43 protein-coding genes (1 of these 43 running past the window's edge) are annotated in these 57,671 nt (G+C 49.0%); 35 read left to right on the forward strand and 8 right to left on the reverse strand.

Features of this window, described 5'->3' with window-relative positions; translation table 11 throughout:
- Nucleotides 1–230 precede the first annotated feature (230 nt).
- From RSC70_RS12235 to aceK, 5 genes are all read left to right on the forward strand, one after another.
- Nucleotides 231–1,532 carry an MFS family transporter gene (locus RSC70_RS12235; protein ID WP_282807906.1) on the forward strand — a complete coding sequence of 434 codons (1,302 nt, stop codon included), beginning with the start codon at nt 231–233 and terminating at the stop codon, nt 1,530–1,532.
- A gap of 148 nt (nt 1,533–1,680) precedes the next feature.
- A complete protein-coding gene (gene metA / locus RSC70_RS12240; RefSeq protein WP_040045575.1) occupies nt 1,681–2,610 on the forward strand; it encodes a homoserine O-acetyltransferase MetA in 930 nt (309 codons plus the stop codon).
- Nucleotides 2,611–2,972: 362 nt separating this feature from the next.
- Nucleotides 2,973–4,571, forward strand: a complete 1,599-nt coding sequence (aceB, locus tag RSC70_RS12245) for a malate synthase A (protein ID WP_332542561.1) — start codon at nt 2,973–2,975, stop codon at nt 4,569–4,571.
- A gap of 62 nt (nt 4,572–4,633) precedes the next feature.
- Nucleotides 4,634–5,944, forward strand: a complete 1,311-nt coding sequence (gene aceA / locus RSC70_RS12250) for an isocitrate lyase (RefSeq protein ID WP_282807904.1) — start codon at nt 4,634–4,636, stop codon at nt 5,942–5,944.
- An 82-nt stretch (nt 5,945–6,026) separates the two neighbouring features.
- Nucleotides 6,027–7,745, forward strand: a complete 1,719-nt coding sequence (gene aceK / locus RSC70_RS12255; RefSeq protein WP_282807903.1) for a bifunctional isocitrate dehydrogenase kinase/phosphatase — start codon at nt 6,027–6,029, stop codon at nt 7,743–7,745.
- On the opposite strand, the gene treR is transcribed toward aceK, so the two are convergent.
- Nucleotides 7,746–8,702: a trehalose operon repressor TreR gene (gene treR, locus RSC70_RS12260; RefSeq protein WP_282807902.1), complete on the reverse strand. Its 957-nt coding sequence runs from the start codon at nt 8,700–8,702 to the stop codon at nt 7,746–7,748.
- 278 nt (nt 8,703–8,980) lie between these two features.
- On the opposite strand from treR, the gene RSC70_RS12265 reads away from it, so the two are divergent.
- Nucleotides 8,981–11,311: a YgiQ family radical SAM protein gene (locus tag RSC70_RS12265; protein ID WP_332542563.1), complete on the forward strand. Its 2,331-nt coding sequence runs from the start codon at nt 8,981–8,983 to the stop codon at nt 11,309–11,311.
- Nucleotides 11,312–11,506: 195 nt separating this feature from the next.
- Here RSC70_RS12265 and dkgA read toward each other — a convergent pair whose 3' ends face one another.
- A complete protein-coding gene (gene dkgA / locus RSC70_RS12270) occupies nt 11,507–12,337 on the reverse strand; it encodes a 2,5-didehydrogluconate reductase DkgA (protein ID WP_063586296.1) in 831 nt (276 codons plus the stop codon).
- A 264-nt stretch (nt 12,338–12,601) separates the two neighbouring features.
- On the opposite strand from dkgA, the gene RSC70_RS12275 reads away from it, so the two are divergent.
- The 7 genes from RSC70_RS12275 (at nt 12,602) to RSC70_RS12305 (ending at nt 19,233) form a co-directional block, all read left to right on the forward strand.
- On the forward strand, nt 12,602–13,792 hold the full coding sequence (locus RSC70_RS12275) for an amino acid aminotransferase (protein WP_130933931.1): 1,191 nt from the start codon (nt 12,602–12,604) through the stop codon (nt 13,790–13,792).
- 421 nt (nt 13,793–14,213) lie between these two features.
- On the forward strand, nt 14,214–15,332 hold the full coding sequence (locus RSC70_RS12280; protein ID WP_063586298.1) for a PfkB family carbohydrate kinase: 1,119 nt from the start codon (nt 14,214–14,216) through the stop codon (nt 15,330–15,332).
- Complete coding sequence (locus tag RSC70_RS12285) at nt 15,329–16,267, forward strand: pseudouridine-5'-phosphate glycosidase (RefSeq protein ID WP_332542565.1); 939 nt, start codon at nt 15,329–15,331, stop codon at nt 16,265–16,267. The genes RSC70_RS12280 and RSC70_RS12285 overlap by 4 nt, the downstream gene beginning before the upstream one ends.
- A gap of 251 nt (nt 16,268–16,518) precedes the next feature.
- The gene (locus RSC70_RS12290; protein ID WP_332542566.1) at nt 16,519–17,790 is read left to right on the forward strand and encodes a NupC/NupG family nucleoside CNT transporter; all 1,272 of its coding nucleotides are present in this window, start codon (nt 16,519–16,521) and stop codon (nt 17,788–17,790) included.
- A complete protein-coding gene (locus tag RSC70_RS12295; RefSeq protein WP_332542567.1) occupies nt 17,787–18,263 on the forward strand; it encodes a DUF1097 domain-containing protein in 477 nt (158 codons plus the stop codon). The genes RSC70_RS12290 and RSC70_RS12295 overlap by 4 nt, the downstream gene beginning before the upstream one ends.
- Before the next feature lie 201 nt (nt 18,264–18,464).
- The gene (locus tag RSC70_RS12300) at nt 18,465–18,893 is read left to right on the forward strand and encodes a secondary thiamine-phosphate synthase enzyme YjbQ (RefSeq protein WP_025798547.1); all 429 of its coding nucleotides are present in this window, start codon (nt 18,465–18,467) and stop codon (nt 18,891–18,893) included.
- On the forward strand, nt 18,886–19,233 hold the full coding sequence (locus RSC70_RS12305) for an MmcQ/YjbR family DNA-binding protein (protein WP_025798545.1): 348 nt from the start codon (nt 18,886–18,888) through the stop codon (nt 19,231–19,233). Before RSC70_RS12300 ends, RSC70_RS12305 begins: the two co-directional genes overlap by 8 nt.
- A 101-nt stretch (nt 19,234–19,334) precedes the next feature.
- Here the strand turns inward: RSC70_RS12305 and uvrA are convergent, their stop codons facing one another.
- Nucleotides 19,335–22,166, reverse strand: coding sequence for an excinuclease ABC subunit UvrA (gene uvrA, locus RSC70_RS12310; RefSeq protein ID WP_040045586.1), 2,832 nt, complete (start codon nt 22,164–22,166; stop codon nt 19,335–19,337).
- Between the two features lie 423 nt (nt 22,167–22,589).
- Here uvrA and RSC70_RS12315 point away from each other — a divergent pair, with 423 nt between their 5' ends.
- On the forward strand, nt 22,590–23,129 hold the full coding sequence (locus RSC70_RS12315) for a single-stranded DNA-binding protein (RefSeq protein WP_043488863.1): 540 nt from the start codon (nt 22,590–22,592) through the stop codon (nt 23,127–23,129).
- Nucleotides 23,130–23,232: 103 nt separating this feature from the next.
- A complete protein-coding gene (locus tag RSC70_RS12320; RefSeq protein WP_025798540.1) occupies nt 23,233–23,562 on the forward strand; it encodes a hypothetical protein in 330 nt (109 codons plus the stop codon).
- A gap of 81 nt (nt 23,563–23,643) precedes the next feature.
- Here RSC70_RS12320 and RSC70_RS12325 read toward each other — a convergent pair whose 3' ends face one another.
- Nucleotides 23,644–25,422, reverse strand: coding sequence for a sigma-54 interaction domain-containing protein (locus RSC70_RS12325; protein ID WP_025798538.1), 1,779 nt, complete (start codon nt 25,420–25,422; stop codon nt 23,644–23,646).
- Between the two features lie 510 nt (nt 25,423–25,932).
- Between RSC70_RS12325 and ygeW the strand changes: the two genes are divergently transcribed.
- The 5 genes from ygeW to arcC all read left to right on the forward strand — a co-directional run bounded on the left by ygeW (nt 25,933) and on the right by arcC (nt 32,135).
- Nucleotides 25,933–27,120, forward strand: a complete 1,188-nt coding sequence (ygeW, locus tag RSC70_RS12330) for a knotted carbamoyltransferase YgeW (RefSeq protein ID WP_040045589.1) — start codon at nt 25,933–25,935, stop codon at nt 27,118–27,120.
- Nucleotides 27,121–27,197: 77 nt separating this feature from the next.
- A complete protein-coding gene (gene dpaL, locus RSC70_RS12335; RefSeq protein WP_282807897.1) occupies nt 27,198–28,397 on the forward strand; it encodes a diaminopropionate ammonia-lyase in 1,200 nt (399 codons plus the stop codon).
- Nucleotides 28,398–28,472: 75 nt separating this feature from the next.
- A complete protein-coding gene (locus RSC70_RS12340) occupies nt 28,473–29,690 on the forward strand; it encodes a YgeY family selenium metabolism-linked hydrolase (protein ID WP_046459902.1) in 1,218 nt (405 codons plus the stop codon).
- An 82-nt stretch (nt 29,691–29,772) separates the two neighbouring features.
- Nucleotides 29,773–31,164 carry a dihydropyrimidinase gene (gene hydA, locus RSC70_RS12345; RefSeq protein WP_282807896.1) on the forward strand — a complete coding sequence of 464 codons (1,392 nt, stop codon included), beginning with the start codon at nt 29,773–29,775 and terminating at the stop codon, nt 31,162–31,164.
- A gap of 38 nt (nt 31,165–31,202) precedes the next feature.
- A complete protein-coding gene (arcC, locus tag RSC70_RS12350) occupies nt 31,203–32,135 on the forward strand; it encodes a carbamate kinase (RefSeq protein ID WP_040045592.1) in 933 nt (310 codons plus the stop codon).
- A gap of 96 nt (nt 32,136–32,231) precedes the next feature.
- Here the strand turns inward: arcC and yqeB are convergent, their stop codons facing one another.
- Together yqeB and yqeC are read right to left on the reverse strand one after the other, a co-directional pair.
- Complete coding sequence (gene yqeB, locus RSC70_RS12355; RefSeq protein WP_282815093.1) at nt 32,232–33,824, reverse strand: selenium-dependent molybdenum cofactor biosynthesis protein YqeB; 1,593 nt, start codon at nt 33,822–33,824, stop codon at nt 32,232–32,234.
- Nucleotides 33,825–33,862: 38 nt separating this feature from the next.
- Nucleotides 33,863–34,666 carry a selenium cofactor biosynthesis protein YqeC gene (gene yqeC, locus RSC70_RS12360; protein ID WP_282815092.1) on the reverse strand — a complete coding sequence of 268 codons (804 nt, stop codon included), beginning with the start codon at nt 34,664–34,666 and terminating at the stop codon, nt 33,863–33,865.
- Nucleotides 34,667–34,697: 31 nt separating this feature from the next.
- Between yqeC and RSC70_RS12365 the strand changes: the two genes are divergently transcribed.
- The 9 genes from RSC70_RS12365 to RSC70_RS12405 all read left to right on the forward strand — a co-directional run bounded on the left by RSC70_RS12365 (nt 34,698) and on the right by RSC70_RS12405 (nt 50,341).
- The gene (locus RSC70_RS12365; protein ID WP_149227319.1) at nt 34,698–35,333 is read left to right on the forward strand and encodes an NTP transferase domain-containing protein; all 636 of its coding nucleotides are present in this window, start codon (nt 34,698–34,700) and stop codon (nt 35,331–35,333) included.
- Between the two features lie 388 nt (nt 35,334–35,721).
- The gene (ygfK, locus tag RSC70_RS12370) at nt 35,722–38,808 is read left to right on the forward strand and encodes a putative selenate reductase subunit YgfK (RefSeq protein ID WP_332542571.1); all 3,087 of its coding nucleotides are present in this window, start codon (nt 35,722–35,724) and stop codon (nt 38,806–38,808) included.
- 2 nt (nt 38,809–38,810) lie between these two features.
- On the forward strand, nt 38,811–40,139 hold the full coding sequence (gene ssnA, locus RSC70_RS12375) for a putative aminohydrolase SsnA (RefSeq protein WP_332542572.1): 1,329 nt from the start codon (nt 38,811–38,813) through the stop codon (nt 40,137–40,139).
- A 65-nt stretch (nt 40,140–40,204) separates the two neighbouring features.
- Entirely contained in the window at nt 40,205–40,981 is a 777-nt protein-coding gene (gene ygfM / locus RSC70_RS12380) for a molybdopterin-dependent oxidoreductase FAD-binding subunit (protein WP_332542574.1), read from the forward strand.
- Between the two features lies 1 nt (nt 40,982).
- Nucleotides 40,983–43,859, forward strand: a complete 2,877-nt coding sequence (locus tag RSC70_RS12385) for a molybdopterin-dependent oxidoreductase Mo/Fe-S-binding subunit (protein ID WP_332542575.1) — start codon at nt 40,983–40,985, stop codon at nt 43,857–43,859.
- A gap of 159 nt (nt 43,860–44,018) precedes the next feature.
- Nucleotides 44,019–45,479 carry a nucleobase:cation symporter-2 family protein gene (locus RSC70_RS12390; RefSeq protein ID WP_025798512.1) on the forward strand — a complete coding sequence of 487 codons (1,461 nt, stop codon included), beginning with the start codon at nt 44,019–44,021 and terminating at the stop codon, nt 45,477–45,479.
- 37 nt (nt 45,480–45,516) lie between these two features.
- The gene (gene guaD / locus RSC70_RS12395) at nt 45,517–46,833 is read left to right on the forward strand and encodes a guanine deaminase (protein WP_332542576.1); all 1,317 of its coding nucleotides are present in this window, start codon (nt 45,517–45,519) and stop codon (nt 46,831–46,833) included.
- A 253-nt stretch (nt 46,834–47,086) separates the two neighbouring features.
- Complete coding sequence (locus RSC70_RS12400) at nt 47,087–48,454, forward strand: NCS2 family permease (RefSeq protein ID WP_040045600.1); 1,368 nt, start codon at nt 47,087–47,089, stop codon at nt 48,452–48,454.
- A gap of 237 nt (nt 48,455–48,691) precedes the next feature.
- Nucleotides 48,692–50,341 carry a Na+/H+ antiporter gene (locus RSC70_RS12405; protein ID WP_040045601.1) on the forward strand — a complete coding sequence of 550 codons (1,650 nt, stop codon included), beginning with the start codon at nt 48,692–48,694 and terminating at the stop codon, nt 50,339–50,341.
- 147 nt (nt 50,342–50,488) lie between these two features.
- Here RSC70_RS12405 and RSC70_RS12410 read toward each other — a convergent pair whose 3' ends face one another.
- Nucleotides 50,489–51,403: a LysR family transcriptional regulator gene (locus tag RSC70_RS12410; protein ID WP_040045602.1), complete on the reverse strand. Its 915-nt coding sequence runs from the start codon at nt 51,401–51,403 to the stop codon at nt 50,489–50,491.
- Nucleotides 51,404–51,549: 146 nt separating this feature from the next.
- Here RSC70_RS12410 and RSC70_RS12415 point away from each other — a divergent pair, with 146 nt between their 5' ends.
- The gene (locus tag RSC70_RS12415; RefSeq protein ID WP_040045637.1) at nt 51,550–51,990 is read left to right on the forward strand and encodes a CidA/LrgA family protein; all 441 of its coding nucleotides are present in this window, start codon (nt 51,550–51,552) and stop codon (nt 51,988–51,990) included.
- On the forward strand, nt 51,987–52,679 hold the full coding sequence (locus RSC70_RS12420) for an LrgB family protein (RefSeq protein ID WP_040045603.1): 693 nt from the start codon (nt 51,987–51,989) through the stop codon (nt 52,677–52,679). Before RSC70_RS12415 ends, RSC70_RS12420 begins: the two co-directional genes overlap by 4 nt.
- Before the next feature lie 103 nt (nt 52,680–52,782).
- On the opposite strand, the gene RSC70_RS12425 is transcribed toward RSC70_RS12420, so the two are convergent.
- The gene (locus RSC70_RS12425) at nt 52,783–53,118 is read right to left on the reverse strand and encodes a DUF2002 family protein (RefSeq protein WP_282807888.1); all 336 of its coding nucleotides are present in this window, start codon (nt 53,116–53,118) and stop codon (nt 52,783–52,785) included.
- Nucleotides 53,119–53,342: 224 nt separating this feature from the next.
- Here RSC70_RS12425 and agp point away from each other — a divergent pair, with 224 nt between their 5' ends.
- From agp to RSC70_RS12445, 4 genes are all read left to right on the forward strand, one after another.
- Nucleotides 53,343–54,656: a bifunctional glucose-1-phosphatase/inositol phosphatase gene (agp, locus tag RSC70_RS12430; RefSeq protein ID WP_282807887.1), complete on the forward strand. Its 1,314-nt coding sequence runs from the start codon at nt 53,343–53,345 to the stop codon at nt 54,654–54,656.
- Between the two features lie 147 nt (nt 54,657–54,803).
- Nucleotides 54,804–55,535: a MurR/RpiR family transcriptional regulator gene (locus tag RSC70_RS12435; RefSeq protein ID WP_282807886.1), complete on the forward strand. Its 732-nt coding sequence runs from the start codon at nt 54,804–54,806 to the stop codon at nt 55,533–55,535.
- A gap of 180 nt (nt 55,536–55,715) precedes the next feature.
- A complete protein-coding gene (locus RSC70_RS12440; protein ID WP_040045606.1) occupies nt 55,716–57,233 on the forward strand; it encodes a PTS transporter subunit EIIC in 1,518 nt (505 codons plus the stop codon).
- A gap of 37 nt (nt 57,234–57,270) precedes the next feature.
- Nucleotides 57,271–57,671: the 5' portion of a 6-phospho-beta-glucosidase gene (locus RSC70_RS12445; protein ID WP_332542583.1), read on the forward strand. 1,036 nt of this gene lie beyond the right edge of the window; 401 of the gene's 1,437 nt are visible here — the first part of the coding sequence; it begins with the start codon at nt 57,271–57,273; its stop codon lies beyond the right edge, outside the window.

Genomic DNA, 57,671 nt, shown 5'->3' on the forward strand with positions numbered 1-57,671 from the left:
AAGACTGGGGTTTTTTGCTATGGGGAATTTGAAAAATTTACCAAATAAATAACCGCTAACGCGGCTATTTCCCACCCAACATCACAAAAAACTCTGCAAGTGACCGATGATTTTTTCATTGGTTAGTTGGCTATTGAAGTCTTTATTTAACCAATATATAACAATTAACTTACATTGAAGCGAGTGGCGACACGACCACCGCACACTTTTACCTCTGTAGGGATATTGTTATGGCAGATACCACCCCGTCGCTGACGGAACGACAACCTGACGATCATGATACGCGTAAGCGTATATTGGCGATTGTTGGTGCATCATCAGGCAACCTCGTCGAATGGTTCGATTTTTACGTATATTCGTTTTGTGCGTTGTATTTTGCTCCCGTATTCTTCCCTAGTGGAGATTCCACTACTCAACTCCTACAAACCGCTGGCGTGTTTGCCGCAGGTTTTCTCATGCGCCCAATCGGTGGGTGGATGTTTGGCTATATTGCAGACAAACATGGCCGTCGGACATCAATGATGATTTCGGTCTGCATGATGTGTTGCGGATCGTTAGTAATCGCTTGCCTCCCAACGTATGCCGCAATAGGGAATTGGGCCCCGGCACTCCTATTACTTGCTAGATTATTCCAGGGGCTCTCCGTCGGCGGTGAGTATGGAACCAGTGCCACCTACATGAGTGAAGTTGCGGTAGAGGGTAAGCGCGGATTTTATGCATCGTTTCAATATGTCACGCTGATTGGCGGCCAACTGCTAGCCCTGCTGGTTTTAGTGGTCTTACAACAGACGCTGAGCACCGAAGAGCTACGCTCGTGGGGCTGGCGAGTCCCGTTTGTGCTTGGTGCGTTATTAGCGGTAGTTGCACTTTATCTGCGCCGTTCACTGCATGAGACATCAACTAAAGAAACCAGAACGCGTAAGGATGCGGGGACGTTGTCTGGATTATGGAATAACAAGAAAGCTTTTCTGATGGTGCTGGGTTTTACCGCGGGGGGCTCGCTGAGCTTCTATACGTTTACAACCTATATGCAGAAATATCTGGTCAACACCGCAGGTATGGATGCCAAAATGGCGAGTGGAATAATGACGGCTGCCTTGTTCGTCTTTATGTTGTTACAGCCTATTTTTGGCGGATTGTCAGATAAAGTTGGGCGTCGAAACTCAATGATCGCTTTTGGCGCTTTGGCTTCGTTGCTGACGGTACCCATACTCACGACGCTACAAGATGTGACGAATCCCTATCTTGCCTTTGTCCTCATTGTTGCTGCGCTAACGATTGTGAGCTTGTACACCTCAATCGGTGGACTGCTGAAGGCAGAAATGTTCCCGCCAGAGGTTCGTGCGTTAGGCGTTGGTCTTTCCTATGCCGTTGGTAATGCCTTGTTTGGTGGCTCGGCAGAATATGTTGCTCTATCGATGAAAGCGGCTGGCATTGAAACGGCCTTCTTCTGGTACGTTTCAGGTATGTGTTTTATGGCGATGCTGGTTTCATTGCTATTACATAAAAAGGGTCAAGAAATCAGGATGTAAGCATTACTGCTCGCAAAATGCAGGATGAAAGATTTTCAACTTCATCCTGCATGCTGTACAAGCTGGTGAAAACTCGTTATCGTCAGGCATCTAGAAGTCTAAACGTTTATATGGATGCTTTCTTAACAGAGTCTAGGAGCTAGCGATTATGCCAATCAGGGTGCCAGATGAATTACCTGCCGTAAGCTTTTTGCGGAATGAAAATGTCTTTGTCATGCCCTCTTCACGAGCGGCAACACAGGAGATCCGCCCGCTTAAAGTTTTGGTACTCAATCTGATGCCTAAAAAGATCGAGACGGAAAATCAATTTCTTCGATTACTTTCCAATTCGCCTCTGCAAATTGACATACAGTTGCTGCGCATTGATAGCCGTGAGTCAAAAAATACGCCAGCCGAGCATCTGGATAATTTCTACTGTAATTTCGAAGACATTAAAGACCAGAATTTTGATGGGCTGATTGTCACAGGTGCACCTCTCGGCCTGGTCGATTTTTGTGACGTAGCGTATTGGCCGCAGATTGAACAAATTGTTCACTGGGCTAAAGAGCATGTGACCTCTACGCTGTTTGTATGCTGGGCGGTTCAGGCTGCCTTAAACGTTCTCTATGGCATTCCTAAACTGACGCGTGAAACCAAGCTATCAGGTGTTTATCATCATCAAACGTTACAGCCGTTAGCGCTTTTGACCCGCGGTTTTGATGAGACTTTCTTGGCTCCGCATTCTCGCTATGCTGACTTCCCAACGGATGTGCTGCGAGAATATAGCGATCTCGATATTTTGGCTGAGTCTGAGCAGGCAGGTGCTTACCTATTTGCGACCAAAGATAAGCGAATGGCTTTTGTGACGGGGCATCCTGAGTATGATGCGCATACTTTGTCGGGAGAGTATTTCCGCGATGTTGCGGCTGGCTTATCTCCAGATGTACCTGTGAATTACTTCCCCGATGACAACCCTGAACATAGTCCCAAAGCGTCATGGCGTAGCCATGGGCACTTACTGTTTACTAACTGGTTGAACTACTATGTTTACCAGATAACGCCGTTTGACCTGCGTTATATGAACCCTACGCTGGAATAAGGCTACCTCACTAAGTATTTCCAACCTTTCCCTCGATGCTGCTGAATATCTGTTTAGCAGCATCCTCAAATTTTGTCTCCCCCTCAATTCTTTTTCTTAATTAACAGCCTATTGTATTTAAACAATCTAATGGAACCGGTTTTCTTCTTATTGTTATCAATATATTCATCTATCCATATGAAATTTAAAGAATATAAAAATAATTATAATAAAAATGGAAATTGTTTTTGATTTTAGTGAATCACTGTCTACGCTTTAATCTGTTGGTACGAAATTTAGTCGCTGATGAGAAGTGCAAAAGTGAGCTAAATGACAGGAGTGGGGTTCTGGTTGTACCCCTAGCAGAGGGCGGAGACAAACATATGACACAACAGATCGTTGATACTGAGCTGGAATTTACCCAGCAATTTGGCAATCAGGAGCAGCAGGTTCTTACCGAAGAGGCTATTGAGTTTTTAACTGACTTAGTCGCTCGATTTGCACCTCAACGCAAGCAGTTACTTGCTGCTCGTCAGGTGCAACAACAAAAAATAGATCGTGGTGAGCTGCCAGATTTTATTTCGGAAACTAATTCCATTAAAAATTCCGATTGGAAAATTCGCGGTATCCCTCGCGATCTCCAAGACCGTCGCGTTGAAATCACGGGGCCGGTCGAACGCAAAATGGTGATTAATGCGCTTAATGCGAACGTTAAAGTTTTTATGGCCGATTTTGAGGATTCACTTGCTCCAAACTGGAACAAGGTGATTGAGGGCCAAATTAACCTGCGTGATGCGGTGAATGGCACGATTAGCTTCACCAATGAAGCAGGAAAAATCTACCAGCTAAAACCGAATCCTGCGGTGCTGATTGCTCGTGTGCGTGGACTCCATCTGCCAGAAAAACATGTGACGTGGCAGGGTGAGTCTATCCCCGGTGGGCTGTTTGATTTTGCGCTCTACTTCTTCCACAACTACCAAGCACTCTTGGAAAAAGGCAGCGGTCCTTATTTCTATCTACCTAAAACGGAGTCTTACCATGAGACTGCGTGGTGGAGTGAGATCTTCAGCTTTACCGAAGATCGTTTTGATCTACCACGTGGAACAATTAAGGCCACTGTATTGATCGAAACCCTGCCTGCGGTATTCCAGATGGATGAGATCTTACATAGCCTGCGCGATCACATCGTTGGTTTGAACTGCGGTCGCTGGGATTACATCTTTAGCTATATCAAAACGCTGAAAAACCATAGCGACCGCGTTTTACCCGACCGTCAGTCCGTGACGATGGAAAAACCATTCTTAAGTGCTTATTCACGTTTGTTGATCAAAACCTGCCACAGACGCGGCGCTTTTGCGATGGGCGGAATGGCGGCATTTATCCCTAGCAAAGACGCTGAGCGCAATGCATGGGTGATGGATAAAGTCCGCGCAGATAAAGAGCTTGAAGCGAATAACGGCCATGACGGTACTTGGGTTGCACACCCTGGCTTAGCAGATGAAGTGATGCAGGTTTTTGGCCGCGTGCTGGGTGAGCGCAGTAATCAGCTTGAGGTAACGCGTTTACAGGATGAGCCAATCACCGCAGCGCAACTGTTGGAGCCTTGCCCTGGTGAACGCACCGAAGAGGGGATGCGTGCCAATATTCGCGTTGCTGTTCAATACATTGAGGCTTGGATTTCGGGTAATGGCTGCGTGCCCATCTACGGCTTGATGGAGGATGCGGCTACGGCGGAGATCTCTCGTACATCAATCTGGCAGTGGATCCACCACGGGAAAACGCTGAGCAATGGCCAGCAGGTGACTCCAGATCTGTTCCGTCAGTTACTGAAAGAAGAAATGCAGGTTATTCGTCAAGAGCTTGGTGATACACGTTTCGACAGCGGTCGTTTTATTGAGGCTGCCAGTCTGATGGAACGTATTACAACCAGCAGTGAGCTGATCGATTTCCTGACACTACCAGGTTATGAACTGTTGAATTAAGCACGAAAACTAACCCTACACCGAAACCATAAAATAGAGAAAAAAGCCAAGGAGCGCTTGCCATGTCTACCTCACGTAATCAGCAAATTCAGCAGTTGGAACAGGATTGGAAAACTAACCCGCGTTGGGAGGGCATTACTCGTCCTTACAGCGCAAATGACGTGGTTAATCTGCGTGGTTCGGTGAATCCAGAATGTACTTTAGCGCAAAAGGGCGCAGCTAAACTTTGGGAACTGCTGCATGGCGGTTCACGCAAAGGCTATGTTAACTGCCTCGGTGCATTAACCGGTGGTCAGGCATTACAGCAGGCAAAAGCCGGTGTCGAAGCCATTTATCTCTCTGGCTGGCAGGTGGCGGCGGATGCCAACTTGGCATCCAGCATGTATCCGGATCAATCGCTGTATCCTGTTAATTCAGTGCCAGCGGTAGTTGAACGTATCAATAATTCATTCCGTCGCGCAGACCAAATCCAATGGTCGAACGGCGTGGAGCCGGGTGATAGCAAATTTACCGATTACTTCTTACCGATTGTTGCCGACGCTGAAGCCGGTTTTGGTGGCGTATTGAATGCGTTTGAATTAATGAAATCGATGATTGAAGCGGGTGCTGGCGGAGTTCACTTCGAAGACCAACTGGCATCGGTGAAAAAATGCGGCCATATGGGCGGCAAAGTACTGGTTCCTACGCAGGAAGCGATTCAAAAATTAGTCGCCGCGCGTTTAGCCGCAGACGTATTGGGTGTTCCAACTCTGGTGATTGCCCGTACCGATGCCGATGCTGCCGATCTGATCACATCAGATTGCGATAGCTACGACAGTGCTTTTGTCACCGGTGAGCGTACCGTTGAAGGCTTTTTCCGTACTCATGCGGGCATCGAGCAGGCTATCAGCCGTGGCCTCGCCTACGCGCCTTATGCCGATTTAGTCTGGTGCGAAACGTCTACGCCAGACTTAGAGGCGGCGAAGCGCTTTGCGGATGCGATTCACGCTCAGTATCCGGGCAAGCTGCTGGCTTATAACTGTTCACCGTCCTTTAACTGGAAAAAGAACCTCGACGATCAGACTATCGCGCGCTTCCAAGATGAGCTTTCTGCGATGGGCTATAAATACCAGTTCATCACGCTGGCAGGCATTCACAGCATGTGGTTCAACATGTTCGATCTGGCGCACGCGTACGCCAATGGAGAGGGCATGAAACATTACGTTGAGAAAGTGCAGGAGCGTGAATTTGCGGCACAAAAACAGGGTTATACCTTTGCCTCTCATCAACAGGAAGTGGGCACCGGATACTTTGATAAAGTGACGAATGTGATTCAGGGCGGCACATCATCGGTAACGGCTTTGACCGGATCTACCGAAGAGCAGCAGTTCTAAAAACGCGGGTAAGCATGAACGCTAAAACGGGCAGGGCAATGCGCTCTGCCCGTTTTGTCTGAGAGTCAGCGAGGTGACCGAGATGGCTATTGGTATGGAACAACTGATTGCGCAGACGATCTTGCAGGGCTTTGATGCTCAGTATGGTCGTTTTCTCGAAGTGACCGCTGGAGCCCAACAGCGCTTTGAGAAAGCTAACTGGGGCGCTGTTCAGCTGGCGATGAAAAAACGTATTCACCTTTACGATCATCATGTGGGGCTGGTGGTGGAGCAGCTACGCAGGATGACGGGGCCTTTGTGCCATGATGCTGAATTCTTGGCTCGAGTGAAGACGGTCTACACCGACATGCTGCCTGAATATCCGCGTTTTGAAATTGCCGAAAGTTTTTTTAACTCCGTGTACTGTCGCTTATTCAATCATCGTGAGCTCACCCCAGATAAGCTATTTGTTTTTAGCTCACAGCCTGAACGTCATTGGCGCGAATTTCCCCGCCCATTAGCCAGAACCTTTAAGCCTGAGGCGGGTTGGCATGCGCTAATCAATGATTTACTCGGTGAACTCCCACTTCGATTACCGTGGGAAGATCGCGCCCGCGATGTGGACTATATCGTCAGCCATTTAGAAAGTACCTTTGGTGAAAATACGCTGAATCACAGCCGCCTACAGGTAGCCAATGAGCTGTTTTATCGCAATAAAGCGGCTTGGCTGGTGGGGAAACTGCACACGCCAGAAGGCACTTACCCCTTTCTGCTGCCGATTCATCATAACGAACAAGGTGCGCTGTTTGTCGATACCTGCTTAACGCGTTTAGATGAGGCCAGCATTGTTTTTGGTTTCGCTCGTTCGTACTTCATGGTGTATGCACCTTTGCCCGCCGCGCTGGTTGACTGGCTGCGCGAGATTTTACCGGGGAAAACAACCGCTGAGCTATATATGGCGATTGGCTGCCAAAAGCATGGGAAAACTGAATATTACCGCGAGTATTTAAAGCATCTTGCAGAATCCAAAGAGCAATTCATTATTGCTCCAGGCATTCGAGGAATGGTGATGCTGGTTTTCACTCTGCCTTCGTTTGACCGCGTATTTAAGATCATCAAAGATAAGTTTGCGCCGCAAAAAGAGGTCGATCCTGCACGGGTTCAAGCCTGCTACCAGCTGGTTAAGGAACACGATCGCGTTGGACGCATGGCTGATACTCAAGAATATGAAAACTTTGTGATTGAGAAGTGGCGAATCAGCCCTGAGCTGATGGCGGAATTACAAAGGGAAGTTCCTGAGAAACTGGAAGATTTAGGCGATCGTATCGTGATCCGTCATCTGTATATTGAGCGTCGCATGATTCCGCTCAATATTTATCTGGAGCAGGCCGATGAGCGCCAGTTACATGACGCAATTGAAGAATATGGCAATGCGATCAAGCAGCTGGCAGCGGCGAACATTTTCCCCGGCGATATGCTGTTTAAAAACTTTGGCGTGACCCGACATGGGCGAGTGGTGTTTTATGATTATGACGAAATTTGTTATATGACCGAGGTTAACTTCCGCGATATTCCACCGCCACGTTATCCCGAAGACGAAATGGCTAGCGAGCCATGGTATAGCGTGTCGCCTAACGATGTATTCCCTGAAGAATTTCAGCATTTTTTATGTGGTGATGTGCGTATCAGAACGTTGTTTGCCGAAATGCACGGTGATTTATTTACTGCAAACTATTGGCGTAGTTTGCAGCAGCGGATCAGCAATGGTGTGGTTGATGATGTCTTTGCCTATCGACGCAAGCGCCGATTTGCACAGCGTTAATCAGTTTGGGCTGCGCAATGTGCAAGGCACCGTAATGTGCTTGCCGGGCTGTGGCGAGTTTTGCAGGGAGAGTAACTGTTGTACCGCCATTCGTCCGCCTTCGGCATAGCCTAAGTCGACTGAAAAGGTTTTGGGATACAAGAACTCTAGCAGCGAGTTATTCCCCATACCGCAGACGATTACATCGTTTTTCGACCGCTCCTGTAAGTACTTACTTACGCCGAGAGCAATGGTATCTGACGCGCAGATGATTGCGGTAGTATCCTCAGAGATAACCTGCTGAGCCAACTGATATCCACTCTGAAAGGTAAGCTCTCCGAGCGCGGCACAAGGCGCTATCTGGTGCTTTTTGCAGAGCGCGTGATAGGTGTCGTAACGACGTCCGCCCGTGGTGGCATCTGAAAGTTTGACCCCAACGAAAGCGATATGCTGATGTTTTTTGGCGATTAGCGCGTTCATCAGCAAGGTGACTGCGCCGCTATCGTCATAACGTACCGAGGTCAGCTGTTCATACTCCCATGCCAGAACAACGATCTTCTCCCGCCACGGCAGCAGCATCGATTCATCCAGACCGGTAAAGCCGAACAGCAAAATGCCATCAACGTGGCGACGCGATAGAACGGTTAAATGTTCCCGCACTCGTTCTGGCTCAAACTGGCTTTCTAACAAAATAGGATCGTAGCCTTGGGCATACAACAGGGGAAGCATGGCGCGCACGGCCTGATTTTCAGCATTGGAATCTAGACGCGAAACAATAATGGCGACGACTTTATCCGTTTGGCCGCGCATGGCTCGAGCCGATTTTGATGGGGCAAAGTTATGTTGATTGATGATCTCTTCTATCCGCGCACGCGTTTCAGGCTTAACGCCTGATTCTTTATTGATTACGCGGGAGACAGTGGATTTTCCCACGCCGCTGAGGCGAGCAATATCTTTAATCGTCAATCGTTCGGACATAACGTAACGCCACGCAGAGTCAGTGATAAGAATGCTATTGTTGTGGGTAAAAGCCACTAAGGCAAGTCCCAGTCATGAACTTTACCGTGGCTCATTCAGGGGACGATGGGAGTGATAACAGGCCAATCTTAAATATCCCTCTCTTTTACGCGTGCAAATGCGTATAATCGCCGCCCTGATATTGATGCTTTGTTAACCACCCGAATCGTTAACGGCACAACGTAATGCAGTTCCGCTTCAGCGCAAACTTCCCCAGATAAATAGAAAAGAGTGATGTCATGAGTAGTATCAGCCTGATCCAGCCAGAACGTGATTTGTTCTCCTACACGCCCTATTGGGCAGAGTGCTACGGCACGGCCCCGTTCTTACCGATGTCGCGTGAGGAAATGGATACTCTCGGCTGGGATAGCTGTGACGTCATTCTCGTTACCGGTGATGCTTACGTTGACCATCCAAGTTTTGGGATGGCAATCGTTGGTCGTATGCTGGAAGCTCAGGGTTTTCGCGTGGGGATCATTGCGCAACCGGACTGGACCAGCAAAGCGGATTTCATGCGTTTGGGGAAACCGAACCTGTTTTATGGCGTCACCGCCGGTAACATGGATTCGATGATTAACCGCTATACCGCCGATCGCAAACTGCGTCACGACGATGCCTACACGCCAAACAATGAAAGCGGCAAACGCCCAGATCGTGCAACGCTGGTTTATACCCAACGCTGCAAAGAAGCGTTCAGCGATGTTCCGGTGATTTTAGGTGGGATTGAAGCCAGCCTGCGCCGTATTGCTCATTACGACTATTGGTCTGATACCGTGCGCCGTTCGGTGCTGGTGGACTCTAAAGCCGATATGCTGATGTATGGCAACGGCGAACGTCCACTGGTTGAAGTGGCACATCGTTTAGCCTCAGGTGAGCCGATTGCTAGCATTATCGACGTGCGTAATACCGCGGTCATGCGCAAAGAGGCGTTGCCGGGCTGGAGCGGCGTGGACTCCACGCGCTTAGACAAACCGGGTCGTATCGAACCGATTCCCAACCCTTACGGCGACGATTTGGCCTGTGCGCCAGATGCCGATAAGAAGAAAGACGATAGCGTACAAACCATCACCGTGCGTGCGCCGAAGCCTAAGCCGTGGGAAAAAACCTACGTGCTGCTGCCGTCTTATGAAAAAGTTAAAAATGACAAAGTGCTGTACGCACACACATCACGCATTTTGCATCATGAAACCAACCCCGGCTGCGCGCGCGCTTTGATGCAAAAACATGGCGATCGCTATATTTGGATTAACCCTCCGGCGATCCCATTGAGCACGGAAGAAATGGACAGCGTGTTTGCGCTGCCTTACCAGCGTGTTCCTCATCCAGTCTACGGCAGCGCCCGAATTCCTGCCTATGAGATGATCCGTTTCTCCATCAACATCATGCGCGGTTGCTACGGCGGCTGCTCATTCTGTTCGATTACCGAACATGAAGGCCGTATTATTCAGAGCCGTTCAGAAGACTCAATCATTCGAGAAATCGAAGAGATCCGTGACAAAGTCCCTGGCTTTACCGGCGTGATTTCCGATTTAGGTGGCCCAACGGCCAACATGTATATGTTGCGCTGCCAGTCACCGCGTGCTGAGCAAACTTGCCGCCGTGCATCCTGTGTTTACCCTGAGATTTGTCAGCACATGGACACCAACCATGAGCCGACCATCAAGCTGTATCGTCGTGCGCGCGATCTGGACGGCGTGAAGAAAATCCTCATTGCCTCTGGGGTTCGTTATGATCTGGCGGTTGAAGATCCGCGTTATATCAAAGAGCTGGCAACCCATCACGTGGGGGGCTACCTGAAGATTGCGCCAGAGCATACCGAAGAAGGGCCACTGTCTAAGATGATGAAGCCGGGCATGGGAAGTTATCATCGCTTTAAAGAGCTGTTTGATACTTATTCCAAGCAGGCTGGCAAAGAACAGTATTTGATCCCGTATTTCATTTCAGCCCATCCGGGAACGCGAGATGAGGATATGGTCAACTTAGCGCTATGGCTGAAGAAAAACCGTTTCCGTTTGGATCAGGTGCAAAACTTCTATCCGTCGCCGTTGGCGAATTCCACCACGATGTACCACACGGGTAAAAACCCGCTGGGTAAAGTCGATTATAAAAGCGAAGACGTTGTGGTGCCGAAAGGCGATCGCCAGCGCCGCTTACACAAAGCGCTGCTGCGCTATCACGATCCAGCTAACTGGCCGCTGATCCGTGGTGCGTTGGAAGAGATGGGTATGAAGCATTTGATCGGCTCACGCCGTGAATGCTTAGTACCGGCTCCAACGCTTGAAGAACAGCGCGAAGCGCGTCGTGGATACCAGAAAAATATGCGTCCAGCGATGACTAAGCATACCGGTGCGCCGGCGAAGCCTGAACAGCGCGGTGCGAAACCTAAAACGATTCGCGGTGAAGCGCCATCAGCGGAGCGCAATGGAAAAGTACATGATAAGGCTTCTCCGATGGGCAAGCCTGTTAAAGGCAAGCCACAAGCGGCTAAACCAATGGCACATACGCCAGCAGGGAAACCCGCTGCGAAGCCATCAGGGCGTAAGGCACCTCGAGTGACCAAAGGTAAATAACGATAAAAAATCCCCGTGCGGTGTTACGCAGTTCGTTTAAAAGCACCGCTCGTTTAAAAGATCGAGATACACGGGTCTACCACACCGCGGGGCGCTCCGGCGGCTTACGCCGCTACGACCCCATCGGTGTGCTCCCCCTAAAATCGAGCTTTGGTGAGCGGCGTTACCGCACCGCGGGGATTTTTTAGCGATTAATCAAAGCTTTTCAAACGTATCAGGATCAGGGCCCAGACGTTTACCGCTATCGAGCTTAGCAATCAGGCTCAGCTCATCTTTATCCAATCGAAAATCAAATACCCCAAAGTTTTCCTGAATGCGTTTTGGCGTGACGGATTTAGGGATCACAATCAATCCCGAATCCAAGTGCCAGCGAATAACAATCTGAGCCGGAGTTTTCTCATATTTCCGCGCCAGTTTATGAATGATTTCAGTATCAAAAACGCCTTCACCGCCTTGCGCCAGCGGGCTCCAAGACTCGGTGGCAATGTGATGTGTGGCATTCCATGCGTGCATGGGTTTTTGCTGCATCAAAGGATGAAGCTCAATCTGGTTCACGGTGGGTGAAACGCCCGTTTCATCGATCAGGCGCTGTAGGTGTGGAATATTAAAATTACACACGCCGATGCTCTTGATCAGCCCTTGATTCTTGAGTTCAATCAAAGATTTCCATGCGGTGACGTATTTATCCTGTGCAGGAGCAGGCCAATGAATCAGATACAGATCGATGTAATCCAACCGCAGCTTTTTCAGGCTTTCTTCCAGCGCCTTCGCTGCATTATCTTGGTCTGTGTTCCATAATTTAGTGGTGATGAAAAGCTCATCGCGAGCAATTGACGAGTTTGCTAACGCTTTGCCGACGCCTTCTTCATTAGCATAAATGGCCGCAGTATCGATTGAGCGATACCCTGTCTCTAACGCCGTTTCGATAGCGGTGATGACTTGCTCATTCGAGGCCTGCCATACGCCTAAACCGAGCTGTGGCATAGTATTTCCGTCGCTCAGCTTGATAAGAGGTTGTGTGGACATCGTTTTCTCCTTCAGTTGGAGAGGCCAAACAGCAGCCCCATCCGTTCCATACCCGTCATACTTCAAGCTGCATTTTTGTTGGCTGCGCTTAACTTGCCTCCTCAAGGCAACTCAAATTATTTTGGGCATGATGAAACATATCCTTTAAGCCTAGCCCAAAAAGATCGGTATGGACTAAGTAATTGGCTATAGCTTTCTGACATGCGACAAGGTTATTGTGTTGTTAAAGCCATTTTTACCCCCGTGATTTCAAGGAGAGCACCCGTGTTTCAGCATGTAGACGCCTATGCAGGCGATCCGATTCTCTCGCTGATGGATACCTACAAACAGGATCCTCGAGCCGATAAAGTTAATCTCAGTATCGGTCTGTACTATGACGAAAAGGGAACTATTCCTCAGTTGAAAGCCGTTGCTGCTGCGGAAGAAATCCTGAATGCTCGCGAGGGTGCTGCGTCGTTGTATCTGCCGATGGAAGGATTGGCGCCGTACCGTAGTGCGATCCAAAGCCTATTGTTCGGTGATACACATCCGATGGTTGCTCAAAAGCGAATTGCTACGGTGCAAACCATTGGTGGTTCCGGTGCGCTGAAAGTTGGGGCTGACTTTTTAAAACATTATTTCCCTGATTCTGAGGTGTGGGTCAGCGATCCAACGTGGGAAAACCATATTGCGATCTTCTCGGGTGCGGGTTTCAAAGTGCATCAGTACCCTTATTTCGACCCTGAAACGCTGGGTGTGAACTTTGATGCGATGCTCAACACGCTCAATCAGTTGCCTGCGCGTAGCATTGTGTTAATGCATCCTTGCTGTCACAACCCAACGGGCTCAGATCTCAGCAATGAGCAATGGGATCGCGTGATTGAAATTGCAAAAGCGCGTGAACTGATTCCATTCCTCGATATTGCTTATCAAGGTTTTGGTGCAGGTATGGAAGAGGACGCCTATGCTATCCGCGCCATGGCGCAGGCAGAGTTGCCTTGCCTCGTGAGTAACTCGTTTTCGAAAATTTTCTCGCTCTACGGTGAACGCGTTGGTGGGCTATCCGTCGTGTGTGAAAGCGAAGAAGCAGCAAGTCGGGTATTAGGCCAGTTAAAAGCGACCGTGCGTCGCATTTACTCCAGCCCGCCTAACTTTGGCGCACAGGTTGTGGCAACGGTGCTTAACGATCCGAAGCTTAAAGCCTTATGGCTAGAAGAAGTTGAAAGTATGCGCCTGCGCATTATCGAAATGCGCCGCACGCTGGTGGATGGTTTGAAAACCGTATTACCACAGCGCAACTTTGACTATCTGATGTCGCAGCGCGGCATGTTTAGCTATACCGGCCTCAGCGCTCAGCAGGTAGATCGGCTGCGCGCAGAGTTTGGCGTATATCTGATCGCCAGCGGTCGCATGTGCGTAGCGGGAATGAATCACGCTAATGCGCAGCGCGTTGCCCAGTCATTTGCTGCCGTTTAATTCCTATCGTTAATGAAGCTCCCGATATTTTCGGGAGCTTTTTTATTTCTTATCTCCAGCAGAGTCCCACGGAAAACAGCGATGCCGACTGTGAGACAGATCTCGTTGTAATTTAAATAGCAGATACTGATGGATCACTCAAAATCGATAATGAGTGTCCATGCAAACAAAAGTTAGCACTTTATAAGAAAAGTCCCATCTCTATGATTTTTAATATTTATTAAAAGGATAAAATTCTGCATTATTTTTAATGATTTGTTTTTGTGGTTATTAGGTTTAAATCGAGTAGCTGATAGCTTGATATTGCTCACAAAATAATGAATGAAAACACATTCATTCTAATTACGATCGCCTTCCCAATTCCATCTTAAACTTCTAAATCCCACTTTACTGTTTTTCAATGGCAGATTAAAACAAACGCATGTTTAAAAACAAACAAGTGTCCAATATGACTAGCCGAGAAAAGCAGATATTGCAGCTTCTGAGACGTGATCCTTTGATCCCACAGCAGGAAATTGCCGATGTTTTAGGTATTAGCCGCTCTGGTGTAGCAGGACATATTATGAACTTAATGAAGAAAGGATATATAAAAGGAAAAGGATATATATTGTCTGAGCACAGCTATGTTGTCACCGTGGGTTCTACGAATATGGATGTTTGTGGCTACTCATCCTCTAAATTAGTTTATGAAGATTCCAATCCAGGGAAAATAAAATGTACTCCCGGCGGCGTCGGCAGAAATATAGCGCAAAACATCGCCTTGTTAGGTCGAGAATGCCACTTAATATCCGTGGTGGGCGATGATTTTTACGGTGACACATTATTAGAACAAGCTAAATTAGCCGGTGTTCATATTGATAGTTTCCATAAACTACATGGTGAAAGCACGTCGACCTATGTCTCGTTATTAGACGAAGGCGGTGAAATGCTGGTTGCGATTAATGATATGCGCATTTTAGAAAAACTGACGCCCGCATTATTAGCAACGTCAAAGGATCTTATTCAGCATGCCGGCGTATTGATCGTTGACTGCAATCTTACCGAAGATGCTTTGGCATGGTTATTTAGCCATGCAGGCAGCGTTCCAATATTTGTTGATACTGTATCTGCATTTAAAGCACCCAAAATCCGAAATTGGCTATCACATATTCATACCCTGAAGCCTAATCGCCTTGAGGCCGAAATCCTCAGTGGAATGACGATTACGGGCCCAAAAGATGCGCCTAAAGCGGCTAAATGGTTCCATGAACAAGGCGTACAGCGAATTGCGCTTAGCATGGGCGCGGCCGGTGTTTTTTACAGTGAGATTGATGGGCAAAGCGGCTGGTCGAGTCCTCTGCCAGTTAACATCGTCAATGTGACGGGGGCTGGCGATGCCATGATGGCCGGGCTGGCTAGCTGTTGGCTTGAAGATATGACGCTTGCCGAAAGTATCCGTTTTGCGCAGGGATGTTCCGCGTTAACCCTTTCCTCTGAATTTACTAATAACCCTAATCTGTCGAATGGCAGTGTTCAAAAACTGTTGGAATTACAATCATGAAAAATAACATTATGACCAATGAGTATCTGGATATTTCGCCGGAAGTTGCTGAGGCACTAGCCAATAACCGCCCAGTTGTGGCTTTAGAATCTACCATTATTTCCCATGGTATGCCTTACCCACAAAATGTCGAAACGGCATTGGAGGTTGAGCAGCAAATCCGTGAAAATGGTGCAGTACCTGCGACGATTGCGATTATTAACGGCCGTATGAAAGCCGGCTTATCCCGCGAAGAGATTGAGCTGCTCGGCAAAGAAGGTCACAACGTGGCAAAAGTGAGCCGCCGTGACTTGCCATTTATTGTTGCAGCAGGCAAAAACGGTGCAACAACCGTGGCTTCGACCATGATTATTGCTGAAATGGCCGGCATTCATGTCTTTGCCACTGGCGGTATCGGCGGGGTTCATCGCGGTGCTGAACAAACATTTGATATCTCTGCTGATTTACAAGAACTAGCAAAAACTAACGTGGCCGTGATCTGTGCTGGGGCCAAATCGATTCTGGATTTAGGGTTAACCACGGAATATCTTGAGACGCACGGTGTGCCGTTGATTGGCTATCAAACTCAGGTTCTACCCGCATTTTTCTGCCGTACTAGTCCGTTCTCCGTCAGCATTCAATTAGATGAGCCTGAGCAGATAGCGAAGGCAATGGCGACCAAGTGGCAGTCTGGTTTGGATGGTGGAATGGTGATTGCTAATCCGATCCCTGAACAATTCGCGATGCCTGAAGCTAAAATCAATGCGGCGATTGAGCAAGCCGTTCAGGAGGCGGTTGAACAGGGCGTTCATGGGAAAGATAGTACGCCATTCCTGCTGGCGAGAGTGGCTGAACTTACGGGGGGCGATAGCCTGCACTCCAATATCCAATTGGTATTTAATAATGCCAAACTAGCCGCTCAGATTGCATGTTGCTACCAGGAGACCGCAGCATAAAAATAGCGTTACTCCTTAAGTTTTATCCTGATATTAACAACTAAATAAAACGCCAACCTGAAAGGTGGATGGGCTTTTACGCTTATCCTCTTTCAGGTATATATCCATCATACTTCAAACTGTATTTTGTTGGTTACGTTCGTGCACCCGAATCACTTACTTGAGTAAGCTCATCGGGATTTACTTACTTTCCGCCTCAATGCAACTCGAATTACTTTGGATATGGCTGCATATATCGAAGGGACGGATTTATGGACTTATTACGCAGCTTGTTTGGTATTGGTATACTTCTTTTAATCGCTTTTATTTTTTCTAATAATAGAAGGAAGATTAAAGTAAGAACAGTTGGTGCAGCACTTTTATTACAGGTTTTTCTGGGTGCGGTGATGCTTTATGTACCTGCGGGCAAATGGTTGGTTAACGCCATTGCAAGTGGGGTTAATAAGGTTATTTCATACAGCGATGCTGGTAGTTCATTTATTTTTGGTGGCCTAGTTGGCCCAAAAATGAATGTATTATTTGATGGTGCAGGTTTTGTTTTCGCATTCCATGTATTACCCGCAATTATTTTTATTACCTCGCTGATCTCGATTCTTTATTATATCGGCGTGATGGGCTGGGTTATTAATATTCTTGGTTATGTATTCCAGAAAATGATGCGAGTGAGCAAAGTAGAGGCGTTTGCAGCGGTCACCACGATATTTCTTGGGCAAAACGAACTCCCCGCGGTGCTCAAACCATTTATTAGCAAAATGAACCGCAACGAACTTTTTACGGTCATTTGTAGTGGAATGGCGTCAATTGCAGGTTCTATGCTGGTGGGGTATGCAGGCTTAGGCGTGCCCATTGAGTACTTGTTGGCTGCATCATTGATGGCGATTCCTGGTGGGATCTTGTTTGCGCGTATGCTCAGCCCCGCCACAGAGGAGTCACAGGTTGAGTTTAGCCAGATGTCATTCAGCGATAAGCGCCCCGCGAGTGTTATTGAAGCGGCGGCCAGCGGTGCGATGTTAGGTCTTAAGATCGCCGTCGGCGTGGCGACGGTGGTCATGGCGTTTGTTGCATTAATTGCGTTGATTAACGGCATCATTGGTGGCGTCGGTGGGTTGTTTGGTTGGTCAGGTGTCAGTTTGGAAAGTCTGCTGGGCTATATCTTCTCTCCGTTGGCATACATCATGGGCGTGAGCTGGGATAACTCTGCACTGGCTGGTGGTTTGATTGGGCAGAAACTCGCCATTAACGAGTTTGTCGCGTATGTGAATTTCTCTCCTTATCTCAAGGATGCCGCAGGTGCTTTAGATCCAAAAACAATTGCCGTTATCTCTTTTGCACTCTGTGGTTTTGCTAACTTCGGTTCAATTGCGGTGGTGGTGGGGGCGTTTAGCGCCGTCGCTCCAGAACGTGCATCGGATATTGCTCGTTTAGGGTTACGCGCTTTGCTTGCGGCGACGCTCTCAAACTTGATGAGCGCAACGATTGCTGGGCTGTTTATCGGACTTGGAGCATTAGCGATAGCGTCATGATGACAAAAGACATGCGATTGTTGCTTTGTCTTGCGCTAAGTACCGGCATTTTATCTGGTATTTGGGCATGGCTGGCCGAACAGTTGGTGCTTATGAGCTGGATTGGCTTTTTAGGCTGTACGACCTATTTTGCTATTCCTAGCAAAGGGCTGCTGGGTTTATGTCGTGGTCTAGCGGCTAATGTGAGTGGCGCAAGCTGGGCTTCGATGGCGATGGCACTGACTGCCTCGACCGATTTTAGCTATTCGGCAGTCATTACCGGGGCGATATCTTTCATGATGTGCGCCCAATCTCGGTTTCGCGTGCTTTGCTTTGTTCCCGGCAGTTTTATCGGCGCCTGTGCGCTGTTTGGCTCGCAGTCCGAGTGGCTATCGGTGGTTTTGGCGCTGTGCCTAGGAGGAATATTTGGTTTCCTGATGCAAAGCAGCGGAACATGGATGGCAAATCGTTGGCAGATGAGTTTAACTAATTAATATTCAATAAGTTGATTAAGATTTCTATAGCCCATGTAGCAAAAGCACATGGGCTTTTTTACGCGTTTTTTATGTCGAGAAAAATTGGCTGCTGCAAACTATCTGTCTGGGGCGTAGGCTAAATAGGTCTTTACATAACTTTTGACGCTCAAAAGTTGCCGACTATTGTACAAAGAATATACTAGTTAAGGACGTCTGAAGATGTGGTATCAGCACACTATTGTTTTGCATGCAAAGCCGCGTGGTTTCCATCTGGTCACCGATGAAATTATCGAGAAACTCCCACAGTTAGCCTCTGTCGAGGTCGGGATATTGCATCTGCTGCTGCAGCACACCTCCGCGTCGTTAACCCTCAACGAAAACTGTGATCCCACTGTCCGTTACGATATGGAGCAACACTTCATGCGAACGGTCCCCGAAGATGCTCCCTATGAGCACGACTATGAAGGCGACGATGATATGCCTGCGCATATTAAGTCTTCGCTGTTAGGGGCCTCCCTAACGTTACCGATATGTCGGGGAAAGCTACAGTTGGGAACCTGGCAGGGGATATGGTTTGGCGAACACCGCGTGCACGGCGGTACACGCCGGATCGTCGCAACTATACAAGGGGATATTGTTCATGAATAATTCGGCATTTTTGCAATACTGCATGGCTAAACCGGGAGCAGAGCAAAGCGTTCAAAATCGTTGGCGAGCCAATCAGGTTAAAGTAGGCGGCGTGATGTTTGCGATGGTAGATCATGTTGAAGGTCGTCCAGCCGTAGCGCTCAAAATGAGCTGTGAGCAGGCAGCGCAACTGCGCAGCGAGCATAAAGATATCGTCCCAAGCCCTAACCTGAATAAAGCGCATTGGAGTACGATTTTCCTCGACGGCACCCTCAAGGATTCTTTGCTCTATAAACTGGTTGATGGCTCTTATTCTTTAGCGCTTAACCATATTGGTGAGCAAACTCGCCAAGGGCTGTAATCTCTTTTTATAATCGGTAAGCGGATAGCGAATGCCAAAATATAAAACGCCCCGATGAAGGTTCTCATCGGGGCGCATTAATTTCAGGCTTGTTATGTTTTCTATTTTTTATTAAGTAACGGTTTCAAGAACCTAGCAGTATGTGATTGCTTACACTCAGCCACCGTTTCCGGTGTGCCTGACACCAGAATCTGACCACCGCCGCCACCGCCTTCTGGCCCCAAATCAACGATCCAGTCAGCTGTTTTAATCACGTCCAAGTTATGCTCAATCACCACGATGGTGTTGCCCTGATCGCGTAATTGATGCAATACCGCCAGCAGTTGCTGAATATCAGCGAAATGCAGGCCGGTGGTTGGCTCGTCCAGAATATACAGCGTTTGGCCGGTTCCGCGTTTGGAGAGTTCGCGAGACAGCTTCACGCGCTGCGCTTCGCCGCCAGATAACGTGGTTGCTGACTGACCTAAGCGAATATAGGACAGGCCGACATCGATCAGCGTTTGCAGCTTACGCGCCAGCGCCGGAACCGCATCGAAGAACTCACGCGCTTCTTCAATCGTCATATCCAGCACTTCGTGGATGCTCTTGCCTTTGTACTTAATCTCCAGCGTTTCACGGTTATAACGCTTACCTTTACATTGATCGCAAGGTACGTAGATATCCGGTAAGAAATGCATTTCGACCTTGATAACCCCATCGCCTTGGCAGGCTTCGCAGCGTCCGCCTTTAACGTTAAAGCTAAAGCGTCCGGGGTTATAACCGCGCGCGCGTGATTCTGGAACGCCCGCAAACAACTCACGCACTGGCGTGAAAATGCCGGTATAGGTTGCTGGGTTTGAGCGTGGCGTACGGCCGATTGGGCTTTGGTCAATATCGATAACTTTATCGAAATGTTCCATTCCTTCCACCGCGCGATAAGGCGCAGGTTCCGCAAGCGTTGCACCGTTTAGCTGGGTTTGCGCAATCGGGAACAGGGTGTCGTTAATCAGCGTTGATTTACCGGAGCCAGAAACACCGGTGATACAGGTGAAAAGCCCCACAGGCAGCGTCAGCGTAACGTCCTTCAGGTTGTTTCCGCTGGCACCAATCAGCTTAAGTACTTTGGTGGCATCGGCAGGAACGCGTTCCGCAGGCACCGCGATTTCACGTTTACCGCTAAGGAACTGGCCGGTGAGTGATTCAGGCACCGCCATGATCTCATCTACTGAGCCTTGCGCAACCACTTCGCCGCCGTGTACGCCCGCGCCTGGGCCGATATCAATGACGTAATCTGCTGCGCGAATGGCATCTTCATCATGCTCCACCACAATCACGGTGTTACCCAGATTGCGCAGGTGGATCAAGGTTTCCAGAAGTCGCTCGTTGTCGCGCTGATGGAGGCCGATTGACGGCTCATCCAGTACGTACATAACCCCAACCAGACCTGCGCCGATCTGACTCGCCAAGCGAATGCGCTGCGCTTCACCGCCGGACAGTGTTTCGGCAGAGCGAGACAAGCTTAAATAGTTCAGGCCCACGTTAACCAAGAACTTCAGGCGGTCACCGATTTCCTTCAGGATTTTTTCGGCAATCTGCGCACGCTGGCCCTGTAGTTTAAGATCGCGGAAGAACGCCAGAGCATCGCCAATGCTAAGGTCTGAAATCACAGGCAGCGTAGTATTCTCAACGAATACATGACGTGCTTCTTCACGTAGACGCGTACCGTGGCACGATGCGCATGAACGGTTGCTGATAAATTTCGACAGCTCTTCGCGTACCGCAGAAGATTCCGTTTCTTTGTAGCGGCGCTCCATATTGTGCAATACGCCTTCAAACGGATGGTTGCGCACCGTAATGTCGCCGCGGTCGTTGATATATTTAAACTCAATCGACTCTTTGCCGGAGCCATACAGCACGGCTTTCTGCGTTTTAGCATCCAAGCTACCAAACGGCGCTTCCACATCAAAATGATAATGGTCTGCTAACGATTTCAGCATTTGGAAATAGTAGAAATTACGACGATCCCAGCCGCGAATAGCGCCACCGGCCAGTGACAGCTCGGCGTTTTGCACCACGCGATCGGGATCGAAATATTGCTGCACTCCCAAGCCATCACAGGTTGGGCAAGCGCCCGCCGGATTGTTAAACGAGAACAAACGTGGTTCAAGCTCACGCATGCTGTAGCCACAAATTGGGCAGGCAAAGTTAGCCGAGAACAGTAGCTCAGGCGCTTTGGCATCATCCATATCGGCAACAATGGCGCTGCCGCCAGACAGCTCTAACGCGGTTTCAAAGGATTCCGCTAAGCGTTGTGCCATGTCATCACGTACTTTAAAACGATCGACCACAACTTCGATGCTGTGTTTTTTCTGAAGCTCCAGCTTAGGAGGATCGGAAAGATCGCACACCTCGCCGTCGATACGGGCGCGGATGTAGCCTTGTGCCGCCAGATTTTCCAGCGTTTTAGTATGCTCACCTTTGCGATCTTTGACGATCGGTGCCAGCAACATCAGACGCTTACCTTCCGGCTGCGTCAGCACATTATCAACCATTTGGCTGACGGTTTGTGCGGCTAAGGGAACATCATGATCCGGGCAGCGAGGCTCACCAACGCGAGCAAACAGCAGGCGCAGATAATCATGGATTTCAGTGATTGTCCCCACGGTTGAACGCGGGTTATGCGAAGTAGATTTCTGCTCAATGGAAATTGCCGGAGACAGACCCTCAATGTGGTCAACGTCTGGCTTTTCCATCAAAGAAAGAAACTGACGCGCATAGGCAGACAACGATTCGACATATCGACGTTGTCCTTCAGCATACAGCGTATCAAACGCCAGAGAGGACTTACCTGAGCCTGACAAACCGGTCACAACAATCAGCTTGTCGCGAGGAATGATCAGATTGATATTTTTCAGGTTGTGGGTGCGAGCACCCCGTATTTCTATTTTATCCATTAACGACTTCCCGGATGAAGAACCCATCTCATTAGGCTTACCTACCGCAGTTTGCTGATAAATCGTACACAGCAGGCAACAGCGGAGTACCTATTGGGATAGGCTCTGGATAATCTTGGTCAGCGTGGTGTATTCGGACGGTAAAAATGCGCTGAGACCAGTAACGGCGCGGTCTGTTGCGATATTTAGCCAGTTTAGGAGTACACAACGATGCTTGAAACGATCAATTATGGCACAATAAAACCTGAATGAATATCCAGTATATGAATGCAAAATTGTTCTATGCTTAAACAATTAAGGAATCCACTTCACAGAAGCGAACAGTGATGCTGTTAGGGCTCTGGCGTGATAGAATTAACGGTTTAGACTACGCGCTATAATTATTTTTAGTGTGTACAAATTTACTTCATCAGGAGAATCGAAATGGCCAGCAGAGGCGTTAACAAAGTGATTCTTGTCGGGAATCTGGGTCAAGATCCAGAAGTCCGTTATATGCCGAATGGTGGTGCTGTAGCCAATATTACTCTGGCCACCTCCGAGACTTGGCGCGACAAGCAAACCGGCGAACAGAAAGAAAAAACCGAATGGCACCGTGTAGTGTTGTTTGGCAAGCTGGCAGAGGTTGCAGGTGAATATCTGCGCAAAGGTTCTCAGGTTTACATCGAAGGTGCTTTGCAGACCCGTAAATGGACCGATCAGGCTGGCGTTGAAAAATACACCACTGAAATCGTCGTAAACGTTGGCGGCACCATGCAAATGCTGGGTGGACGTCAAGGCGGCGGCGCTCCTATGGGCGGCGGTCAGGCACAAGGGCAGCAGGGCGGTTGGGGTCAGCCTCAGCAGCCACAGGGCAATCAGTTTAGCGGCGGTTCTCAGCCAGCGGCTCGTCCACAGAATGCACCGGCAGCCCAGCCACAAAGCAATGAACCTCCAATGGATTTCGATGACGATATTCCATTCTGATTTCTGTTAAGGAAATCAGCTCATAGCCCTGCATTGCGGGGCTTTTTTTTGAGCGGAAATCGAGAATTAAATATATCTCGGGTTTGGTTTTAGGGAGAAGGCAATGATTAGACGTATTTCATGGATCGCTGGCGCAGGCTCATGGCTGCTGCCGTTGGTATTGCTACTGTGGCAATGGATGGCAGAAGGGCAGCATCAAGCAACGTTATCGCCAGAGGCTTATAATGCATGGAAGATGTCTGTGCTATTTGCCGATTTTAGTTTTGCCGGTGCTCTGTCTTTGCTGGCCGTGCTACTGGGGGCGATGGCACTAGCCAAAACGAAAGAGGATGAGGTTTTGCATCCGGGCAAGCGCATGCTGGAATTACTGGTTTTAGCTCTGCCGATGATGCTCTGCCTGTTCATTATGGGCATGTTGTTGGTTCACGGTTAACACGATCTGCGCATTGGCTATCGTGCCAAATGTGGAATGTGGGCAAGCCCCTGCACAGCATCAACGCAAGGGGCTCAGTGCCTACAATGACGTGAGTTCGTATTTTTTGATTTTCCGATACAGCGTTGCGATACCAATGCCAAGTTCGTCTGCGGCCTGTTTTTTATTATTGTGGCGGCTCAGCGCTTCGCGGATCATCTGTCGCTCCATGTCTTCAAGCCCTGTTGCGCCGTGCTCTTCGCACGCTGCCGCGCTTTGATAGGGGACATCCTCTCGGTAGCTGCGGATCACCTGTCCATTGACCAAATTCGGCGGCAGCAGCGAGATATCAATCACTTCTCCGCTTGGAACCACGTTAATCAAATATTCCATCAGATTGCTGAGTTCGCGCACGTTGCCCGGCCAGCGGTAAAGCTTGAGCAAAGACATCACTTCTGGCGCCATGCCGGGATAAACAATCCCAATACGTTTGGTGTGCAGATTTAAAAAATAATGCACTAGGAGCTCAATATCACCTTGGCGCTCGCGCAGCGGCGGTAGCGTCATAGGAATAACGTTCAAACGATAGTAGAGGTCTTCACGGAATTTTCCGTCGGCAATGTATTGCTCAAGGTTTTGGTTAGTCGCGGAAATAATTCTGATATCAACAGGGATTGGCTTACTGGAACCAATCGGTTGGACTTCACGGGATTCAATCGCACGCAATAATTTAGCCTGCAGCGTCAGGGGCATATCCCCAATTTCATCTAAAAAAAGTGTGCCATTGTTAGCCGCCTGAATCAGACCTATTTTCCCATTCGCCGAAGCACCGGTGAATGCGCCTTTAACATAGCCAAATAGTTCACTTTCTAGCAGTTGGTCTGGAATAGCTGCGCAGTTGATGGCAATAAATGGTTTGTTATTACGATCGCTCAGTTGATGTATAGCACGCGCCACCACTTCTTTACCGGTTCCGCTTTCACCAACCACGAGAATGCTGGATGGGCTGGGGGCAACGCGGGTAATCAGACGCTTTAAGGTACGAATTGGGCGACATTCCCCAACCAAATGTTCAATGCGTGGATCGTCAGGATTAAAATCGACATTCATCGGTGAATGAGATTGATGAAATGCCATTAAAAAAAGCTGGTGGTCTTGAATATCATGCAGCTGACCAATAATAAGTTCCTGTTGTTCATCAAAGGAAATAATATGTTGCAGATGGCCACTGGTATAATTTTGTTGAAAAGTAAGAGGCCTGATATTAAAGGTTTTACCCATAATTTGATCTTGAGACGCATTAAGCTGTTTTAATGCCGTGGGATTAGCAAACTTAGCTCTATTCTCATTATCAATAACCAGTACGCCTTGGTCCATATTCTCAATGAGGCTCATGAGTATTTTATTTATTCCATCGCTGCCTCCTTGGTTTTCTAGGAGCTTAGAGACAAAAAGATTGGATATATGGCGGACGTAGTCAGAGAATTCATGAATATTATCTTTTATTCTCTCTTGTTGTTCAGGCGTAAATGCCACCAAGCTGATCACTCCGATGCAGGCGTTTTGAAAAATAATGGGGATCCCAAGAAAGGCTTTTTCTTTGCAGCTGTCTTTGCTGGTGCAGCCATCACAAACCGGATCGAATCGTGAATGAATAACAACTTTTTCCTGCTTAGTATCAAGAACATATCTAAGTAGCCTTGAGTTGCTGTTGAGCTTTCGGCCAAAAAATTTCCCGTAGGGGCCGGTGCCCGATACTCGCGTCATATTGGCATCCACGATTTCGACTTCTAATTGTAAGACGCTGGCGAGCATTTTTGTGAAGCGTAAGATCGTCGGCTGAATTTGCATCAATATGGACTGAGCATTTACGGGTGTCATAATCAGAACCTTTCTCTAACGCTAAATTATTCGCGTTTATGGTTAGCGGGAATTATGTCCTTTTCACCTTACGATAATACATGAATAGAAAGTGTGGTTTGATAAACATCAATTGCCTTTTCTTAACTAGGATGAGTTTCTGTTGTTGGCATCACACTTTATTATCAAACTGATAAGAATATGGTTTTTGTTATCATTCTGGGTTGTCACTCAGCTGAGAATAACGTTTTTATTTGTGATACTTGCAAAGTGAAATAGCTTTCTTAGTGAGTTAATAATGCAACTATTACTGATATTCATAACTGCACACGCTGATTTTGAATAAATAATGAGGCGTGGCTCACATTATCCCCCCTATTTCATACGTTCTCTCTCCATTAATCACAGCTTGGCATAGTTATTGTTTAAGAGTTAACAGTCGCTATTCACGGCGAGCGTTGAACCACCCGCCATACGTACGCCATAGCAGATTAAATCAAACGCCAATCACTTACTTTGTAGGGCCATGAGATGAGAACAGTTAACGAATTAATCAAGGATATCAATGCGCTTAAGTCGAATCTGCATGAAAAAGATTTTCTGCTGACCTGGGAGCAAAGCCCAGATGAGCTGAAACTGGTTCTGGATCTGGCCGAAGCATTAAAAACCATGCGCGCAGAAAACATTGCGACCAAGATTTTCAACAGTGGTTTAGGCATCTCCGTTTTCCGCGATAACTCCACAAGAACTCGTTTTTCTTATGCATCAGCCCTGAACTTGCTGGGATTAACCCAACAAGATCTGGATGAAGGTAAATCACAGATTGCGCATGGCGAAACCGTGCGTGAAACCGCGAACATGATCTCTTTCTGTGCCGATGCCATTGGTATTCGTGATGACATGTATCTTGGCGCAGGTAACGCTTATATGCGCGAAGTAGGCGCAGCGCTGGATGAAGGCTATGAACAAGGCGTTCTGCCACAGCGTCCGGCATTAGTAAACCTGCAATGTGACATCGACCACCCAACGCAGTCGATGGCCGATCTGGCTTGGCTCCAAGAGCATTTCGGCAGCCTAGAAAACTTAAAAGGCAAAAAAATTGCGATGACGTGGGCGTATTCACCAAGCTACGGCAAGCCGCTCTCTGTGCCGCAGGGCATCATCGGTCTAATGACTCGCTTTGGCATGGACGTTACGCTGGCTCACCCAGAAGGCTATGACCTCATTCCAGACGTGGTTGCGGTGGCAAAACAAAACGCTGAATCCTCTGGTGGCAGCTTCCGTCAGGTGAACTCTATGGCTGAAGCATTCAAAGACGCTGATATCGTTTATCCGAAATCTTGGGCTCCGTACAAGGTCATGGAAGAGCGTACCGAACTGCTGCGTGCGAACGATCATGATGGTCTGAAGGCGTTAGAAAAACAGTGTTTAGCAGAGAACGCTAAGCACAAAGATTGGCACTGCACCGAAGAGATGATGAAGCACACCAAAGGCGGCGAAGCGCTCTATATGCACTGCCTGCCAGCGGATATCTCCGGTGTGTCTTGTAAGGAAGGCGAAGTCACCGAAGGCGTCTTTGAAAAATATCGTATTGCTACCTACAAAGAAGCCAGCTGGAAGCCTTATATCATCGCCGCTATGATCGTCGCGCGTAAATTCTCCAAACCAGGTCTGGTGTTAGAACAACTGCTGAAAGAAGCGCAAAAACGTATCAAGTAATACTGTCTGCACCGGCGCATCTGTCGATGCGTCGGTATTTCCGCCTCTGGCGGATACTCTCCTGATGAGGATGGGTTATGTCTGTTTTCTCTATGAAAGTGGATATTGCGCAAAACCGTTTTTTCAACGGTGAAACGTCTCCACTTTTCTCACGCGCAGAAGCGCAAAAGGCCCGTGCCTTCCACAAAAAAATAACGGGTTATCAGCCTACGCCGCTCTGTTCTTTAGACGAACTGGCTCAGCTTTTTGGCGTTAATAAAATTTTAGTCAAAGACGAGTCTCAGCGTTTCGGTTTGAACGCTTTCAAAATGTTGGGCGGGGCTTACGCGATTGCGCGTTTGCTGTGTGAAAAATACCAGATTGATATCAATACATTTTCTTTCGAAAAGCTGAAGTCAACGCTGACAGAAAAAATGACATTCGCCACCACCACCGATGGTAACCATGGACGTGGCGTGGCATGGGCCGCTCAGCAACTGGGTCAAAACGCCGTTATTTATATGCCGAAAGGCTCCGCGCGTGAGCGCGTAGATCATATCCGCAATCTGGGCGCGGAATGCATCGTGACCGATATGAACTACGACGACACGGTGCGTTTAACCATGAAAACCGCCAAGGAACGCGGCTGGGAAATCGTGCAGGACACCGCGTGGGAGGGATACACCAAGATCCCAACGTGGATTATGCAGGGCTATTCCACGCTGGCAGATGAAGCTGTCGAACAAATGCAGGCGATGGGCATTCAGCGCCCAACACATGTCTTTTTACAGGCAGGCGTAGGCGCAATGGCCGGCGGCGTTCTGGGCTATCTGGTCGATGTCTTTGGTACCGAAAAACTGCATTCCGTGATTGTTGAACCCGATCTTGCCGACTGTGTTTTCCGTTCAGGTTTGAAAGGTGAAATCGTCAATGTGGGTGGCGATATGGCTACCATTATGGCTGGTTTAGCCTGCGGCGAACCTAACCCGCTCGGATGGCCACTGCTGCGCAACTGCGCCACTCAGTTTATCTCCTGCCAAGACAAAGTGGCTGCGCTAGGTATGCGCGTTCTCGGTAATCCACTGGGAAGCGATCCGCGCATTGTTTCTGGTGAGTCCGGTGCCGTTGGGCTGGGCGTCTTGGCCGCCGTTCATCACCATCCAAAACGTGAAGAGCTGATGCAACAGCTGGGTTTAAATCATGATTCCGTTGTGTTGCTCATTAGCACGGAAGGCGATACCGACGTTAAACATTACCGAGAAGTCGTTTGGGAAGGGAAACATCCCGCCTGTAGCTGAAAGCGATGAAATTAACGACTTTCTGACCTTTATTTTCTCGCCGTAAGCGAGCTAACACATTGGAGTTTAAGAAAAATGGCTAAGCAAGTTCCTTTCGAAATGGTGTTGGAAAAAGCGTATCAGTACAAAGATGAAATGACCCGCTTTCTGCGCGATATGATCGCTATCCCAAGTGAAAGCTGCGATGAAAAACTGGTTGTACAGTGCATTAAAAAAGAGATGGAAAAAGTCGGTTTCGATAAAGTCGAAATTGACCCAATGGGCAATATATTAGGGTATATCGGCCACGGGCCGCATCTGATTGCAATGGATGCCCATATCGATACCGTTGGGATTGGTAATATTAAAAACTGGAACTTCGATCCTTATCAGGGGATGGAAGATGATGAGCTGATCGGTGGACGTGGTGCATCGGATCAGGAAGGCGGCATGGCGTCGATGGTATATGCCGGTAAGATCATTAAGGATCTGGGGCTGGAAGATCAATACACGCTGCTGGTGACCGGTACTGTTCAAGAAGAAGACTGTGACGGCCTGTGCTGGCAGTACATTATTGAGCAATCCAAAATCCGCCCTGAGTTTGTTGTTAGTACTGAACCTACTGACTGCCAAATCTATCGCGGCCAGCGTGGACGTATGGAAATTCGCGTGGACGTACAGGGCATCAGTTGCCACGGCTCTGCGCCAGAACGCGGTGACAACGCCATTTTCAAAATGGGCCCGATCCTTAACGAATTAAAAGAACTGTCGAACCATTTAGGTAACGATGATTTCTTGGGCAAAGGGACGTTAACCGTATCTGAAATTTTCTTCACCTCACCAAGCCGTTGTGCCGTTGCTGATAGCTGCGCAGTTTCCATTGACCGCCGCTTGACCTGGGGTGAAACATGGGAAGGGGCACTGGATGAAATCCGTGCGCTGCCAGCGGTGAAAGCGGCAAACGCCGTGGTATCAATGTACAACTATGAGCGACCTTCTTACACCGGCTTGGTCTATCCAACCGAGTGCTACTTCCCAACATGGAAAGTGGAAGAAGACCACATCACGGTGAAAACCCTGAGCAAAGCCTACGAAGGGTTGTTTAACAAAAAACCGGTTGTAGATAAGTGGACCTTCTCGACAAATGGCGTTTCTATCATGGGTCGTCATGGCATTCCAGTTATCGGTTTTGGCCCAGGCAAAGAGCCAGAAGCGCATGCGCCAAATGAAAAAACCTGGAAAGACCATTTGGTGACTTGTGCTGCCATGTACGCTGCTATCCCTCTGTCTTACCTTGGTGAACTGAAAAAATAATTAGCGTTTATTGCGTAACCCACTCCCGCCGAAATTTGGCTGGAGTGGTTTTTTCAGTATGGCATTCAAGGAAACTGATCCCATGAAAAAGCTGATTAAAAATGGCGTAGTCGTTAGCGAAAACGGCGAAGTTCGTCAGGATCTGCTGATCGAGAACGGAGTGATTGCACGCGTGGCAGCACACATCTCCGACGATGAGGCTGAAGAGGTGATCGATGCCAATGGGTGCTACGTGATGCCCGGAGGAATTGATGTTCATACGCATTTTAATATTGATGTTGGAATAGCCCGTAGCTGTGATGATTTTTTTACCGGCACACGCGCAGCAGCCTGCGGCGGTACAACAACCATTATTGACCATATGGGATTTGGGCCAGCGGGATGCAATTTGCATCACCAGCTAAACGCTTATCATCAATATGCGGCGGGAAAAGCCGTGGTGGACTACAGCTTTCACGGGGTGATCCAGCATATTGATGACGACATTCTCAATGAAATGTCATCCATGGTGCATGAAGAAGGGATTAGTAGTTTTAAGCTCTATCTGACGTACAACTACAAGCTAGGCGATGCTGATGTGCTGCGCGCTTTGCAGCAGTTACATAAAGTCGGCGCGTTGGCGACGGTGCATCCTGAAAATGACGCTGCGATTGCGTTGCGGCGCGAACAGTTTATCTCCGAAGGTAAAACATCGGCGATGTACCATGCGTTGAGCCGTCCGCTCGAATGCGAGGCTGAGGCCATTAGCCGAATGATTAATCTAGCCCAGCTCGCGGGAAATGCACCGTTGTATATCGTTCATCTCTCCAACGGATTGGGGCTGGACTATTTACGATTGGCGCGAGAGCGGCACCAGCCGGTTTGGGTGGAAACCTGCCCGCAATATTTACTGCTAGATGAACGTAGCTATCAACGGGAAGATGCGTTGAAGTTTATTCTCAGCCCTCCGCTACGTAACCATCGAGAGCAAGACAAATTGTGGTGCGGCATTGCTGACGGCGCCATCGATACGGTTGCGACAGACCACTGCACGTTCCCTTATCAACAGCGCATTACGATGTCTGACGGGAATTTTACCCGCTGTCCAAACGGCTTGCCCGGCGTCGAAAACCGTATGCAACTGTTGTTCTCTGAGGGGGTGATGACAGGCCGAATTTCGCCTTCACGTTTTGTGCAGCTAACCAGTACCAATCCTGCTCGCCTATTTGGCTTGTGGCCTCAGAAAGGCAATCTCTCTGTGGGGGCTGATGCTGATGTCATCATTATTGACCCACTGAAAAACGTCACCATCGAACACGCTCATCTTCATGATAATGCGGACTATTCACCTTATGAAGGCTATCGCTGCCAAGGTGAAATTATCACCACGCTTTGCCGAGGTGAATGCGTATATCAAGACAACAAATTTACCGGGCAGGCTGGCCTTGGTCGCTTTATTCACCGCCAGCCTTTTGCTCAATCCACCATTATTTAATCGTTTAACTTACGTCACCAATATTTGCGAGGGATAGGATGAAAAAGAAAATTGTGCTTGCGCTGGGCGGCAATGCGTTAGGTGAAGGACTCGCCGAGCAAATGCAGGCGGTGAAATCGACGGCGAAAGCGATAGTGGATTTGATTGCTCATGGTCATCAAGTGGTGGTGACGCATGGCAATGGCCCACAGGTGGGAATGATCAATCAGGCCTTTGAAGCAGCGGCGAAAACGGAAGCGCATACGCCAATGCTGCCCATGTCTGTTTGTGTAGCGCTCAGTCAGGGCTACATTGGTTACGATCTGCAAAACGCGTTGCGTGAAGAACTACTCGATCGTGGATTACATACGCCGGTTGCCACGATTATTACGCAGGTCATCGTTGATGCCAAAGATCCCGCTTTCGCGAACCCAACGAAGCCAATAGGCTCTTTCTTCTCGCAAGAAGAGGCGAAACTGCTGACGCAAAACGGTTACACCATGAAAGAGGATTCAGGTCGTGGCTATCGCCGCGTGGTGGCTTCGCCAAAACCGGTTGATATCGTTGAGAAAGAAACTGTGGCCGCGATGTTGAGTGCGGGACAAGTGGTAATTACGGTCGGCGGTGGCGGCATCCCTGTTCTGCGTGAAGGTAATCACTTACGCGGCGCGGGTGCGGTTATCGATAAAGATTGGGCGAGTGCCAAACTGGCTGAAATGATTGACGCAGATATGCTGATTATTTTAACCGCAGTAGAAAAAGTGGCGATTAACTTTGGTAAGCCTAATGAACAATGGCTTGATCAGTTGAGTATCGCCGATGCTCAGCGCTTCATTGAAGAGGGACATTTCGCCAAAGGTTCGATGTTGCCTAAGGTCGAAGCTGCGGTTTCATTTGCAGAGTCTCGCCCTGGCCGCCAAGCTCTGATTACCGTGTTGAGTAAAGCCCAGCAGGGTATTGAGGGAAAAACAGGGACGGTGATTTCTCATTAAATTATGAACTAGTGAGCTCGCTCCATTTTCCTTTCTTGATGCCTTGCCAGACTAAAGAAAAGAGATGGAGCGAGCGAATAAGTAAGAAAGAAGAACTTAGTGTTTACGATCCAGTTTCATCATGGCTTCCAAAACCGCACCACCAATAGCACGCGCTTTATCCGAAACCGTGGTGTAGTCAGCCTCAGCGCCGCGCGGATCGATATCGCCAATTTTAAATCCGGCGCTCACCTCTAACCCTTCACTCAATAAACCGCGCACCATGCCTGACAGCGGAGCAAACACCGGAGTTTCTCCGATATGCCCCATCACATCGCCTTCTTTGACTAAATCACCCAGCGCAACGCAGCAATGCATGATGCCAGAGGCCGGGGCTCGAATAACACGGCGTGTGGTGTGACCGGCAATATTGCCCGGTATCCCCGTATTGGGTTGGGTGTAACCTTGATAGATGACGCGGCCAAGATAGTGCCCGCGATTGGTTTCAATGACGGCGTCGCAGTCATGTCCGGCATTAAATCCGGGGCCCAGAGCGACAGTCACCGGCGCCATGTCTTTGTGGGTGCCTAAGTTCTGTTTTGCCAAAATAGCATCCACTAAAAAACGCGGTTTGAGTTCGCTGAGATAGCTGGCTTGCTCATCAACAAGCACGGGAATTTCAGCGCGATCAAGTATGCTAAAGGCCTCGTCGAGGCTGCTCGATTTTCTCGCCGTTACACCTTCAACCGTCATTTCGTTATCGAAAATAGCCTGAGCAAACGCGACGGTTCGGCGGATGACGGTGGGTTTAGCAATGTCTAACATGATGACATGAAAACCTGCATGATAGAGCCGTAGTGCGACGCCGGTGGCGATATCGCCAGATCCTCGAATGACGACGAGTTTGTCGCGCTTCAATCTCACATCATCCTGTTTTAACCCACCGGCAGCATGATTTTTTATCTGTAAAACTTCAGCCATGATGCTGACGGCAATCTCTTCTGGCGTTTCTGCTCCGATGTTGTAGCCAATCGGGGCATGCAGGCGTTCAAGATGCTCTTGCGTGATGCCCTGCTGACGTAATGCCTGTGTGAACGTTTGTACTTTTCTGCGGCTTGCGAGCAGACCGAGATAGCTCACTGGTTTTTCGATTAAGACATCAAGGGCTTCTTTGTCTTGGTTGTTGGTTGCAATGATGACGAAGTTTTCTTTTTCGATATTGAGTTTTTCAATGGCTGCGCTGAAGGTCTCTGCATGAACCAGCGTAGTGCCCGCGGGAAACAGATTTGGATCAAGGCTGGAAGCGTAGGTATCAGCAACGTGCAAATCAAAACCGAGCAAGGCTGCGGCCTGAGCAATTGCGCGGTTAACATGGCCAGCGCCAATTAAAATTAAGCGGGGGCGTAAACCATGCACGTCAATGTAAACCGACATAGCTCCGCCGCAGTCAGAACCGACCGCATCTTGGCCGTTACGCGCCATGCGCCCATGAAAAACACGTGCTTTGCGTTCAGATAAGGCTTCGAGTGCCTGATCGATGACCAAGCGCTCGACCATGCCGCCACCGATAGTGCCAACGATACTGCCATCGGCCAATACCAGCATTTGGCCTGAGTGACGCGGCGTTGATCCTCGACTCTCAATAATCTGTGCCAAAGCAAAGGGTTTGTTCTCTTCTTCCAGTCGTGCTGCTTGTGCAAAAATGTTCATAGCAACCTCAAGATCCCCGTAATTGTTCGTCAATTCCTTTATGTGGTTTGCGACTGACATAACTGGTGTGTAATCGGAGGTGACTCTTGAACTGCGCCAACCCAAATGGCGTTGAGCTCGGGCTGTGCATCGAGCAGAGCAGCCAGTGAGCCCAATAGCGCATTATCAATCTGATAAAGCCGGTTAATAAACCAAACCCGAAGCGCTTGCTGCGGTGAGCCTTTGAACATCCCATCGGGGTGAGCGATGAATCGCTCAAATACCGAGATATTTAATCTATCTCCGGCTTTTATACCGCAAAGATCGGCAAAAATCGGCCAACGATGGATCTGCTCAGGATCGGCAGGATTATTAATGACAAGGCCTCCAGTCAGTGCAATGACACATTTACTACTTTGGGGGATGCAAGGTTCATGCCCTGCTGGCGCTTTGAGTAATCGCTGATGAGCACCGTCTGCTTCAACTAAGATGACATCAAAGAGCTGGGTGGCTTGCAGCATGTCGGCCTGCTCAGGCGTAATACCTGAAACTTTATGGGTGGCCGCGTTATATTCAGTGAATAGTGCTACGATCTTGGGAGTGGAAGATGATGCTTTTTGGTGGGTAAGGAGAGCATGCCAATCCTCTTTTTCAATGATAGTCTGGGCCTGTGACGGTTCAGGTCGGTACATATGTGTAGTGGTGGTGATTAATACGCTCAGGCCTTGCTGATAAAATCGCTGGGCAAGCCAAAATAGCGTACTGGTTTTACCACCAGCACCAATGAGGCTTATCAAGTATGACTTATTATTTTTCACGCTTGAAAGTACATCATTAAATAGTAAGTCTAGGTCAGAATTCATAAGCATTCATTAAAGGTTATGCAGAGAGGGAATGATGAATCAGAAAAGAGGAAAACATCCGTGCGCGAGTATATCTTCAGTTGAGAATTTGAAGCCGCGTGAAAATGTTGACTGTATCATTACCGCTGCGGGCCTTTCCTCTCGAATGGGGCAATGGAAAATGATGCTACCTTATAAAGAAGGAACAATTCTTGATTCAAGTATAGAAAATGCGAGGCAGTTTTGTAGCCGTATTATATTAGTGGTTGGTTATCGCGGTGATGAACTGTATGAACGTTATAATACTGAGAGTGATATCACAGTTGTTATAAATAATAATTACGCCAGCGGATTACTCTCTTCTATACAGGCAGCAGGCCCGATCGTTAAAACAGATTATTGCTTTATCACTCACGGTGATATTCCTTGTTTAAACCGTGAGATTTTTCATCAGGTTTGGCTTAAACGTGGGGCATACGCACTGTTGCCTTGTCATCAAGGAACGCCAGGTCACCCCGTTTTGCTACCTCAAAGCATCATGAAACGAGCTTGCCAAGATGATGTGGCGGTATCATCAATGCGCGAGTTTTTGCTCGCGGGTGAGTACCGTTATCTTAATATGCCGCAGCCGCAAACGATTATGGATATAGATACGCCAGAGGCATATCAGCGCCTGCTAAAAATATAATTCATGTGTCATTAGCTATTTTATTCCTTGCTGGATATTTAGTAAGGAATAGATGTTTTAATTCTGTTTATCGATTGCGCTCTCACTTTTAAAAGTAACGCTCATTATTTTTTATCAAACTGATATCGTATTATTCTAATTTGATAATTTATTTGTGCGTTAGATAATTGGCTAATTATGTGCCACTGCCGCGTTGATTTATATTCTCATTTGTTTAGTGAGCAATTTCACAAATAAAAATTACTATTCGAGTTAGCTCACGAAATTAGATTTTTTCTTATAGCTAGAAAACCTTTGGCTCGATTGTTGCTCCCATCTCTCCTATCCGTAGAGGATTGAGAATCCTCTGCCATTTTACATTTGAGCATGTCGCAGCAAGGAGATAGTCATGGGAGATATTATGCGCCCCGTTCCTTTCGAGGAACTTTTGACGCGTGTTTTCGACGAGTATAACGAAAGCCACTCAATCTTCGGGATACCGGAAAAGCAGTTTTATCGCAAAGACAATGATCGAGTTATCAAGGTATTTGGCGAAACCTGTGAAACGCCTATGGGGCCTGCCGCAGGGCCACATACACAGCTTGCGCAAAATATCATTGTGTCTTGGCTGACCGGTGGGCGCTTTATTGAGTTGAAAACGGTGCAAATTCTTGACCGCTTAGAATTAGACAAGCCGTGTATAGATGCTGAAGACGAATGCTTTAACACTGAATGGTCAACGGAATTCACGCTGCAAAAAGCCCATGACGAATATCTGAAAGCCTGGTTTGTCTTGCATTTACTCGAAGCTCTGTTTGACCCTCGCACTCAGGGTGAAGCCAAGTCATTCATCTTCAATATGAGCGTTGGCTATAACCTTGAAGGCATCAAGCAGCCCGCCATGCAGAACTTCATCCATAGCATGATGGATTCTGCCCAACACCCGAAATATGCCGAATATCAGTCCGTTCTGACTCATTTCATTCGCGAACAACTTGAATCGCGTTCAGCTCAGCTCAGCCAACTGCCGCAGCACATCCCCGCGCAAATGGTTCATGGGGTCACGCTCTCAACCATGCACGGTTGTCCACCCAATGAAATAGAGGCTATCTGCCGCTACATGCTGGAGGAAAAAGGGCTCAATACATTTGTTAAATTGAACCCTACGCTGCTTGGCTACCCTCGCGTACGTGAAATTCTCGATACCTGCGGCTTTGATTATATTGGCCTGAAAGAAGAGTCCTTTGAGCATGATTTGAAGCTAGAACAGGCCATTTCTATGCTGCAAAGATTAACGGCTTTAGGTCAGCAAAAGCAGCTTTGCTTCGGGGTGAAACTCACCAACACGCTCGGCACCATCAATCATAAAGGCGCGCTGCCGGGTGAAGAGATGTATATGTCTGGGCGTGCGCTGTTCCCTCTGTCTATTAACGTAGCGGCCGTCTTATCGCGTGCGTTCGACGGCAAGCTGCCGATCTCGTATTCCGGCGGCGCGAGCAAATTTAATATTTGCGATATCTTTGATACCGGTATTCGTCCTATCACGATGGCAACGGATTTACTCAAGCCGGGCGGGTACTTACGCCAGCTAGAGTGCATGCGTGAGCTGGATCAGTCTGATACGTGGGGTATGACCAAAGTCGACGTTGAGCGTTTGGAAGCGCTGGCGAAGAAAGCCGTTAGCATGGAATACACCCAGAAACATTGGAAAGCGCAGGATCGGATTGATGCAGGCGGCCCACTGCCGATGACCGATTGCTATGTGGCGCCGTGCGTCACCGCCTGTGCGATCAAACAGAATATTCCTGAATATATTCGTTTGCTCGGTGAACAACGCTACGCCGATGCATTAGAACTGATTTATCAGCGCAATGCGCTGCCAGCCATCACCGGACACATCTGCGATCACCAGTGTCAGTACAACTGTACCCGTATGGACTATGACAGCGCGCTAAATATTCGCGAGCTGAAAAAGGTGGCCTTGGAAAAAGGCTGGGATGAATATCAGAAACGCTGGCATAAACCTGCGGGCTCTGGCTCTAAGCATCCGGTTGCGGTGCTAGGCGCAGGGCCAGCAGGACTCTCCGCGGGGTATTTCTTGGCACGAGCGGGCTATCAGGTCACCTTGTTTGAGCGTGAAGCCAACGCGGGTGGGGTAGTGAAAAACATCATTCCTCAGTTCCGTATTCCGGCTGAAACTATCCAGCATGACATCGATTTTGTCGCCGCACATGGGGTGAAATTTGAGTTCGGCTGCGATCCTGCATTAACCGTGGATAAGCTTACTCAGCAAGGCTTCCGTTATGTCTTTATTGGGGTAGGTACTGACAAAAACAGCGGCGTGAAACTGGCGGGCGATAACCGCAATGTTTATAAATCGCTGCCGTTCCTACGTAGCTATAACCGTGGCGATAAACTCTCTTTAGGACGTCATGTTGCCGTTATCGGTGCGGGGAATACCGCCATGGACTGTGCGCGTGCGGCGCTGAAGGTTCCCGGCGTAGAAGACGTGACCGTTATCTATCGTCGTACCTTGAATGAAATGCCGGCTTACCGCGAAGAGTATGAAGAAGCGGTTGAAGACGGCGTGAAGTTTATGTTCCTGACTAACCCAGAGCAGTTCGATGCCGATGGCACGCTCACTGCGCGGGTGATGGAGCTCGGCGAACCCGATGAGAAAGACCGTCGTCGCCCAGTGGCAACGGATAAAACTATCAAACTACGTATGGATGCGCTGATTACCGCCATTGGTGAACAGGCCGACTGTGCAGCGCTTAGTGCGATGGGCGTGCCATTAAATGCCGATGGTTGGCCTGCGGTAAACGCCGAGACCGGCGAAACTCCGCGCCCTAACGTGTTCTTAATTGGTGATGTGCAAAGTGGCCCATCCTCCATCGTTGCGGCTATCAGTACCGCTCGCCGGGCGACGGACGAAGTGCTCAAGCGTGAAAATATCCGCACTCATCACAGCGATAAGCAGTGGTCTAACGTCGATCCGGCGGAGATTTACCAACGTAAAGGCGCGATCAGCGTGCTGATGGTGGATAAAGAAGAACGTGAAGCCTTTGTGGCTCAGGAAGCACAGCGTTGTTTAGAGTGTAACTATATCTGTAGCAAGTGCGTCGACGTTTGCCCAAACCGTGCCAACGTGTCTATCGCCGTTCCTGGCTTCCACGATCGTTTCCAAACCCTGCATTTAGATGCTTACTGCAATGAGTGCGGCAACTGTGCGCAGTTCTGCCCGTGGCAGGGAAAACCCTACAAAGACAAAATTACCATCTACAGCCTGCCAGAAGATTTTACCAACAGCACCAACCCAGGATTCTTTGTCGATAACGATAACGTCAGCGTTCGACAAGGTAAGCAAATCTGGCATTTGCATATTGATAAACAAGGCCAGCTTGATGATGTTCCGCCTGAGCTGGAAGACATGTGCCGCATCATTAGCCACGTTCACAACCATCATCACTACCTACTTGGCCGAGTGGAGGTTTGATTATGCTGATCCTAAAAAATGTTACGGCGGTTCAGTTCGAACCTGCGTCGGTACAACACGGTATTGATATTGCGATTGAAGGTTCGCTTATCAAAGAGGTGGGCAGCCAGCTGGTTGCCAAATATCCGCAGGCGGACGTGAAAGATATGCAGGGTAAATGGGTTATGCCAGGCATTGTGTGCGCGCATAACCATTTTTACTCCGGATTATCGCGCGGAATTATGGCCAATATTGCCCCCAGCCCTGATTTCATCTCCACGTTGAAAAACCTGTGGTGGCGCTTGGACCGCGCCTTAGATGAGGAATCACTGTATTACAGTGGGCTAATTTGCTCGTTGGAAGCTATCAAAAGCGGCTGTACTGCCGTTATCGATCACCATGCTTCGCCTAACTACATCGCGGGATCGTTAAATACGCTGCGTAAAGGCTTTATTAAAGCAGGGCTGCGCGGCATGACCTGCTTTGAAACCACCGATCGTAACGGTGGCAATAAAGAGCTGCGGGCGGGGGTGGAAGAGAATATTGCCTTTGCTCAGTTGATTGATAACGCGAAGAAGCAGGGGAGTGAGCCCTATCTCGTAGAAGCGCATATTGGTGCTCATGCGCCTTTCACCGTGTCGGATGCGGGGCTAGATATGCTGCGTGAAGCCATTAAGGCCACGGGGCGAGGCCTGCATATTCACGCGGCGGAAGATAGTTATGACGTATCCCACAGCCACGATAAGTATGGCAAAGATCTGATTGTTCGCTTGGCCGAGCACGATCTGATCGACGCTAAAACGCTGGTGGCGCATGGCCTGTATCTCTCTGAGGCCGATATTCAGATCATCAACCAGCAGGATGCATTTTTGGTGCATAACGCCCGTTCCAATATGAACAACCATGTTGGCTATAACCATCGCATTGGCGAATACCAGAATGTGGCCCTGGGAACGGACGGCATAGGCTCAGATATGTTTGAAGAGCTGAAATTCGCCTTCTTTAAACACCGTGATGCCGGAGGTCCAATGTGGCCAGACAGTTTCACGCGTTTCTTATGGAATGGTAATCGCTTACTGGAACGTAACTTCGGCGCTCAATTCGGTTGCTTAGCCGCAGGTTATAAAGCCGATCTTACCGTGTGTGATTATCCAGAGCCAACGCCGCTAGCGGCCCAAAATATCGGCGGGCATCTCGCATTTGGTATGGGCTCAGGCAGCGTCCGCAGTGTGATGGTTGAAGGGCGCTTCGTTTATGAAAACGGTCAATTCCCATTTGATGTAACGCCAATTTATGCCGAAGCCAGCAAGGTGGCGGCACGGTTATGGAAGCGGATGGATGACTTAGCATAACTGTTATACCGCCCCTGATTAGGGGCGGTTTGTCCTTCTAGGGGCAAATAACAAGAGGATGAAAAATGATTGAGCAATTTTTCTGGCCAGAATCCGTTAAGCAGGCGCTTGAACTCAAGCGCCAGTTTCAGGATGAGGCAGTCTATTTTGGCGGAGGTAGCAAGTTAAACGCGACGCCGACCAAAACGACAAAGAAGTTTGGTATCGCTTTATCAAAACTCGGGCTTGATAAGGTGAGTTTGCAGCAGGGAAAATTACATATTGGTTCTCAGGCAACGCTACAGCGGCTGATTGATACCCCGCTGATCCCCGACGCGCTGCGTAATGCTCTGGGATTTATCTACTCCCGCCATCTCCGTAATCAGGCCACTTTAGCAGGCGAAATTGTTGCCAAGCAAAAAGAGCGCGTTCTACTTCCCGTGTTGCTAGTGCTTGATGCGCTGGTGGTGACGGCAGCAGGTGAAACGCTCAGCCTAGAAGAATATCTGGATAACGATCGTGACGATCTTCTGCTTGAGGTGATCCTTCCCGATCCTTATCAAAACTGTTCAACGCGTAAGATCGCACGTTCTGCCGCTGGCTTCGCCGTGATAACCGCGGCGGTAGCGACTGGCTCCAATGGTGAAATGAAAATTGCCCTTGATGGCGTGTCTGAACGAGCAATACGACTGCGTGACGTAGAGTCTCGCGGCCTGAGTGATGACAAATTAGAGAAGGCCGTGAGCGATGCCATTTCCCCACGTGCTGATATCGGAGGCAGCGAAGCATACAAACGCTATATCGCGGGTGTTGTCGTTGCAGAACTGTTGGCTGACTGTCAGCAGATGAGTGAGGAAAAGTGATATGAATATTCGCTTTACGCTAAATGGTACCCCTTGCACGTTGTCATGTGAGGCGGGGGATAACGTGCAGAAAGTCTTGTTTAATCTAGGCCTGCATTCTGTACGTAACAGTGACGATGGGTTTGGATTTGCGGGTTCAGATGCCATTATTTTCGACGGTGTGGTGGTTAATGCTTCACTGTTGATCGCAGCCCAACTTGAGGGATCGGTGGTTCGCACCGCAGAATCACTGGGCACGTGGAATCAACTTAGTCCGGTACAACAGGCGATGGTTGATGTTGGGATTGTGCAATCAGGCTATAACGATCCTGCCGCAGCGTTAATCCTTACCGAGCTGCTTGAGCGCATTCCGTCGCCAACGCGTGCTCAGATCGATGATGCATTATCGGGATTATTTAGCCGCGATGCGGGCTATCAACAGTTTTATCAGGTGGTTGAATTAGCCCAGGCTCGTATGGCCGATCCTTTCTGCCAGCAGGAGATCGCGCCGGAGTTTCGCGATGATTTGCAGGTGGTGGGCAAGCTCTGCCCAAAGGTCGATTCTGCCAAAATGGTGCAGGCTAAACCTTGCTATGTTGAAGATCGCGTACCTGCCAATGCTTGTATTATCAAGATGCTGCGTAGCCCGCATCCGCACGCGCTTATTACGCATTTAGATGTGAGTAAGGCGGAAGCACTGCCGGGCGTAGTACATGTGATTACGCATTTGAACTGCCCTGATATTTATTACACGCCGGGTGGACAAAGCGCGCCTGAACCTTCTCCGCTCGATCGCCGTATGTTTGGTAAGAAGATGCGCCATGTGGGCGATCGTGTGGCTGCGGTCGTGGCCGAAAGCGAAGAGATCGCGTTGGCGGCATTAGCGTTGATAGACGTCAGTTTTGAAGTATTGAAACCGGTCATGTCGATTGATGAGTCAATGGCCGATGGTGCTCCGCTTGTTCATGATGAACCTATTGTTTATGTGAACGGCGCACCGGCAGACCTTGAGGTGCAGAATCGGGGCTCGGCGACGCGGGGCGAGCACATGATTATCAACTTCCCGATTGGTGCAAAACCACATAGTAATATTGCCGCAGGCGTTCACGGCCGTATTGGGGATGTTGAGAAGGGATTCGCTCAGGCGGATGTCGTGATTGAACGCACGTATGAATCGACTCAAGCGCAGCAATGCCCGACAGAAACTCATGTTTGCTTCACCTATATGGACGGTGAGCGACTGGTGATCCACGCATCTACGCAGGTGCCGTGGCATGTTCGTCGTCAGGTAGCGCGTTTGGTTGGGCTGAAACAAAATAAAGTCCACGTTATCAAAGAGCGTGTGGGTGGCGGATTTGGCTCTAAGCAGGACATTCTGTTAGAAGAAGTCTGTGCATGGGCGACCTGTGTGACGGGGCGTCCGGTCTATTTCCATTACACTCGCGAAGAAGAATTTATCAGTAACACCACGCGACACGTTGCCAAAGTGAAGGTGAAAATTGGGGCAACGAAAGAAGGTAAGCTTACCGCCATTGATATGGATTTCCGTGCCAACACTGGCCCTTATGGCAACCACTCGTTAACGGTTCCCAGCAATGGCCCCGCGCTTTCATTGCCTCTCTATCCTTGCGACAACGTCAATTTCCAAGTGACGACGTACTACAGCAATATCTGCCCAACCGGTGCTTACCAAGGCTACGGCGCGCCGAAAGGAAACTTTGCGCTAACCATGGCGCTGGCGGAGTTAGCTGAACAGCTCGATATCGATTTGCTGGATATGATCGAACTAAACCGCGTCATCGAAGGGCAAGAGCTGAAAATATTGGGCGCGATTGGCGAAGGTAAAATGCCAACGTCGGTACCCACCGCAGCGAGCTGTGCGTTAGAACCGATTTTGCGTAAAGGACGCGAGCTGATGAATTGGGGAGCCAATAAGGCTCCGCAGGGAGATTGGCGCATCGGGCAAGGAGTGGCGATTATCATGCAAAAATCCGGTATTCCAGATATCGACCAAGCAAACTGCATGGTGAAGCTGGAATCTGACGGCACGATTATCGTTCATTCTGGCGGCGCAGACATCGGTACGGGATTGGATACGGTTGTCACTAAACTTACCGCAGAAGTGTTGTGTTGTTCACTGGCAGATGTGCATGTTATTTCGGGTGACACCGATCATGCGCTCTTTGATAAGGGGGCTTATGCGTCCTCAGGTACGTGTTTCTCCGGCAACGCTGCCAAGAAAGCGGCTGAAAACCTGAAAGAAAAAATCCGTTTCCATGGAGCCGAGATGTTGGGTGAGCCTATCGACGATGTGGTGATCGTCAGCCCAAGCATCGTGCGGGGTAAGCAGGGGGAAGTGAGCTTTGCTGAGATTGCACATAAAGCGGAAACGGGTACGGGATTTGGTACGCTGGTTGCTACTGCGTGCTACATCACGCCAGATTTTGCTTTCCCGTTTGGCGCGAACTTTGCCGAGGTTGCGGTCAATGTGCGAACCGGCGAGATTCGGCTCGATAAGTTCTATGCATTGCTTGACTGTGGTACGCCAGTTAACCCAGAACTGGCGTTAGGGCAAATCTACGGCGCCTCTATGCGTGCCATCGGACACAGCCTGACAGAAAAGCTGTTTTACGATGAAAACGGCAGCCCAATAACGCGCGATCTACAGACCTATGGGGCACCAAAAATTGGTGATATCCCACGAGATTTCCGCGCATTTCTGGTGCCCAGCGACGATAGGGTTGGCCCATTCGGTGCCAAATCCATTTCTGAAATCGGTGTGAACGGCGCAGCACCTGCCATAGCGACGGCGATTCACGACGCCTGCGGTGTTTGGCTACGAGAGTGGCACTTTACACCGGAAAAAATCCTCCGAGGACTGAATAAACTCGAGGCGTAAGCGTAATAAGGCGCGGGGAGAGCGTTCCCGCGCCTCTACGATTCAATAGTTAACTAAGCATGAGCTTAAGTCTGGATCCAATTTAATCTGGGCAGGGTTTCTGCATGGTTTTTCCCGCATTTATTGAATCAGATATTCAATTTCTCAGTGGAGTAGAAAATGTCTGATGTACAGCAAGTTGCAGATAAAACCGTTAAAAATGAGTCCTTATATTCTGGGGATTCAGAGCTTATTTACCATCTTGATGATAAACCGCCGTTGCATGAAATGTTGATCGGCGCGGTGACGCATCTTCTCGCTATTTTCGTCCCCATGGTTGCTCCTGCGCTGATTGTCGGCACCGCGCTAGGGCTATCTTCAGAGGTCACCGCCTATTTAGTTTCTATGGCGATGATTGCCTCGGGGATTGGTACGTTCATCCAAGTCAATCGATTTGGTCGCGTAGGTTCAGGATTACTCTCCATTCAGTCGGTCAATTTTTCGTTCGTGACCGTCATGATTGCGCTGGGTGGTTCGATGAAAAAAGACGGGCTCGACGAACAGGCAATTATCTCTGCCTTACTCGGCGTGGCCTTTGTCGGTGCTTTCCTCGTTGTTGCCTCGTCACAGGTTCTTCCCTATCTCAAGCGCGTGATCACGCCAACCGTTAGCGGCGTTGTGGTTCTAATGATTGGCCTTAGCCTGATCAAAGTCGGCATTATTGATTTTGGCGGAGGCTTGCCCGCCAAAGGCGATGGCTCCTTTGGTAGCTATCAAAATCTCGGTCTGGGATTTCTGGTGCTGTGCGTAGTGATTGGCTTCAACTGCTGCCAGAACGCGCTGTTACGAATGGGGGGGATCGCCATCGGCTTAATCGTGGGATATGTCTGCGCATTATTTATGGGCATTGTTGATTTCTCGCCTCTAAAAGATCTGCCGATTATCACTATTCCTCAGCCGTTTAAATATGGATTCTCGTTTGATTTTCATGCCTTTTTGGTTGCCGCTACCATTTACCTTTTAAGCATCTTGGAAGCGGTGGGCAGCATCACCGCAACGGCGATTATTTCCGAACGCCCAATCGTGGGTGAGGAATACGACCGACGATTATCCGGTGGTGTGCTGGCAGATGGTTTGGTTTCGGTGATCGCCTGTGCGTTGGGCTCTCTGCCGCTGACCACGTTTGCGCAAAACAACGGCGTGATCCAAATGACCGGCGTGGCCTCTCGCCACGTGGGGAAATACATCGCGGCGATATTAGTGATTCTTGGGCTGTTTCCGGTTATTGGGCGTTTCTTTACCACTATCCCCGCGCCTATTTTAGGCGGCGCAATGACACTGATGTTTTCGATGATTGCCCTCGCCGGGATAAAAATCATTCTGTGTGGCGGTATGGATCGGCGTGAAACCCTGATTGTGGCAACTGCGCTGGGGATTGGGCTGGGTGTTTCCTACGATCCGCAAATCTTCCGTGTCCTTCCTGATTCTATTTATGTGCTGTTCGAAAATCCCATCTGTGCGGGTGGCGTAACCGCCATCATTCTTAACCTGCTGATCCCTAGAGTGAATAAGCGTGGTCAAGAAGATGAGTTGGAAGAACTGATTAAGCCGGTGACTGAGAATTTTACTCAAGCGAAATAGCGGTTTGTCACTCTGACATGCGAATGGAGAAAACATCATGTCTGAACAACATTCTTTGAAAGCGATACGCGGTAATTTTTTAGATATCGTCAAGACAGTAGAGCAGCCTGAGGAGATTGAATCTCATCTGCGCTTCATTGAAGACGGCTTAATGCTGCTCCGCAGTGGGAAAGTTGAGTGGTTTGGTACATGGCAGGAAGGAAAGCATCTGATTCCAGAGGGTATCCGCGTGCGTGACTATAGCGGAAAAATGATCGTGCCCGGTTTTGTGGATACCCATATTCACTATCCGCAAAGCGAAATGGTGGGTGCTTATGGTGAGCAGTTGCTGGAATGGCTGAATAAACATACGTTCCCCGCCGAGCGACGTTACAACGATATTGAATACGCACGCGAAATGTCAGCGTTTTTTATCAAGCAGCTATTGCGCAACGGTACCACCACGGCGCTGGTGTTTGGCACGGTGCATCCCGAATCGGTTGATGCCTTGTTCGAGGCTGCGCATAACATCAATATGCGAATGATCGCAGGCAAAGTGATGATGGATCGCAATGCTCCCGATTATTTGCTCGATACGGCGGAAACCAGCTATACCCAAAGCAAAGCGCTGATCGAACGCTGGCACCACAACGGGCGTTTGCTCTATGCCATTACGCCCCGTTTTGCTCCAACGTCAACGCCAGAACAGTTGGCAATGGCGCAGCGACTGCGTGAAGAGTATCCCGACACATATCTGCATACCCATCTTTGCGAAAATAAAGATGAAATTGAGTGGGTTAAATCCCTGTATCCAGAGCGGAAGGGCTACTTAGACGTTTACCATAACTATGGGTTAACCGGTAAAAATAGCGTTTTTGCGCACTGCGTGCATTTAGAAGAGCCAGAGTGGGACTGTTTGCGCGACACCGGCTCGTCTATCGCGTTTTGTCCGACGTCTAATTTGTATCTTGGCAGCGGTTTGTTCAACTTGAGAAAAGCGTGGCATAAGCAGATTAAAGTTGGCATGGGAACGGATATCGGCGCTGGAACCACCTTCAATATGCTGCAAACGCTGAATGAGGCGTACAAAGTGATGCAGCTTCAGGGATGGCGAATGTCGGCCTATGAAGCGTTTTATCTGGCGACCCTAGGCGGTGCTAAAGCATTGGGGCTTGATGGCATCATCGGTAATTTCAACATAGGCAAAGAGGCCGATTTTGTGGTTTTAGAGCCAACGGCAACGCCATTACAGCAGCTTCGCTACGATAACTCTGTGACTCTTATGGACAAATTATTCGTGATGATGACGCTTGGCGATGACCGTTCGATCTACAGAACCTACGTGGATGGACAATTAGTGTACGAACGCACCTAAAATGTCGATATCTTTAGTTGAAATGACGGTTTATAGGCCAGATAATCGTTTGCCTTAAATAACCGTCCCATTTTTATGACTGATGTGCTTGATGGGGTAATCGTTTGCTTTGTGGTTTCGTAGCAAGTCATAGATACCGCAAATGGATATCGCAAAGTTACGGTAATAAGAAAAACGCAGGTTCAGGCGTTAGCAATCTTGAACAACATTATTGTCATCATGCGCAATGTTAAAACACTCAGAGGACATCAATATGTCTAGCAATTCATCTCAAGAAGGGTCAGCGGGTAAATCGGGCGGTTCGCTTGACGCTTACTTTAAAATTTCGGCTCGTGGCAGCAGCGTTCGCCAAGAAGTGTTGGCGGGGGTGACGACTTTCCTTGCCATGGTGTATTCCGTTATCGTCGTGCCGAGCATGTTGGGTAAGGCTGGATTCCCCCCTGGAGCCGTATTCGTTGCAACTTGCTTAGTGGCGGCTTTTGGTTCTTTGCTGATGGGGCTGTGGGCGAATTTGCCAATGGCTATCGGGTGTGCGATTTCCCTGACGGCGTTTACCGCATTTAGTTTAGTGCTCGGGCAGCACATCAGTATTCCAGTGGCTTTGGGCGCTGTATTCTTGATGGGCGTTCTGTTTACCCTGATTTCTGTCACGGGAATACGTTCGTGGATATTGCATAACCTACCGATGGGGATCGCCCACGGAACGGGGATTGGTATTGGTCTATTCCTGCTGTTGATTGCCGCGAACGGCGTGGGCCTCGTGATTAAAAATCCACTTGAAGGGCTGCCGGTGGCACTGGGGGCATTCACGTCGTTCCCTGTGATGATGTCCTTGCTGGGGCTTGCCATTATCTTTGGTTTGGAAAAACTGAAGGTCCCTGGCGGTATTTTGCTGGTGATCATCGGTATTTCCATCATCGGGCTGATTTTTGACCCAAGCGTGAAATATCAGGGGTTGTTCGCATTACCAAGCCTGTCTGCTGCGGATGGTTCATCGCTAATCTTTAGCCTCGATATCATGGGGGCATTGAAGCCGGTGGTACTGCCAAGCGTGCTGGCGTTAGTGATGACGGCAGTTTTTGATGCGACCGGTACGATCCGTGCGGTGGCTGGCCAAGCAAACCTGTTGGATAAAGACGGCCAAATCATCAGCGGCGGCAAGGCGTTAACCGCTGACTCCGTGAGCAGCATTGTCTCGAGTTTTGTGGGTGCTTCTCCTGCGGCGGTGTATATCGAATCTGCGGCGGGTACGGCAGCAGGCGGTAAAACAGGACTTACGGCTACCGTTGTTGGCGTGCTGTTCCTGCTGATTTTATTCCTGTCTCCGTTGTCTTATTTGGTTCCGGGATACGCAACGGCACCGGCGCTGATGTATGTTGGCTTGCTGATGCTGAGCAATGTTTCCAAGCTGGATTTCAATGACTTCGTTGATGCGATGTCAGGTCTGGTGTGTGCGGTGTTTATCGTACTGACCTGTAATATCGTGACCGGTATTATGCTGGGCTTCACCACTTTAGTTATTGGTCGCATTTTCTCCAATGAGTGGCGCAAGCTGAATGTGGGCACGGTAATTATCGCGATTGCGTTGGTGGCATTTTATGCAGGTGGCTGGGCAATTTAAGTTTGCTGCGTGAAAACCGATAACGTTTAGAAGAGCGCCTCAGGGCGCTCTTTGTTTTTATGTGATGACTGCTTGCGGTCGCTATCTTCAACAGAAATAATACCATTGGTTACTTTCAGGTAAATCTCAGCCTATTTGCACACTTTTTCCTTTAGGACAAAAATCATAAGGTGATATGTTTGAAAGGGTATTTATAAGCAAAACGCGGTTGTATTTTGTAGTGAGACTAAGGAAAGCATGGAAATCTTCTTTACTATTCTGATCCTGATCCTAGTGGTGTCTTTATCTGGGGTGGTAACGCGTATGTTGCCGTTCCAAATACCGTTGCCGCTGATGCAGATTGCTATCGGGGCTCTGCTGGCATGGCCGCATTTTGGCCTGCACGTCGATTTTGACCCTGAACTTTTCCTCGTACTGTTTATCCCTCCGCTGCTGTTTGCTGACGGGTGGAAAACGCCAACGCGAGAATTTTTACACCACGGGCGTGAGATTTTAGGTCTGGCGCTGGTGCTGGTGCTCATCACGGTGGTTGGCGTCGGGTATTTCCTGCACATCCTGTTGCCTGAAGTTCCTTTGGTGGCTGCGTTTGCTCTGGCCGCCGTGCTCTCGCCAACTGACGCCGTGGCGTTAGGTGGGATCGTGGGCAAAGGTCGCATTCCGAAAACCATTATGGGCGTGCTGGAAGGCGAAGCCCTGATGAACGACGCGTCTGGTCTGGTTGCGCTGAAGTTTGCTATCGCCGTTGCGATGGGCACGATGGTGTTCACCGTGGGCGGTGCGACGCTTGAGTTCCTTAAAGTTGCGATTGGTGGTCTGCTCGCCGGTGTTGCCGTGACATGGCTATACAGTAAATCACTGCGCCTTATGAGCCGCTGGGCGGGCGATGATCCTGCCACGCAAATCGTATTCTTGATGCTGCTGCCGTTTGCCAGCTATCTGATTGCTGAACACGTGGGCGTTTCCGGTATTTTGGCCGCGGTTGCGGCGGGGATGACCATCAGCCAGTCGGGCGTGATTCGTAATGCGCCGTTGACGATGCGCCTGCGCGCAAACAGCGTTTGGGCCATGCTTGAGTTCGTGTTTAACGGCATGGTCTTTATCATGTTGGGGCTGCAACTGCCGGGGATTTTGGAAAGCTCCATTATTCAGGCGGAGCGCGATCCTACCATTCAGACATGGTTCCTGTTCACTGACGTTGCGTTAGTGTACGGCGTGCTGCTGGTATTACGTTTCCTGTGGCTATGGTGCATGCGTCGCTTAAGTTTGCGCTTCATCAAACGTAACCCGCTTCAGTTCGCCAGCTACAGTCTGCGTGACCTGTGGATTGCGTCGTTTGCGGGGGTGCGTGGTGCAATTACCTTAGCCGGTGTGCTCTCTATCCCGCTGTTCTTGACCGATGGCACGCCGTTCCCTGGCCGATATCAGCTCGTGTTTATCGCCACTGGAGTGATTTTGTTCTCGCTTATCGTCGGGGTCGTTGCGCTGCCATTGCTGCTGAAAGGCATGGAGGTCAACGATACGAATACCTATCGTGAAGAAGAGACGATGGCCAAATCGGTTACGGCAGAAGTCGCGATTGAGAGCCTGAAAAAAATGCAGGAACGCTTGGAAGTTGATACCGAGGAAAATATTGATCCTCAGTTGCTGACAGAGGTTAGCTCGCGAGTGATAGGGAGCCTGCGTCGGCGCATTAGCACCAAGGAAAATGCCGAAGAGATGCGTAAGGTGGAAAACCTTGAACGTCGCTTCCGTTTAACCGCGCTACGCGCTGAACGCGGCGAGCTTTACCATCTGCGTGCCACACAAAAAATCAGCAATGAAACGTTGCAGAAGCTGCTGCACGACCTTGATTTGCTAGAAGCGTTGCTGGTGGAGAAGAGTGGGTAAGGTATTTTAGGTTTACTTCGCCTCGTAGGAATATGACCCCCTCCCAGCCTCCCCCTTAGCAGGGGGAGGAGCCGCTCGAGGATTCTTCAATTAACGCTGAACGGTTCCCTCCCCTGCGAAGGGGAGGGTTAGGGTGGGGTCATCGAACTACTTCAACGTTATCCACTCTGGATGCATTTCCCCATTCGGCCAATATTCTCGGCAGCGCGCGATCCACGCCTGAGCGCTGTGCGACAAGTATCTTCCCTCACACCAAATTAAACCCAGCTCCCACATCAGTTTTGGCTCTAACGGCAGCCAAAGTAGGGTCTTTGGATCGAGGCGCTGGCAGATAGGTTCTGGCAAAATCGCAATGCCTACGCCAGCCTGAACCATGGCGGCGAGGAAGTCCCACTGTCCGCTGCGAACCGCAATCTGTGGCGTCACGTTGTGGGCGGCAAAGGCCTGCATTAGCTGTTTGTAGAGCGCGAAATCTTCGTTGTAGATCAGAATGTTTTGCTCGGCGAGTTCGGGCATAGCAATGCTGGTGCGCGATAGCCACTCTTCGGTGCGAGGCACTAAAACGCATAGCGGGTGGCTGAACAGCGGCAGCGACGCGATGGCGCCATCGGTATCCCCTGAAAGCGCAGTTAGGGCGAGATCGAGTTCGCCTGATAATACGGCCTGCTCAACGGTAAGCCCGCCAAACTCGGAAATAATCAGTTCGATTCCCGGATAGTTATGGCGAAATTCATTAATCAATCCGGCCATTTGGGTACCGACCATCGGTGGAATACCCAACTTAAGCTGGCCGCGTTTCACCGTGCTGATATCTTCTAGCTCTGCTCTTAATTGGCTAAATTGATCCAGTATGGCTAGGCCGCGTTGATAAACCGCTTGTCCACTGTCGGTAAGATGTAAACGACGCCCTTCGCGGATGAGCAGCGTACATCCCAGTTCATCCTCTAGATGGCGCAGCATTTTGCTGATGGTTGGCTGGGTAACAAACAGTTTTTCCGCCGCGCGAGTAAAGCTTTGTTGACGTACCACTTCCACGAAATAGCGCAGCGTTCTGACGTCCATGGTGTCTCCATAAGAGCGTTTTGTTGATGGAATAACAAAGTATGCCAATTTGGCATAAAGGCAATAATATTAATTCATTTTATGCAGGTATTGTTTACTGCCTATACTGTGCGCTCATTCACACTTTTGCTCATTCTGAGGTTATCATGTCTCTGGCGTTGCGCTCTCGCGCACCGTTCGTCCTAAGCCGCTTACAGGTGCCTGTTCAGGTTGCTTTGTATGCCGCACTGTTTTTGGTTGCACAATGGGCAGTGGTTAGATTCCACCTTCCTCTTCCCGCCAATATCGTGGGTATGCTGATGCTGCTGGCGATGATCGTTTTACGCGTTTTGCCTATCAAATGGGTAAAGGCAGGGTCGCGTTGGTTATTGGCTGAAATGTTGCTGTTTTTTGTTCCTGCCGTGGTCGCGGTGGTGAATTACGCTTCGCTATTAATGGTAGAAGGTTGGCGAATTTTTGCCGTGATTGCGGTGAGTACCACGCTGACGCTCGGTTTGACAGCGTTGGTCGTGGACAGGGTTTATCGTTTCGAGATTTATCTACAGCGTAAAAAGCAATCAGCCGCCTATAAGCGAGATCGCGCATGAGTAGTTTAAGTATCAGTGTGCTGTGCTTGTTGATGACGCTAGCGCTCTATTTTGCCAATAAGAAAATATACCGTCGCCTTCATACCATTTGGATGATGCCGCTGGTTTTAACACCGCTGATTCTAGTGCTGTTTTTGGTGGTCACACATGTTTCCTATCAGGATTACATGGGAGAGAGCCGATGGTTACTTTGGCTATTGGGCCCTGCGACTATCGCGTTTGCGGTGCCGGTTTATGAAAACATGACGGTCATTCGCCGCCACTGGATGTCGTTGAGCGCGGGTGTGATTACGGCAACGGTCGTTGCGGTGAGCAGTTCGGTTTGGTTAGCTCGGCTGTTAACGTTGCCGGAGGAAGTACAGCGCAGCTTGGCTGTGCGTTCAATCACTACGCCATTTGCGTTGGAAGCGGCTAAACAGCTAGGTGGGCAACCTGATTTAGTGGCGCTGTTTGTGGTGATTACCGGTGTTTTCGGTATGGCGGTTGGCGATATTTTATTCCTACGGTTGGCGGTGCGCAGCGGTATGGCGAAAGGGGCCGGATTAGGTGCTTCGTCGCATGGCGCGGGGACTGCGAAAGCCTATGAGATAGGGCAGACAGAAGGCGTGGTTTCAAGTTTAGTTATGATGTTAGCGGGGGTAGTGACCGTGGTTCTAGCCCCGCTGATCGGCCATGTGATGTGGTCATGAATTTTAATAATAAGCCTGTTTAAAACAGCGCTATAGCTGCAAGAGTTTGCCTCTGCCTAGCACCCGCACGGCAGAGGTTTTTTTTGCCCTATTTTCAGCGCTGCTATTGGAACATTTTTTCCAAATACTGGCTAAGGCGCGCGCGTGAAGTGAAACCATGTGGAATACCAACGAACGCGGTATCTACCGCATGGGGATCCTGAGGGAAGCGCGTATAGGCCACGCTGCTGCGTATCGGCTCCGCGGGGTGCGCAAATTTCAGACTTTTCTGTCCGAGCGCAGGATGGATAACCAGCGCGGTTCGACCCATTCTGGCCTCGCGGTTAACATAGACGTAGTGATCGCCTTTATGAAAACCATAGGCTTTATCAGTCACGTAATCTCTAATAAAACCAGTTCGTTCAAGTACCTGTGCGACTTCGTCAGGGCGTAAATACATGCTGACTCTCCCATTGTTCTCTCTTATAGGCACAGACCATAGCGGATTGAAAATGTGGGACAACCGGACTTTTCTGGAAGAGAGATCCCACATGGTGCTCTGCGCAATGAGAATGATTAGCCCTGTTATGTGAAGCGTGACAAGAACATAACGGAGATACCTATCTACACTAAGCCTCGTGAATCCATTCGGTAACCCTTCAATTTGTATAAGGAAACGAGCAAATGAAAAAAATAACTAAGGGCTTTTTCTCACTGAGCGCATTGGCGTTATTCATTCCGCTGGCGGCTCAGTCTGCGGATGTTTCTCCCGCTGCGCCTGAGGGTTACCAGCTAGAACAAGTTCTCATTTTTAGCCGTCATGGTATTCGTGCACCGCTGGTAGGATATGGCGATATCTTGGCAGAATCGACGCCACATCAATGGCCAGTTTGGAAAACGGAAGGGGGATTGCTGACGCCTAAAGGGGCTGAAGTAGAAACACTTTTTGGTAAATATATGCGCGATTGGCTTGCCCAAACCGGCATTTTGCCTGCGGGCGGTTGCCCAACCGACGGTGCCGTATTTGTTTACGCTAATAGCCTACCTCGCACCATTGATACCGCGAAAAGCTTTGTCAGCGGCGCATTTCCCGAGTGTTCACTCAAGGTGAATCATCAGGCCAAAATTGGCACCATGGACCCGACGTTTAACCCAATAATCACCGCTAAAGTTACTGATGAATTCAAACAAAAAACCATCGAGTCGATCAACCAACATGCGGGACAGGGGGGGATTGACGGTCTTAACGAGCGTCTGAAACCAAACTATGCGGTACTTCAGCAGGTGATGGACTACGGGCAATCGAAAGTTTGTACCGAGAAAAAAACCTGCTCTTTGGCGGAACAGCCAAATACGGTCAATATCGTTCAGGACAAAGAGCCCGGTATTACGGGGCCGCTACGTGTAGGAACCGGTGCATCTGATGGGTTTATGTTGCAGTATTACGAAGGATATCCGCTGAAAGAGGTGGCTTGGGGACAAATCACCGATGAAAAACAGTGGCAGCAATTGGAAGAGATAAAGAATCTTTATCATGAAACCCTTTTTGGCTCGTCGACGGTAGCCCAAAATGCGGCGGCACCTTTGATGCGTTTCGTTAGCGCAACGCTGGTGGGAACGCCAGATAACAATGCGCTGGCGGCAGATGCCCATAAAGCGAAGGTTGCGGTGTTGGTGGGGCATGATTCCAACATTGCGTCTTTATTAGCAGCCATGAAAACGGCCGAATATGAACTGCCTAAGCAGTATGAGAAAACCCCAATCAGCGGGAAAATTGTTTTCCAACGTTGGCATGATAAAAACGACAATCGTGATTTGATGAAGATTGAATACGTATATCAGTCAACCGATCAAATCCGCAATGCTACGCCGTTATCATTGTCATCACCGGCTCAGCGTGTGGTTTTACAAATCGATGGTTGTAAAATTGATGCCAACGGTTTCTGTCCAATGGATGATTTTAAAACCGCGATAGCGAAAGATATTCAAGGACAGTAAAGATAATCTGCCTGAGCACCGCGCATATTTGCCGTGCTCAGGCGTTAAGCTTGTTTGAGGAACGTTTCGCCACTCAAATCTGAGATACTTTGTCATCGCTATGATGTTCTGATACTTTGTCACGATTACTCGTTACTGGATACTCGCATGTTTACCCATATCGCCTTATCGACGCTGAATGGCTTGGAATTGATGGTATATAACTATGTCATCAAAAATAAAGATAAGGTGATGTATATGACTATCCGCGAACTGGCGGATGAGGCGGATGTTTCCACTACCACCATATTACGCTTTTGCAAGAAAATGAATTGCAGCGGTTATTCTGAATTTCGTATTCGTTTTAAACTTTATCTTGAGCAAGAAGAGAAACTATTATTGACCTCCGGAGCGAGTGAAATAATGAGCTTCTTTAAAAGTATTCATAATGATGAGTTTGAAGCACTTATTACTCGCACGGCGAAAAAAATTGCTGAGGCGGAAAGAATAATATTTGTTGGTGCCGGTACATCGGGTACGTTAGGGAAATATGGCGCACGTTTTTTCTCTAACGTAGGCAAGTTTAGTAATTATATTGACGATCCCTATTATCCTATTAGTACGGATATGTATAAAAACGCGATTGCGATTATTTTATCCGTTTCTGGTGAAACTCCAGAGATATTAAAATTGGCGAGCCAGTTTAGCCTGCATCATTGTAAAATCATCAGCATTACCAACAGCGAAACCTCTTCTTTAGCCCGCATGGCAGACTTCAATCTTTCCTATCACATGCCACAAATCCTGATTGCCAGTGAATATAATATCACCACCCAGGTTCCGGTGATTTATATGCTAGAGGCAATAGGAAAGAAATTGGCAAAGAATATTTCTAGTTAATAATTGAGACATTGATCTGATAAAAAACAACGTGTTTTTACGGTGTGACAAATCACATTTGTGTTTTTTTGTTATATCGTGACATTAATTAATTCTTTGCTACTATCCAAATTATAAATCATGAATATTCCCCTGCCGTTTATTAAAAGGGGTTTCTGTTCCTACAGAAGGACTCATTCTATGGCAATTAATTATGCGGACTCGGCCAAGGAAATTGTAAAATTAATTGGTAGCGATAATAATGTGATTAATGTCACACATTGTGCAACGCGTCTACGATTTGTATTAAAAGATAATTCGCAGGTAGATAAAGAAACCCTTAAGCGTGTTAAAGGCGTTATTACGGTTATTGAGTCTAGCGGACAATTACAGGTGGTGATTGGGAACCATGTGGGTGATGCCTATCGAGAGGTGCTAAAGCTGATTCAGGTGGATGAAAATGCCGCCGTCAGCGCACCTAACGTCGGCATTGTTAGCCGCCTGATGGATATCATTTCCAGTATTTTTGCGCCTTTTCTCTACCCGCTGGCTGCATGTGGTGTTCTGCAGGGGCTGATTTCCCTGTTTGCCGTTTTAGGCTGGATGGACCCTGCCAGCGGAACCTATCGCATCTTAAATTTCGTTTCATGGACCGGATTTACTTTCCTGCCGGTGATGGTGGCTTACACTGCTGCGAAGAAATTTAACGTTAACCCATTTACTGCCGTGATCGCCGCCTGTGCGCTGGTTTGCCCTGACTATATGAGCATGCTGACAGCCAACAAGATCCTGCTGGTTAACTCAGCCGATCCGGCAATGCAGGAGTTGATGAAAGAAGCGGTGAATAATCCGCAGATCGCTCGTGTGCTAACGGAAGTTGTGGGGATCCCACTTAGCGCCGATCCGCTGACGTTCTTAGGCATGCCTGTGGAGTATTTGAGCTATACCTCGGCGGTTATTCCGATCATCTTGATGGTGTGGATGATGTCGTACGTGCAGCGTTTCTTTGAACGTATTCTGCCGCTGGTGATCCGCAATCTGTTCACGCCGATGTTTTGTCTGGCGATTATTGTTCCTCTGACTCTGCTGGTATTTGGCCCGATTGGTAACATGATCGGCGGTGCCATCGGCGGGGTTTACAACACGCTTTATCACCTCAGTCCTGCGGTAGCCGGTTTTGTGGTTGGCGCGCTGTGGACACCGTTAGTTACCTTGGGTGTGCATTGGGGGATTACTCCGGTCACCGTGGGCAACTACGCGACCTTGGGTTACGACACCTTTACTGGCCTACAAGCATCCGCTGTGTTTGCTATGGCGGGCGCCGTTCTGGGCGTTTACTTGAAATCCAAAGATGCCGAGATGAAACGCGTTGCGCTGTCTGCGGGGATGACGGGTCTGTTCGGGATTACTGAACCTGCAATTTATGGCGTGGCATTACGGTTAAAACGTCCGATGGTGTGTGCCTGCATGGCGGGTGCGGTTGGCGGCGCCATTGCCGGTTCCTTCAATGCGGTATCGTGGAGCTACTGTATCCCAGGGATCGCGGTGCTGCCGGTGTTCTTCAAAGAAGGGCATCTGCCTCAGTTCCTCGGTTTCGTCCTGTCGATAAGCGTGGCCTTTGTCCTCGGTGCCGTATTCACCTGGTTTGCCGGATTTAAAGAAGAAATTCCAGCAGCAGCAACAGATACTAAAGCAGCGGCGCAGCCTGAAGTCGCTTGATTACGCAACAAAATTCATTAAAGAAGAGAGCAACAGCATGAAACAACAACGGTTACCGGATGATTTTCTGTGGGGCGGCGCGGTCGCGGCTCATCAGGTTGAAGGCGGCTGGGATCAGGGCGGCAAAGGGCCAAGCATCGTTGATGTCTTATCCAGCGGATCGCATGGCGTCGATCGCGTGATCACCGATGGCATCCAAGACGGTTACCTTTATGCTAACCACGACGCGGTTGATTTTTATCATCGCTACAAAGGTGATATCGCGCTGTTTGCTGAGATGGGCTTTAAATGTTTTCGGACTTCAATTGCGTGGTCGCGCATCTTCCCGAAAGGGGATGAAGTAGAGCCGAACGAAGCGGGATTACAGTTTTACGATGAGATGTTCGATGAGCTGTTGAAATATGGCATTGAGCCGGTGATTACGCTGTCGCATTTCGA

It is taken from the genome of Hafnia sp., from assembly GCF_036648275.1.
GTDB lineage: Bacteria > Pseudomonadota > Gammaproteobacteria > Enterobacterales > Enterobacteriaceae > Hafnia > Hafnia alvei.

Coding starts and splice junctions, on each gene's coding strand:
- RSC70_RS12235 (WP_282807906.1), top strand. CDS start 231: ATGGCAGATACCACCCCGTCGCTGACGGAACGACAACCTGACGATCAT.
- metA (WP_040045575.1), top strand. CDS start 1,681: ATGCCAATCAGGGTGCCAGATGAATTACCTGCCGTAAGCTTTTTGCGG.
- aceB (WP_332542561.1), top strand. CDS start 2,973: ATGACACAACAGATCGTTGATACTGAGCTGGAATTTACCCAGCAATTT.
- aceA (WP_282807904.1), top strand. CDS start 4,634: ATGTCTACCTCACGTAATCAGCAAATTCAGCAGTTGGAACAGGATTGG.
- aceK (WP_282807903.1), top strand. CDS start 6,027: ATGGCTATTGGTATGGAACAACTGATTGCGCAGACGATCTTGCAGGGC.
- treR (WP_282807902.1), bottom strand. CDS start 8,702: ATGTCCGAACGATTGACGATTAAAGATATTGCTCGCCTCAGCGGCGTG.
- RSC70_RS12265 (WP_332542563.1), top strand. CDS start 8,981: ATGAGTAGTATCAGCCTGATCCAGCCAGAACGTGATTTGTTCTCCTAC.
- dkgA (WP_063586296.1), bottom strand. CDS start 12,337: ATGTCCACACAACCTCTTATCAAGCTGAGCGACGGAAATACTATGCCA.
- RSC70_RS12280 (WP_063586298.1), top strand. CDS start 14,214: ATGTTTAAAAACAAACAAGTGTCCAATATGACTAGCCGAGAAAAGCAG.
- RSC70_RS12285 (WP_332542565.1), top strand. CDS start 15,329: ATGAAAAATAACATTATGACCAATGAGTATCTGGATATTTCGCCGGAA.
- RSC70_RS12290 (WP_332542566.1), top strand. CDS start 16,519: ATGGACTTATTACGCAGCTTGTTTGGTATTGGTATACTTCTTTTAATC.
- RSC70_RS12295 (WP_332542567.1), top strand. CDS start 17,787: ATGATGACAAAAGACATGCGATTGTTGCTTTGTCTTGCGCTAAGTACC.
- RSC70_RS12300 (WP_025798547.1), top strand. CDS start 18,465: ATGTGGTATCAGCACACTATTGTTTTGCATGCAAAGCCGCGTGGTTTC.
- RSC70_RS12305 (WP_025798545.1), top strand. CDS start 18,886: ATGAATAATTCGGCATTTTTGCAATACTGCATGGCTAAACCGGGAGCA.
- uvrA (WP_040045586.1), bottom strand. CDS start 22,166: ATGGATAAAATAGAAATACGGGGTGCTCGCACCCACAACCTGAAAAAT.
- RSC70_RS12315 (WP_043488863.1), top strand. CDS start 22,590: ATGGCCAGCAGAGGCGTTAACAAAGTGATTCTTGTCGGGAATCTGGGT.
- RSC70_RS12320 (WP_025798540.1), top strand. CDS start 23,233: ATGATTAGACGTATTTCATGGATCGCTGGCGCAGGCTCATGGCTGCTG.
- RSC70_RS12325 (WP_025798538.1), bottom strand. CDS start 25,422: ATGACACCCGTAAATGCTCAGTCCATATTGATGCAAATTCAGCCGACG.
- ygeW (WP_040045589.1), top strand. CDS start 25,933: ATGAGAACAGTTAACGAATTAATCAAGGATATCAATGCGCTTAAGTCG.
- dpaL (WP_282807897.1), top strand. CDS start 27,198: ATGTCTGTTTTCTCTATGAAAGTGGATATTGCGCAAAACCGTTTTTTC.
- RSC70_RS12340 (WP_046459902.1), top strand. CDS start 28,473: ATGGCTAAGCAAGTTCCTTTCGAAATGGTGTTGGAAAAAGCGTATCAG.
- hydA (WP_282807896.1), top strand. CDS start 29,773: ATGAAAAAGCTGATTAAAAATGGCGTAGTCGTTAGCGAAAACGGCGAA.
- arcC (WP_040045592.1), top strand. CDS start 31,203: ATGAAAAAGAAAATTGTGCTTGCGCTGGGCGGCAATGCGTTAGGTGAA.
- yqeB (WP_282815093.1), bottom strand. CDS start 33,824: ATGAACATTTTTGCACAAGCAGCACGACTGGAAGAAGAGAACAAACCC.
- yqeC (WP_282815092.1), bottom strand. CDS start 34,666: ATGAATTCTGACCTAGACTTACTATTTAATGATGTACTTTCAAGCGTG.
- RSC70_RS12365 (WP_149227319.1), top strand. CDS start 34,698: ATGATGAATCAGAAAAGAGGAAAACATCCGTGCGCGAGTATATCTTCA.
- ygfK (WP_332542571.1), top strand. CDS start 35,722: ATGGGAGATATTATGCGCCCCGTTCCTTTCGAGGAACTTTTGACGCGT.
- ssnA (WP_332542572.1), top strand. CDS start 38,811: ATGCTGATCCTAAAAAATGTTACGGCGGTTCAGTTCGAACCTGCGTCG.
- ygfM (WP_332542574.1), top strand. CDS start 40,205: ATGATTGAGCAATTTTTCTGGCCAGAATCCGTTAAGCAGGCGCTTGAA.
- RSC70_RS12385 (WP_332542575.1), top strand. CDS start 40,983: ATGAATATTCGCTTTACGCTAAATGGTACCCCTTGCACGTTGTCATGT.
- RSC70_RS12390 (WP_025798512.1), top strand. CDS start 44,019: ATGTCTGATGTACAGCAAGTTGCAGATAAAACCGTTAAAAATGAGTCC.
- guaD (WP_332542576.1), top strand. CDS start 45,517: ATGTCTGAACAACATTCTTTGAAAGCGATACGCGGTAATTTTTTAGAT.
- RSC70_RS12400 (WP_040045600.1), top strand. CDS start 47,087: ATGTCTAGCAATTCATCTCAAGAAGGGTCAGCGGGTAAATCGGGCGGT.
- RSC70_RS12405 (WP_040045601.1), top strand. CDS start 48,692: ATGGAAATCTTCTTTACTATTCTGATCCTGATCCTAGTGGTGTCTTTA.
- RSC70_RS12410 (WP_040045602.1), bottom strand. CDS start 51,403: ATGGACGTCAGAACGCTGCGCTATTTCGTGGAAGTGGTACGTCAACAA.
- RSC70_RS12415 (WP_040045637.1), top strand. CDS start 51,550: ATGTCTCTGGCGTTGCGCTCTCGCGCACCGTTCGTCCTAAGCCGCTTA.
- RSC70_RS12420 (WP_040045603.1), top strand. CDS start 51,987: ATGAGTAGTTTAAGTATCAGTGTGCTGTGCTTGTTGATGACGCTAGCG.
- RSC70_RS12425 (WP_282807888.1), bottom strand. CDS start 53,118: ATGTATTTACGCCCTGACGAAGTCGCACAGGTACTTGAACGAACTGGT.
- agp (WP_282807887.1), top strand. CDS start 53,343: ATGAAAAAAATAACTAAGGGCTTTTTCTCACTGAGCGCATTGGCGTTA.
- RSC70_RS12435 (WP_282807886.1), top strand. CDS start 54,804: ATGTTTACCCATATCGCCTTATCGACGCTGAATGGCTTGGAATTGATG.
- RSC70_RS12440 (WP_040045606.1), top strand. CDS start 55,716: ATGGCAATTAATTATGCGGACTCGGCCAAGGAAATTGTAAAATTAATT.